Source organism: Candidatus Omnitrophota bacterium (genome assembly GCA_041648975.1).
In the GTDB taxonomy this organism is placed as follows: Bacteria; Omnitrophota; Gorgyraeia; order 2-01-FULL-45-10; family 2-01-FULL-45-10; genus JAQUSE01.
In genome coordinates this window covers 1-47,901 of the sequence record JBAZNZ010000020.1, presented here as the reverse complement: position 1 = coordinate 47,901, position 47,901 = coordinate 1, and the positions used below count along the sequence as shown (strand labels likewise).

The 47,901-nt window shown below is 47.6% G+C and carries 51 protein-coding genes and 1 tRNA gene; 42 read left to right on the top strand and 10 right to left on the bottom strand.

Annotated features, from left to right (window positions below):
• Positions 1 to 48: 48 nt before the first annotated feature.
• Genes WC592_07140 through WC592_07130 form a run of 3 tightly spaced genes read left to right on the top strand, consistent with a single transcriptional unit; the run spans position 49 to position 5,546 of the window.
• Positions 49 to 4,953, top strand: coding sequence for an interleukin-like EMT inducer domain-containing protein (locus WC592_07140; protein ID MFA4982222.1), 4,905 nt, complete (start codon positions 49 to 51; stop codon positions 4,951 to 4,953).
• A 6-nt stretch (positions 4,954 to 4,959) separates the two neighbouring features.
• Entirely contained in the window at positions 4,960 to 5,355 is a 396-nt protein-coding gene (locus tag WC592_07135) for a hypothetical protein (GenBank protein MFA4982221.1), read from the top strand.
• A 2-nt stretch (positions 5,356 to 5,357) separates the two neighbouring features.
• A complete protein-coding gene (locus tag WC592_07130) occupies positions 5,358 to 5,546 on the top strand; it encodes a hypothetical protein (GenBank protein ID MFA4982220.1) in 189 nt (62 codons plus the stop codon).
• A gap of 160 nt (positions 5,547 to 5,706) precedes the next feature.
• Here the strand turns inward: WC592_07130 and WC592_07125 are convergent, their stop codons facing one another.
• Entirely contained in the window at positions 5,707 to 6,873 is a 1,167-nt protein-coding gene (locus tag WC592_07125) for an IS4 family transposase (protein MFA4982219.1), read from the bottom strand.
• Positions 6,874 to 7,058: 185 nt separating this feature from the next.
• Here WC592_07125 and WC592_07120 point away from each other — a divergent pair, with 185 nt between their 5' ends.
• The 9 genes from WC592_07120 to WC592_07080 all read left to right on the top strand — a co-directional run bounded on the left by WC592_07120 (position 7,059) and on the right by WC592_07080 (position 15,079).
• Entirely contained in the window at positions 7,059 to 7,742 is a 684-nt protein-coding gene (locus tag WC592_07120; protein MFA4982218.1) for a transposase, read from the top strand.
• Between the two features lie 245 nt (positions 7,743 to 7,987).
• Entirely contained in the window at positions 7,988 to 8,167 is a 180-nt protein-coding gene (locus tag WC592_07115; GenBank protein ID MFA4982217.1) for a helix-turn-helix domain-containing protein, read from the top strand.
• A 3-nt stretch (positions 8,168 to 8,170) separates the two neighbouring features.
• On the top strand, positions 8,171 to 9,046 hold the full coding sequence (locus WC592_07110; GenBank protein MFA4982216.1) for a response regulator: 876 nt from the start codon (positions 8,171 to 8,173) through the stop codon (positions 9,044 to 9,046).
• Positions 9,016 to 10,641: an aldehyde dehydrogenase family protein gene (locus WC592_07105; protein ID MFA4982215.1), complete on the top strand. Its 1,626-nt coding sequence runs from the start codon at positions 9,016 to 9,018 to the stop codon at positions 10,639 to 10,641. The genes WC592_07110 and WC592_07105 overlap by 31 nt, the downstream gene beginning before the upstream one ends.
• An 830-nt stretch (positions 10,642 to 11,471) precedes the next feature.
• A complete protein-coding gene (locus WC592_07100; protein ID MFA4982214.1) occupies positions 11,472 to 12,722 on the top strand; it encodes a HAMP domain-containing sensor histidine kinase in 1,251 nt (416 codons plus the stop codon).
• On the top strand, positions 12,719 to 13,081 hold the full coding sequence (locus WC592_07095) for a response regulator (GenBank protein MFA4982213.1): 363 nt from the start codon (positions 12,719 to 12,721) through the stop codon (positions 13,079 to 13,081). Before WC592_07100 ends, WC592_07095 begins: the two co-directional genes overlap by 4 nt.
• An 8-nt stretch (positions 13,082 to 13,089) precedes the next feature.
• Complete coding sequence (locus WC592_07090; protein ID MFA4982212.1) at positions 13,090 to 13,467, top strand: response regulator; 378 nt, start codon at positions 13,090 to 13,092, stop codon at positions 13,465 to 13,467.
• Entirely contained in the window at positions 13,464 to 13,856 is a 393-nt protein-coding gene (locus WC592_07085) for a response regulator (protein MFA4982211.1), read from the top strand. Before WC592_07090 ends, WC592_07085 begins: the two co-directional genes overlap by 4 nt.
• A 56-nt stretch (positions 13,857 to 13,912) precedes the next feature.
• On the top strand, positions 13,913 to 15,079 hold the full coding sequence (locus WC592_07080) for an ATP-binding protein (GenBank protein MFA4982210.1): 1,167 nt from the start codon (positions 13,913 to 13,915) through the stop codon (positions 15,077 to 15,079).
• Positions 15,080 to 15,088: 9 nt separating this feature from the next.
• Here the strand turns inward: WC592_07080 and WC592_07075 are convergent, their stop codons facing one another.
• A complete protein-coding gene (locus WC592_07075) occupies positions 15,089 to 15,679 on the bottom strand; it encodes a cupin domain-containing protein (protein ID MFA4982209.1) in 591 nt (196 codons plus the stop codon).
• A gap of 295 nt (positions 15,680 to 15,974) precedes the next feature.
• Between WC592_07075 and WC592_07070 the strand changes: the two genes are divergently transcribed.
• The 8 genes from WC592_07070 (at position 15,975) to WC592_07035 (ending at position 22,752) form a co-directional block, all read left to right on the top strand.
• Entirely contained in the window at positions 15,975 to 16,214 is a 240-nt protein-coding gene (locus WC592_07070) for a hypothetical protein (GenBank protein MFA4982208.1), read from the top strand.
• Between the two features lie 67 nt (positions 16,215 to 16,281).
• Entirely contained in the window at positions 16,282 to 17,937 is a 1,656-nt protein-coding gene (gene dnaX, locus WC592_07065) for a DNA polymerase III subunit gamma/tau (protein MFA4982207.1), read from the top strand.
• Positions 17,938 to 17,952: 15 nt separating this feature from the next.
• Positions 17,953 to 18,555, top strand: a complete 603-nt coding sequence (gene recR / locus WC592_07060; protein MFA4982206.1) for a recombination mediator RecR — start codon at positions 17,953 to 17,955, stop codon at positions 18,553 to 18,555.
• Between the two features lie 157 nt (positions 18,556 to 18,712).
• Positions 18,713 to 19,534, top strand: a complete 822-nt coding sequence (locus tag WC592_07055) for a hypothetical protein (GenBank protein ID MFA4982205.1) — start codon at positions 18,713 to 18,715, stop codon at positions 19,532 to 19,534.
• 31 nt (positions 19,535 to 19,565) lie between these two features.
• Positions 19,566 to 20,147: a 2-oxoacid:acceptor oxidoreductase family protein gene (locus WC592_07050; protein MFA4982204.1), complete on the top strand. Its 582-nt coding sequence runs from the start codon at positions 19,566 to 19,568 to the stop codon at positions 20,145 to 20,147.
• A gap of 107 nt (positions 20,148 to 20,254) precedes the next feature.
• Positions 20,255 to 20,575, top strand: coding sequence for a 4Fe-4S binding protein (locus WC592_07045; protein ID MFA4982203.1), 321 nt, complete (start codon positions 20,255 to 20,257; stop codon positions 20,573 to 20,575).
• Positions 20,576 to 21,802: a pyruvate ferredoxin oxidoreductase gene (gene porA / locus WC592_07040; GenBank protein ID MFA4982202.1), complete on the top strand. Its 1,227-nt coding sequence runs from the start codon at positions 20,576 to 20,578 to the stop codon at positions 21,800 to 21,802.
• Positions 21,799 to 22,752, top strand: coding sequence for a thiamine pyrophosphate-dependent enzyme (locus WC592_07035; protein ID MFA4982201.1), 954 nt, complete (start codon positions 21,799 to 21,801; stop codon positions 22,750 to 22,752). The genes porA and WC592_07035 overlap by 4 nt, the downstream gene beginning before the upstream one ends.
• Here WC592_07035 and WC592_07030 read toward each other — a convergent pair.
• The gene (locus WC592_07030) at positions 22,739 to 23,413 is read right to left on the bottom strand and encodes a vitamin B12 dependent-methionine synthase activation domain-containing protein (GenBank protein ID MFA4982200.1); all 675 of its coding nucleotides are present in this window, start codon (positions 23,411 to 23,413) and stop codon (positions 22,739 to 22,741) included. The two genes, WC592_07035 and WC592_07030, sit on opposite strands and share 14 nt — an antisense overlap.
• Positions 23,414 to 23,543: 130 nt before the next feature.
• On the opposite strand from WC592_07030, the gene WC592_07025 reads away from it, so the two are divergent.
• Together WC592_07025 and WC592_07020 are read left to right on the top strand one after the other, a co-directional pair.
• Positions 23,544 to 24,014, top strand: a complete 471-nt coding sequence (locus WC592_07025; protein MFA4982199.1) for a FecR domain-containing protein — start codon at positions 23,544 to 23,546, stop codon at positions 24,012 to 24,014.
• 73 nt (positions 24,015 to 24,087) lie between these two features.
• Positions 24,088 to 25,923: a CHASE2 domain-containing protein gene (locus WC592_07020; protein ID MFA4982198.1), complete on the top strand. Its 1,836-nt coding sequence runs from the start codon at positions 24,088 to 24,090 to the stop codon at positions 25,921 to 25,923.
• Here WC592_07020 and WC592_07015 read toward each other — a convergent pair.
• From WC592_07015 to WC592_07000, 4 genes are all read right to left on the bottom strand, one after another.
• A complete protein-coding gene (locus WC592_07015; protein ID MFA4982197.1) occupies positions 25,920 to 27,020 on the bottom strand; it encodes a hypothetical protein in 1,101 nt (366 codons plus the stop codon). The genes WC592_07020 and WC592_07015 overlap by 4 nt on opposite strands.
• Complete coding sequence (locus tag WC592_07010; protein MFA4982196.1) at positions 26,989 to 33,210, bottom strand: hypothetical protein; 6,222 nt, start codon at positions 33,208 to 33,210, stop codon at positions 26,989 to 26,991. The genes WC592_07015 and WC592_07010 overlap by 32 nt, the downstream gene beginning before the upstream one ends.
• A gap of 124 nt (positions 33,211 to 33,334) precedes the next feature.
• Positions 33,335 to 33,526, bottom strand: coding sequence for a DUF4405 domain-containing protein (locus tag WC592_07005; GenBank protein MFA4982195.1), 192 nt, complete (start codon positions 33,524 to 33,526; stop codon positions 33,335 to 33,337).
• Between the two features lie 240 nt (positions 33,527 to 33,766).
• Positions 33,767 to 33,842, bottom strand: a tRNA-Asn gene (locus tag WC592_07000).
• 163 nt (positions 33,843 to 34,005) lie between these two features.
• On the opposite strand from WC592_07000, the gene WC592_06995 reads away from it, so the two are divergent.
• From WC592_06995 to WC592_06970, 6 genes are all read left to right on the top strand, one after another.
• Positions 34,006 to 34,290 (top strand): BrnT family toxin, encoded by a 285-nt coding sequence (locus tag WC592_06995; protein ID MFA4982194.1) that lies wholly within the window; start codon positions 34,006 to 34,008, stop codon positions 34,288 to 34,290.
• A 3-nt stretch (positions 34,291 to 34,293) separates the two neighbouring features.
• Positions 34,294 to 34,506 (top strand): BrnA antitoxin family protein, encoded by a 213-nt coding sequence (locus tag WC592_06990; GenBank protein MFA4982193.1) that lies wholly within the window; start codon positions 34,294 to 34,296, stop codon positions 34,504 to 34,506.
• 315 nt (positions 34,507 to 34,821) lie between these two features.
• Positions 34,822 to 35,034: a VF530 family protein gene (locus WC592_06985; GenBank protein ID MFA4982192.1), complete on the top strand. Its 213-nt coding sequence runs from the start codon at positions 34,822 to 34,824 to the stop codon at positions 35,032 to 35,034.
• Between the two features lie 65 nt (positions 35,035 to 35,099).
• Positions 35,100 to 35,675 (top strand): zeta toxin family protein, encoded by a 576-nt coding sequence (locus tag WC592_06980; protein MFA4982191.1) that lies wholly within the window; start codon positions 35,100 to 35,102, stop codon positions 35,673 to 35,675.
• 1 nt (position 35,676) lies between these two features.
• Complete coding sequence (locus WC592_06975) at positions 35,677 to 35,838, top strand: hypothetical protein (protein ID MFA4982190.1); 162 nt, start codon at positions 35,677 to 35,679, stop codon at positions 35,836 to 35,838.
• Between the two features lie 60 nt (positions 35,839 to 35,898).
• Entirely contained in the window at positions 35,899 to 36,426 is a 528-nt protein-coding gene (locus WC592_06970) for a hypothetical protein (protein MFA4982189.1), read from the top strand.
• On the opposite strand, the gene WC592_06965 is transcribed toward WC592_06970, so the two are convergent.
• Together WC592_06965 and WC592_06960 are read right to left on the bottom strand one after the other, a co-directional pair.
• Positions 36,410 to 37,384, bottom strand: coding sequence for an integrase core domain-containing protein (locus WC592_06965; GenBank protein ID MFA4982188.1), 975 nt, complete (start codon positions 37,382 to 37,384; stop codon positions 36,410 to 36,412). The genes WC592_06970 and WC592_06965 overlap by 17 nt on opposite strands.
• 50 nt (positions 37,385 to 37,434) lie before the next feature.
• Entirely contained in the window at positions 37,435 to 37,752 is a 318-nt protein-coding gene (locus WC592_06960; protein MFA4982187.1) for a hypothetical protein, read from the bottom strand.
• A gap of 370 nt (positions 37,753 to 38,122) precedes the next feature.
• Here WC592_06960 and WC592_06955 point away from each other — a divergent pair, with 370 nt between their 5' ends.
• From WC592_06955 to WC592_06890, 14 genes are all read left to right on the top strand, one after another.
• Entirely contained in the window at positions 38,123 to 38,710 is a 588-nt protein-coding gene (locus tag WC592_06955; GenBank protein ID MFA4982186.1) for a flavodoxin, read from the top strand.
• A 23-nt stretch (positions 38,711 to 38,733) separates the two neighbouring features.
• Positions 38,734 to 39,435, top strand: coding sequence for a hypothetical protein (locus tag WC592_06950; protein ID MFA4982185.1), 702 nt, complete (start codon positions 38,734 to 38,736; stop codon positions 39,433 to 39,435).
• A gap of 5 nt (positions 39,436 to 39,440) precedes the next feature.
• Positions 39,441 to 40,007 (top strand): NAD(P)H-dependent oxidoreductase, encoded by a 567-nt coding sequence (locus WC592_06945; protein MFA4982184.1) that lies wholly within the window; start codon positions 39,441 to 39,443, stop codon positions 40,005 to 40,007.
• Complete coding sequence (locus WC592_06940; protein ID MFA4982183.1) at positions 39,985 to 40,521, top strand: hypothetical protein; 537 nt, start codon at positions 39,985 to 39,987, stop codon at positions 40,519 to 40,521. Before WC592_06945 ends, WC592_06940 begins: the two co-directional genes overlap by 23 nt.
• Positions 40,511 to 40,921 (top strand): hypothetical protein, encoded by a 411-nt coding sequence (locus WC592_06935; protein MFA4982182.1) that lies wholly within the window; start codon positions 40,511 to 40,513, stop codon positions 40,919 to 40,921. The genes WC592_06940 and WC592_06935 overlap by 11 nt, the downstream gene beginning before the upstream one ends.
• A 3-nt stretch (positions 40,922 to 40,924) precedes the next feature.
• Positions 40,925 to 41,341, top strand: a complete 417-nt coding sequence (locus tag WC592_06930) for a secondary thiamine-phosphate synthase enzyme YjbQ (protein ID MFA4982181.1) — start codon at positions 40,925 to 40,927, stop codon at positions 41,339 to 41,341.
• An 18-nt stretch (positions 41,342 to 41,359) separates the two neighbouring features.
• Positions 41,360 to 42,304 (top strand): alpha/beta hydrolase, encoded by a 945-nt coding sequence (locus tag WC592_06925; protein ID MFA4982180.1) that lies wholly within the window; start codon positions 41,360 to 41,362, stop codon positions 42,302 to 42,304.
• Between the two features lie 64 nt (positions 42,305 to 42,368).
• Positions 42,369 to 42,536 carry a CxxC-x17-CxxC domain-containing protein gene (locus WC592_06920; protein ID MFA4982179.1) on the top strand — a complete coding sequence of 56 codons (168 nt, stop codon included), beginning with the start codon at positions 42,369 to 42,371 and terminating at the stop codon, positions 42,534 to 42,536.
• A gap of 96 nt (positions 42,537 to 42,632) precedes the next feature.
• The gene (locus WC592_06915) at positions 42,633 to 42,914 is read left to right on the top strand and encodes a hypothetical protein (GenBank protein MFA4982178.1); all 282 of its coding nucleotides are present in this window, start codon (positions 42,633 to 42,635) and stop codon (positions 42,912 to 42,914) included.
• Between the two features lie 16 nt (positions 42,915 to 42,930).
• Complete coding sequence (locus WC592_06910) at positions 42,931 to 43,371, top strand: hypothetical protein (protein ID MFA4982177.1); 441 nt, start codon at positions 42,931 to 42,933, stop codon at positions 43,369 to 43,371.
• Positions 43,372 to 43,389: 18 nt separating this feature from the next.
• A complete protein-coding gene (locus WC592_06905) occupies positions 43,390 to 44,058 on the top strand; it encodes a hypothetical protein (GenBank protein MFA4982176.1) in 669 nt (222 codons plus the stop codon).
• A 30-nt stretch (positions 44,059 to 44,088) separates the two neighbouring features.
• The gene (locus WC592_06900; GenBank protein ID MFA4982175.1) at positions 44,089 to 44,832 is read left to right on the top strand and encodes an ABC transporter ATP-binding protein; all 744 of its coding nucleotides are present in this window, start codon (positions 44,089 to 44,091) and stop codon (positions 44,830 to 44,832) included.
• A gap of 1 nt (position 44,833) precedes the next feature.
• Positions 44,834 to 45,637 (top strand): ABC transporter permease, encoded by an 804-nt coding sequence (locus tag WC592_06895; GenBank protein ID MFA4982174.1) that lies wholly within the window; start codon positions 44,834 to 44,836, stop codon positions 45,635 to 45,637.
• 41 nt (positions 45,638 to 45,678) lie between these two features.
• A complete protein-coding gene (locus tag WC592_06890; protein ID MFA4982173.1) occupies positions 45,679 to 46,647 on the top strand; it encodes a DHH family phosphoesterase in 969 nt (322 codons plus the stop codon).
• Here WC592_06890 and WC592_06885 read toward each other — a convergent pair.
• Positions 46,644 to 47,426 (bottom strand): hypothetical protein, encoded by a 783-nt coding sequence (locus tag WC592_06885; GenBank protein MFA4982172.1) that lies wholly within the window; start codon positions 47,424 to 47,426, stop codon positions 46,644 to 46,646. The two genes, WC592_06890 and WC592_06885, sit on opposite strands and share 4 nt — an antisense overlap.
• Positions 47,427 to 47,901: the final 475 nt, after the last annotated feature.

The window sequence follows — 47,901 nt, the reverse complement described above, 5'->3', positions numbered from 1 at the left end:
CAACGTAAATCACCTGGGCGAGGGCGAAGCGGAACGAATGGCCACTTCATAAATTCTGTTTCCGACGGTGACTTTGTGGCCGCGACTGTCGGCGATGAAGGGTGGTATCACCTGACAGAGAGCGCCAAACGCGCCCTTGAATCGATAGGAAGCGCCAGGATACGGGAATTATACGACCATGATTCGTTCGCGATAATTGGCCGCAAAGGCGCCGCTGCAGGATCGGCGAAAGAGCTGTTGAATAAGAGAGGCACAGGCCCCGCCATAATTTCAAACTACACTATTGAGCGTTCTTACTACGACAAAGACGGAAACCCTGTTGGTTCCGAAGCTCTTCACGAGGCGCCTGATGTAAACTGGTACAGCATACGCCCCACCCAGATTACCGATGAGATAGAACCGCTATATGTCGACTCGAAAGGCTATGCATCAAGTTATATAAAGAATTTCAATCCTTCATACCCCGATTCAGGATTCATTCGCCTCTGGGACGAGATGAACGATGTCTACGAAACGTCGAAGATGGATGAGCTCTACGCTATGGTAGGCGATAAGACGCATAAGGCTATCTATTACGATTCGAGATATCCGACCAATTGGACTACCGCGAGCTTCTCTTCCAGGATGGTAAATTACTTCGTATCCAAGGGGTTCCAGGTATTAAATGCCGATGAATTAAGGCAGTTCCTTAAATCTTACGGCGAGGATTCGGTTGTGATAATGGGCCAGGATGTCGCGCCCTCTACCATCGTGAGCAGGTATACCTGGGAATCTCCTGTCCGGCCGTATCTGGAAGAAGGCGGCACATTCGTATGGATGCACGATATACCGTTCCATTATATAGGATACGCGGACGCCGATAAGACAAAATATAAGATAGGCGAGATCGGACAAAGACGGCTTCTCGGTATCATAACTCCGATAGTGAACAGAGGCCAAAACGAGTTCGACAAATATACGCCTCTTAAAGAAGATTGCTCATTATATGACCCCGCGATCCCGCCTGACGCCGAAGCTCTCGATATAGGCACTCTCTACTTTGACCCCTCCGTCAATTGCCGTGAAATAAGGTGGGATAGGGTAAAGGCGTCGATAGGCTATGAACTGGATGAAGAAACCGCGGTTATATCGGATTACGACAAAGACGGAAAATTAAGAGCTCTCGTCAAGGCCGACAGGACGATAACCTTTTATAGCGGTGACGGCAAGGTCGAGTATGTAACGGACATACACGGAGACACCATAGCTGGTTACACATACGACGAGGAAGGCGCGATAACTGCGCTATGCCTGGAACAGGCGCGTCGCGACGCGGAAATAAAGATAGAAGAGATGAAGTATCGGATGTCGGAAGAAAAGAGAGAGACTATTGCCGAACTGACCATCCAATCCGCCGAAAACGTGCAGATCATAAGGTCGGCTTATGACGCGGCAAGGGCGCCGCTGTATGCCGCGCTAAACGATCTCCAGCGCATGTATGATGACAATGAAAAGAGGAAGATCTACTGGTGGCAGTGGGGCGCGAAAGAAGAGAAGAACAGGACGCGCGATTATATACTCGGCGAGATGGGGAAGGTCCGGAGGTATATATCCGAATTGAATGCACAGGAAGCCGCGGAGATATCCGGATATGAAACGCAGGTGGCCGACCTTATCGGCGATTTAGACACGGAAGAGGCCCGGGTCCTGGCGGACGTGGAACTGAAAAAACAGGAGCTGCTGGACCAGATATCGGTCCAGGAGGCCAGGCCCGTAATACAGGAAAGGTACCGCGACATATTAGGGCGCGACCCAGGCGAGACGGAGATAGAGGTATGGCTTGACGCGGTCAAGAATTCTCCGGACCGCGCGCTCGATGTGGCGGCGCTCTGCGGCTCTTTGCGTGATACTTCGGATCCGGATTCGGAATACAACAGGCGGATGGCGGATATCGCATGGATCCGCGCGGAGGTAGAGAGGGAACTTCGCGGGTATCTGGATATGGCGGCTGATAATGAGAGAGGCGAGTATCTCTCATCGCTGGGGCTGACGGCCGCGGACGTTGTTTCCATAACGGCCGATGATGTGGATAAGATAACCGCCTGGCTCTCGGGCCAGAACCCGCACTTCGGGCGGAGCGCGTCGAACGTCCTGGGCGAGTTACTCAAAGCAAAAGGCGTCGATTATGAGGACAGGGAGCTCGTGAAGCTCGCTATCCTTATAGACGTCCTCACCGGCTCGATTAACAGGTTTTCCAACGGGAAACTTCTCATCTCGGCATATGCCTTGAAGAACATCGCCCGGATAAAGGGCTTCATTCTCACGCCTGTGAAGATATCGATAGAGGAATTGGCCAGGCTCGTCCCGGCAGGTTCGGGAAAGAAAGCGATCCTGTTTATAGGAGGCAAGCATTATGTAGTGCTCGAAGGCATAGACATCGCCAATGATGAGGTGACCTACCGCGAGACGTCGCAAGGCCCCGGAGGCGAGGTAGTAAAGTTAAAGGTAAAGGATTTTCTCGAGTCATGGCAAGGCAATTACGCGCTCATCGAAGATACGCCTCCGGTAAATGAATGCACCATTCTTACGGATTACCAGTCCAAAAAGATTAGAGGCGCGTGCTTCGTCGAGCTCTTCTTCCTGATAGCCGCGATATTCAGCGCCGTGGCGCAGGTGATAGCGGCTATAGCGGCGGCTGTAGTTACCATAATCCAGACTGTGGTCATAGCCGTCCAGGGCATTATACAGGCCGGCCTGGCGCTCATGGCTAATTTTATCGGAGGGATAGCCGGCGGTATCGGCGCGATAGGCGAAGCCATATTCGCGGGCGTCAAGTTCGTCGGCATGTCGTTATTTAAGGGATTCGCGAGTTTCTTCTCGACGGGGCTGTTGGCCTCGGGCGCCGAAGCGACGTTCGCCGAGACGGTCGTGACGTTTGTGGGGAAGACGGTGGTCAGCGTAGCCGCCAATTACGCGATTAACGCCGGCCTGGAAGCGTTAGGCGTCGATCCTATGATCTCGAATCTCATAAGCGCGTTCGTTACGGGCGGGATAACCGGGGCTATTGGTAATCCCGTCGAAGGGTTCTTCCATTTCCAGAGCGCGTTTGGCGCGCTGGCTATGCAGGGCGTGAATTACCTCGGAACCATAATAGACCTTCCGCCGCCTATTGTAAGCGCCCTGTCGATGGCCGCCGGTACGCTCACCGAAGGAATGTTCGATCTAAGCACCGTCTCCGAAACAATTACCGAAGTTGGTATAAATCTTGCTTCAGAAGCCGCATTTGCCGGGGTTGGTTTATTAGGCGACTGGCTGGGCGTGGATCCGAGGATATCCTACGTTTTAGGATTACCAATAGTTAGCTCTATCCAAGTCGGATTAACCCCAGGCACAAATCCAACAGACATATGGAATAGCATCACAGATGGCTTGTTGCGTGGCGCAGTGACCATAGGCATGGAATTTGCGACGCAAGATTTAGATCCACTGATAGGCGCTATAACAGCACGAATTCTTTCCGGGGCAATAGCTGGAGGCTTATCTGAGGATCATGATGTATTTAAGGGTATATATGATGCCTTAATTGAATCTACTGGCAGTATATTTACACTTGATGGCCCTGGTGATAATCCATGGTCGCGAGCCGTATATATTTCAAAAATTCTTAGCGTATCCCAAATGATTCAGGAGCGTGGTCTTGCCGAAACGCTTGAAACATGCGCCACAAGCATCTTTTATAGAGATGCTGTTGAAAGCATGATAAGAAATGGCGGCACTGTATTTAACTACATCCAGACTGCCCTAAATAATCCCGAAGAGTTACCCGAGAATCTAAGGCCTTCGACTACTACGTTTGATGGTGAGGCAGCTCTTATTATGCCTACAGGGGAAACTGGCGATTATTTGATTATTTCCGCAGATGGTTCAGAAATCCTTGCGCAATCCAAAGGAACATATTACAATGAAGGAGAGTTCGGCATTGATTATCAAGGTGAAATGGTGCTAAAAAATGGAACAAGCACTAACTACACTGAGCTCGGACTTGTAAGCCTTGATGTAAGGAATTACGCGCTTACTGATGCTGAATTCCAAAGTTACGATGGAGACGTTGCCTATCAGATTTATGGAGAGAATGGGCAAGCGGTAGAGTTTGATTCTAACGGTGATTTCAAAAACGCCGTTATTAAAAACCTGACTTCAAACACGGATATAGTTGTTAGGAATGGCGAGTTTGTAACGAATCAGACATCTGCTACGCTACAAGAATCGCTATCTCAGAGTGAGCCGTGGTATAGTAAATTTGCTCTTTCACAATATGTGGATATAACAGATCAAAAGATAGACCAGATGGCAGATTGGTTCCTCGGCGATGCCCAGAACAATATGGGCTGGATTCTAAGCGCAACAGCTGTTAATTCCGCAAAAGATTTCTTTAAGGCAACGGTTACAGATATCTTTAGGTTTGGCGAATCATTACCTGGTGCGTTGGATAACTTTTCTGGGGCATGGGAAGCCGCTCAAAGTGGAGATGCACTATCAGCAGGTTATCAAGCATTCTTAGGGTCGGGTAAAATTCTACAAGAAGTAGGGCGAGCTCTTGTCGTTGGTAGCGTTGTTAAAGGTCTTGCAGTAAGTGCGCTACGCCTTGAAGGCGGTGTTGCTGTTAACGAAGCATTGGTATCCGCTAAGCAATTAGCAGCGCAAAGTGGAAAGAAAACAACAGTAATAGGTCGCCGATGGGATACAGCAGTTGCGGAAGGTTGGCCAAATCATAATGTTTTGAATTTGCCAGACCCGCTATGGAATGAGGCAGTAAATTATCGATGGTTAGACGATGCCATAAGCCGGGGAGATGAAATATTTTTAGCAAGTCCTCTTAGCAAAGCAGAACCAGGAACAATGTTTTTGAAAGAAATAGAGTATTTACGAGAACGGGGCTATGAAGTTGTTGGTGCATATATGAAGAGAAAGTAGGTTCGTATGAGCAACTTTAAGAAAATATTTAGCGACAGCGTTTTTAGCACGTTCAATTTTCTTATTTCAGATTATGGATTTGTATTTAAGGAAGACCCTGAGACTGTTTTCACCGCACGGAATGATAAATGTGAAGTTATGATTTCATGGGATAGGCCTCTGCACATAGCCGTTATGATTAAACCTCCTTATTATTACAAGCCGTCGTTAGATCTTAATCAAATTGTCCACTATTTTAACGATAAAACAGGACTTGCTGTAAGAAATATTAAAGAGGAAGAAATTGCAGACGAAATGAGCAGAATGGCACAGCTTCTTAAAGAATATTGCATGCCAATGCTAAAGGGTGATTTTTCCGAATGGCATAAAATACGTAATCATTATGATGGAGTTCAAAAATAACTATGGCTAAAATTTCCGTGCTAAAAACAGGCATTCTTCTTTTTATAATAGGTGGTTTGATTAATACCGTGCTTATGAAAAACAATATAGTAGGAATTCCTCGCGACCTTATACGCCTAATAACTTTAATAGGCCTTATGTTGATCCCAGTTGGTGTAGTGCAAAAAATTATTGCTAAGAAAAGACAATAATTTTTACTTAGCATTTAACTCATTTTTGTCGCCTATTCCGGGCTTACCCTGATCCGGCTGAGTAGAAAGTAGGGACAGAAGAGCAGAAATAGCAGCAGGAAAGAGAAGAATTAAATAGTAAATAGAAAGTAAATAGGGGACAGACACCAGTAGTGTCCCATCATAACTTGAACAATAACAATTGGTTATCGATTTGATCATTTTTGTCGACCGTATCAATTGCCATAAGTACTTGTGCTATAGGTGTTTTCTCGAATATGCTGACACTCAGAATCTGTAAAATAGTGTAAAGATCGAGCTTCAGGTTCAAACGCTTTTTGACAATTGCGATTAATATGTAAACGGATACGGCAACCCAAATCTGCGTCTTCACCGCGTTCTCAGATGTTCCGAAGAACGCCTTGATGCGCAGATGCTGCTTGATCCATTTAAAAAATAGCTCGACTTTCCATCGCGCCTTGTATAACTCAGCGACGGTTAACGCTTCTATGGTAAAGTTATTCGTCAAGAACATAAAACGCTTGTTGCTCTTTGAGTCAAAAAATCGGACTAGACGCAGTAATTCAGGATAGCGTTCGGTTCCATATGGACTGAGCGCGATCGTCTGGTCACAACGCAATCCTGTGTTTTTGTCAACCGGCCGCGAATATACTCTTTGATGCAGGGTATTGGCCTTATCTCGTATAATAAAGGTCGCCTTAGCCTGATGCAGCGCATAAAGCCTGGTAAAATCGTGATAGCCGCGGTCCATGATATAGAACGATCCGGCTTCAGGAATAAGCGAGTCCAGGATGTCGACATCGGCAATTTTTCCGTCGGTGATATCGATAAACGCCGGAATGGGTCCGCGCAAGTCCAGGAGCGTATGAATTTTAATGGCTCCGTGATCTCTTTGATAACGAGCCCATGGGAATAACGTAAGGCACAGATCAATCGTTGTAGAATCGAGCGCGTATATGGTATCATCCAAAGCGACGCCGAAAGAATCATCAGCGTATAAAGGTCTTGCTCTATGGATGAGAATTTGAGCAAAGTCAGCATAAATATGCCAGTCTCTCTGGTTGTTCGCGTTCGATAATGTGTTGCGCGAAACGCGTCCGCGTATACCCATGTGATATAATTTGCTCTGCATGGAGCGCAAGCACGCCTCGATATCGCGCAGGCTTTCTCGAAAGGTCAGTTGCGCGAAGGCAAGACATAAGAATTGATCCATGCAAGTAAAGCTTTTGACTTTGTAATCGCCATGATAACGTTCGACACATTTGCGGAATTCGTAGAAGGGCAGGAATTCCATAACTTGAGAAAAAACGGTTTTGCCGGTGTTCATTGAGCGCTCCTTTATATAGAGCGCCAAAATAACACATAAGCGACTTGAAATCGATAAAAACGTTTTGCTTTGTTACCATATTAAGCTCAAGTAGTTACGAACATTAGAATCGAAACGTTGGGACACTACTGGGACAGACACCTATTTAAATTGACATCCACACGGCTTCATGATAGCATTGCCTTATGCCGCGAATTGCGCGATTAGTCATTCCGGAATATCCGCATCATATCACTCAGAGAGGTAACTATCGCCAGAACATATTCAAAGATGATTCTGACCGAAGACAATACCTTTTCCTCATGGCCGGGTACGGCCAAAAATACCGCCTGGATATTCTCGCGTACTGCCTTATGAATAACCATATTCACTTTATTGCCATACCGAGAGACGAAAATTCCCTTGGGGATACGTTTCGCATTGTCCACACACGATATGCGCAGTACTTCAATAAAAAGCTGAAAGCCGCAGGACATCTCTGGCAGGGCAGGTACTATTCATGCGTTCTTGATGATCGCCGTCTTTTAGCCGCAGCCAGATATGTAGAGCGCAATCCGGTTAGGGTGAAGGCGGCCAAGACGCCGATTGATTATATGTGGTCAAGCGCGAGAAGCCATTGTGCCGTCTCGACCGACGATATAATCGATGCGAGCAAACTCTTTAAATATGTCGACATCAAACAAGGGCAGTGGAAGGAATTCATAGATAAAGGCGATGAGCCGGATGAAGTGTCAGTTATTCGTAAGCATACTATGACCGGCAGGCCTCTGGGAAGCAACGCGTTTATTCAAAAGCTCGAGAAGAAATTCGGAAATCGATTACATGCGCTACCGATAGGGAGACCGAAGAATGCTGGTAGTGAGAAATAGGTGTCTGTCCCTAATTTTCTGTCCCTAATTTTCCCTAATTTTCCCTAAAATTTAGATAATCACGAAAAACGTATTACCAAGCTTGAAGAAAAAGTATTGGTGTCCCGTCCTTCCTAATTAATTCCAAAAAAATCCACAGTTTGCTGTGACTTTTTTGTCTCCCTGGATTTGCCTTTTTCTGTTTCGTAGTGTATATTTAATACTCACAGGTAATCAATGATAGTAAACCAATAATAAGGCGGAATATGGATACTTTGATGGATTTTAATGACGCAAAACGATATCTTAAGACGTCGAGAGCTACCTTATATCGTTTAATACAATCTAACAGGCTGCCGGCTACAAAGATGGGAAGGCAGTGGCGGTTCAAGAAAGAGCGCCTTGATAAATGGCTCGAAGAGCATGAAAATGTAAAGGAGAAATAAGTAATGGATGATAATGAAAAAGGCGTGATCCTGGTCGTAGACGACGAAAAAGAAGTAACCATGAGCCTGAAAGGCTTCTTCACCGCTTTGGGTTATGACATGCTCACGGCTTTAAACGGTAATGAGGCATTAAATGTCATAGATTCTATTAAGAATCTCGACCTCATACTTCTCGATGTAAGGATGCCCGGTGTGGATGGTATACAGATATTAAAACACCTAAGAAAAACACATTCTAAAACAAAAGTAATTATAATAACCGCTTATGACAAAGAGGTAAAAGAAGAAGTCGAGAAGATCGGTATAGATGGCTTTTTCTCGAAACCTATAGACTTATCCAAGCTCATAGACAGGATCCGATACGTTATAGAGGATTCACACAAGGACACAAGGGTTTATCCCACAAAAGAGAAGGCGGAACCGGAAAACAAACAGACGCCGAAAGCAAAGCTGTTGTTTGTAGAGCCGAATCCGATAGTTTACGGATTCACCTGCGGATATTTCGCGGCTGAAGGAATGTTGGACGGCGATTATGAGATGAAGGTTGTTTATGGCAATAGAGGGGGCATCGAGAAGGAGGGGCTGAATGTTCTGTATGATTATCAGCCCGATATAGTGATAATGTACGATTCATTATTCAATATGGAAGATACTAAGACATTCGCCGGGCTCATGATGAATTCAAGCCACAAACCGGAGACAGTGATACTGCATGGCGTTTTTCCCAAGACAGAACTCGAATTGCGTGAACTCGAAAAAGAAGGGATAAAATTCTGCAATCAGAATTCTATGGACGACGAGGGATTGCGGATCTCGAACCAGAAGCTTGTGGATTTTGTCGAAAAAGAATGCATAAGACATGGATTGGTAAAGAAGTAGACAATTCTGTAAATGGAGGTAGAATGCGGATTTTTACGCTTTTAGTTAACGGACAAGACTTGGACACGGGGGCATATGAATATTTTCCATATACTGATCAAGTTATTAAAGATTTTAAAACACCATACAAGGTTATATCTTCTTTAAAAAAGAATATTAGTGTCCCATCCGCCAATGAGTATATTTATGCGAAATATTGTATAGATGAAGATGAGACAAACAAAAAGGCAATTGAGTCAGCATACAATGCGAGCCAAAAATTTAGATATTTTCCTGTGAGTATAAGAAGAAAAATTTTAGGAGATATTCATAAAAATCTTTTAGAGAAAAAAGAAGAATTATTGAACCTATTTGTTGTCGAAGGGCATCCTCGAAAACTATGCGAATGGGAGTTTTCAGGTATGGAGAAAGCATATCGTCCCGAGTCTTTAGATTTTTTTAAAGATGAACTATGGACAGAAGTCGGTCGAGGTAAAAATGAAACGATGTATTTAGCTCGAAAGCCGGATGGCGTAGTTTGTGTTAGCCCACCCAAAAATGCCCCTTGTAGCAATTCCTTAACCGCAGGGTTTGCATTGCTTGCGGGCAATACACTAATAGTCAAGCCGCCTTTGCGAACACCGCTGGCCACCATATTTCTTTGGAAAGAAATTGTATGGAAAGCGGCAAAAGCGAATGGTGCTCCTGACGGCACCGTTAATATAGTAATAGGAAATTCTAAAAAAATTACAGATGAATGGATAGAAAGCCCTTTTGTGAATGACATAATGTATTTTGGGACCAGCGAAAAGGGATTGGAAATAGGAAAAAGAATTTATCTTGCAGGCAAGAAACCCATATTAGAGTTATCCGGAAATGATATGTTATTTGTGTGGAAAGATGCCGATTTAGACAATGCAATTAACTCACTTTTAGATGCTTTTTTAGGTTCTACACAAATATGTATGGTTCCTAAGGCTGCCATTATTCATGAGTCAATATATGACAGGTTTCTAAAGAAGTTTTCAGTTGAACTTAGAAAGATGAAAGTTGGTTTGCCGTCTGATCCTAAAACATGCCTTACGCCAGTCATGATGATGAAAGAATTTAACGAATTTCTTGAAGATGCAATAGAAAAAGGCGCTAAGCTTATTCAAGGTGGAGAAAAGGTAAATTATGAAGGTAACAAGGATAATAAAGGTGCTTTTATAATTCCAGCTATTGTATCAATTGAGAATGGTGAGAAAGCTTTGGAAATGAAAGTTGTTAAAGAAGAAAACTTTTTCCCTTTATTACCTTTAGTGAAGGTTAAGGGTTCAAATGATGAAGATATATTCAAAAAGATGATGACTATAGCAAATTCTAATGAATACGGATTACGTACGTCTTTATGGGTTAAGTCAAGTTTATATACTCGTAAATTCATACGGTATATTCATAATAGCGGACTAATAAGAATTAACTCTCGACATGTAGATTTCTCTTTATTTTTATCAACGCATGGAGGTACAGGTAGAACTGGGGGCCCTTACGGTGAAATGAATTATATATGGCAAAAAACAACCCATCTTCAGGGAATTAGTTTAACAAGAGATAAAATTCCGGGAACAAAATGAACTTATATGCAATTCCACCGCTAATTACAAGTGTTGTATTAGCTATTATCGGGATTTTTGTATTTGCCAATAATAAAAGATCGCGAGTTAATATAATTTTTACACTTTTTTGTTTCAGCATGGTTTGGTGGTTATTTGGATATACTGCTATGTATTTAAATAACAATCCAACCGCGGCACTTAAATGGGCAAGAATAGGGTTTATAGGTATAATTTTTATACCTATTTTCGCGTACCATTTTATAATTACTTTTTTGAATATAAAAGTAAGCCGTATTTTGGTAGTTGCTCTATACTTACTTTGCATACCTTCAATAATCTTAAGCCAGACTAACTATATCTATGGCGGTATAACAAAGCATTTTTGGGGATATTATCCTGTTGCGGGCAGATATTATATTTTATTTTTACTAATGTTTGCCTTTTTATTTTGTTATGGAGTTTGGCTACTCTTTAAAAATTTAAGCAAGAAAGATGTCCCAGGTTTAATGTATCAACAAACACGCTACGTACTTTTAGCGTTTACTATTGGAACGTTTGGATTAGTCGATTATTTAGTTAAATATCCTTTCATCAATGTTTACCCATTTGGATATATATGTGCTTTCTTTTTTATTGGTCTGATTGCCTATGCGATTATCCGGCATCATTTGATGGATATAGAAGTAGTAATAAAAAAGACTCTTGTTTTTGCGGCTCTTTTTACGATTGTTTTCGGTATTTTTGTGGCAGTAACACTTTTGCTGCAACAACTTCTTGGAGGCAGCAATAGATTGTTTGGATTTGCGGTTAGCTCTCTGATTATCATATTTACTGTTCGCCCGCTGGAAATGCTTTTAATAAAAGTCACCGACAAATATCTCTTCCAGAAAAAATACGATTATAAACATCTCATAAATGAATTCATGGACGAGCTGAAGACTATGATATTGAATACTACCGACATAGCTCAGTCAACGGTAGATTTTTTAAATACTTCAATCCGCCCGGCGGCTTCAGCTGTGTTTATGTATAATAGGTTCACAAGCCAATATGACCTCATTGCCTCGCATGATTTTAAAGATACAGCGTTAAAAATCGCCGGCAGTTCCGAGCTCGTTAAATTACTGGAGAAAACCGGAAAAATAATAGATATAAAAAATGACAACAAGTTAACGTTATTCCATGAAAATAAACATTTCTCTGCGTCGAATATAATATTGATAATACCTCTTTTAATACATAAAGAGCTCATAGGTCTCCTGTGCCTCGGGAAGAAAAAATCGGATGAAGAATATACAGAGAATGATATCGAAGCGTTGGCGGGCTTATCCGGCGCGTTGTCGATCTCGCTTAATAACGCCCAGCTTTTTGATGAAAGAGCGGACGCGGAGAAGAGGGCATTGGTAGGCACGATAGCCACAGGCATAAATCACGAGGTAGGTAATCCGCTTAATATTATTACCATAAAGCTCGATACATTTCGCATACTGGCAAAAGAGGGAATGTTGGCGCACAAGACCAAAGACGAGATCATAAACGAGATAAACGATATAACAAAGGTTTGTCTGGAGAGTGCGCAGAGAATAGCCGAAATTACCAAACAGGTGTCCGAATTTGCCAAGCCGGATAAGAAGCTTGTATTTGATAAGGTAAATATAAGCGAAGCGATCGATGAGACCATAACGTTTCTTAAGAACGGTATGATCATTGAAAGCGATAAGATAGAAAAAAGGATCATGTGCGAACACGCATATGCTATGGCGGACAGGGGCCAGTTAAAGCAGATCCTGTTCAATTTAATAAAAAACGCATCCCACGCAATCGATAAAAACACAGGCAAAATAATAATAAGCGTCGACAAGAATGACGGCGGTGAGATATCCATCAAGATCACCGATAACGGCCATGGTATGCCAAAAGAAATCCTAGATAGGGTCTTTACGCCGTTCTTTACGACGAAAGAACCCGGGAAAGGGACGGGGCTGGGCCTTGCCCTGGTGAAGATCATGACTGAGAGGAACAACGGAAAGATAAAGGTCGAGAGCCATGAAGGGAAAGGTACGACTTTCACATTAATCTTTAAGGGCGGCCTCTTATGAGCAAGAAGATCCTCATATTAGACGACGAAGAGGAATACCTCCTCTCGTTGCAGAAATTTTTGCAGGAGTTTAAATACACGGTCTGCGTCGCGGCGTCATCGTCGCAGGCGCTCGACGCGATAAGTAAAGATAAGCCTGACCTCGTGTTGTTCGACTATAAATTGCCGGATATGGACGGCGATTATTTTCTTAAGAAGGCCCGGGAGATCAGCCCCTCTACGTGTTATATATTGATTACTGCCTGGAATGACCCCGCTATACCTGAACGATTCAAAAAAATGGGCGCCGCCGAAGTAATATTAAAACCGATAAAACTGGAAGAGTTGTTAAAAAGCATACGGACTATACTGAAAGAATAGGGGCTATTATGATAAAACTGTTGATAGTCGACGATGAAAAGGGGATAACGGACGCGTTGAGGGATTTCTTCGGCCACAGGGGATTCAGCGTAAGGATCGCCAATAACGGGGATGACGCTCTCGCCGCGGTAAGAACGGACAGGCCCGATATCATATTCCTCGATATCAGGATGCGGGGTATGGGCGGCCTGGAAGTGCTCGAAAAGGTCAAGGCCTCGGACAAAAGTATTAAGGTAATAATGTTAACCATCCACGAGGAGAAGGAGATTGTCGCAAAAGCCCGTGCGCTCGGCGCAGATGAATATATAACAAAACCGTTCAGGGTAGACTATCTGGAAGAAGTTGTTATAAAGAAAGTCCAGGAACTCATGAAGGAGAAGGCATGAACAAGCCTGTGGTTCTGGTAGTGGATGATGAGGTTGACGCGCGCAACATGATCATAGATTTCCTGGAGGAGAGGTTCGACTGTAAATACCGGGAAGCGAAGGACGGCGAGGAGGCGGTCAAATTCGTAAGGTCGAATCCATGTGATGTGATGATACTCGATATAAAGATGCCCAAGAAGGGCGGCATTGCCGTAATAAAAGAGGCAAAAGAGATCAACCCAAAAGTGGATATTCTCGTAGTCTCCGCATATGTCAGTGATGAGGTATCTGAAGAGGCTATGAAGTTAGGAGCAACAGACTATGCGGTAAAGCCGCTGGAGATGAACATCGTCGCGTCGAAATTCTCAAATATACTGCAGAAGCGGGGGCAGAAAGTCAGTAAGATTTAGTCGGACAAATTGTAAATTATATTGACAATTTGTCCAATATAATGTATACTTTACGCATGATAACAAGAACTATCTCTAAAAAACTTCACGACCTGGCCTTAAAATTCCCTGTAGTTTCTGTTACGGGGCCGCGACAATCCGGTAAGACAACACTCGTAAAGAATGTGTTCCCGAAGCTGGCATATGTTTCCCTGGAGGACCTCGATACCAGAGAATTCGCCGAAATCGATCCGCGAGGCTTCCTGTCTACATATGACAAGGGTGTCATTATAGACGAGGTTCAGCGGGTACCGAAACTTTTTTCTTATATCCAGACGCAGGTGGATAAGAAAAAATCAGCAGGTCAATTCATCCTTACGGGCTCACAAAATATTTTACTGCACGAGCACGTATCCCAGACACTGGCCGGCCGCGCCGCCATATTAAAATTACTGCCTTTTAGCATCGAGGAATTGGAAAAGACCTCTTATCGTATTAAAGACATCGACGATTATTTATTTAAGGGGTTCTATCCGCGCATTTATGACAAAAAGATACCGCCTTCCGATTGGTACGCCAACTACATACAGACATATGTGGAAAGAGATGTCCGCCTTATAAAAAATATAGGCGATCTTAACGTATTCCAGAAGTTCTTAAAACTCTGCGCAGGACGGATAGGGCAGATACTTAACCTATCGTCTTTAGGAAATGAATGCGGCATTACCCATAATACGGCAAAGGCCTGGATATCTATTTTAGAATCATGCTACATAATTTTTTTATTGGCGCCTTATTACAAAAATTTCAATAAACGCCTTGTAAAAATGCCGAAGCTATATTTTTATGATCCCGGCCTGGCGTGCTCTCTTTTGGGACTGCGCGCCCGAGGGCAGGTCGCGACACATTACCTGCGCGGGAGCCTTTTTGAATCGGCATTGATATCGGAATTAATAAAAGAAAGGTATAACAGGGGAGAGGAGTCGGGCTGTTATTTTTGGCGGGACAAGACCGGCAACGAAGTGGATTGTGTTTTGGACGTATCCGGCACTCTTTTATCGATAGAGATCAAGTCCGGCAAGACGGTTACCGGTGATTTTTTTGACGGTCTTAAATATTGGGCCAAGGTCGCGGGGGAGAACGGTAAAAAGGCCTACCTGGTTTACGGAGGATCTGAAAATCAGAAAAGGGATTTCGCAAATGTTATAAGCTGGAAAAACATCTCATTGATAATTTACAAATAAAAGAAAAGGTCAGTAAGATTTAGGGTTCTGGATTATTATACAACGGGCCTTGAGTGTTTTGGATGGGTTTTCAAAATGATGGGGGATATTGCTCGCGAAAGAGAGCGTATCTCCTTTTTTAATCATGTGCCTCTCATTTCCGACGTGGCAAATGACCTCGCCCTGCAGGATCATTACCAGTTTTTCGAACCTGTTGACGTCTACCGGATCTTCTTCTTCCTTTGTAATGCCGCAGGGCATTAGCGCCAGCTCCATCGCCAGGAACTTGATATTCCTCGAGCTCAATATCTCCGCGATGGCCTTCTCGTTGTAGATATATTTATTATTTGCCCTGTCAGCGGCCCTGATAATATTTACGATCTTTGACTCTTCTTCCTCGGTGCCCTCCTTCAGTTCTTTCAAGGATACACCTAAGCCGGTACATATCTGGTACAGGCTCTTTATGCGTATATCTTCACTATGGCCTTTTTCTAAGCGACACAGGGTATAGTAGGAGAGGACATTGTCCCCGAAGATAGCGGTCAACTTTTTATGAAAGTCTTTAAGACTGATCTTTAAGACGTTATGCCGAACGTACCGGATCTTCTCGTAAAGTTTCATTGGTCAAAACTCCTATCGCTATGTAGGGCAGGTTTAAACCTGCCCTACAGCCATATAAAGTCTACACTATGGAACCAAATTTGTCAATATAAAAGTTGCGAAATCTAACTATTTTTTTGTATCTTAACGCAATATATCTTGATGTTTTATGGACTAACATTTTAATATAACTTGTTGTAAATTAATAAGTTACATAAAAATAGTTATTTACTTGATTGCGTTTTACTTATATAATATATTGACAAAACGCAATCTGATGGTAAGCTTATAATGTAGTGAAAAGGAGGTGAGTCCGATGAAGATATTAGTCGTGATTAAAAGAAGTCCAATTCAAATGTTTCTAGTTGATCTCCAAACCGCAGGTCTCGTGGAAGAGGTTGCCAGGCTTATAGGGAAAAGGCGCCATTCTCAGGCAATCGCTACAGCGCTTTCCAAGGGCAGGTTCAGGAAAGAGGTAACGGACGCCGAGCTCCCAAATACTAAAGCAAGTTTTATTCTTAGCGAAGAAAACATCAGCTGGGATCTGACGAAGTAAGCCTATTAGTTTTGAAATTCGTTTTGTATTGATTTTACTCTTCTAACGTGATACTTTATTACCTGCTATGGAATATATTGTATTCGCAAGAAAATACAGGCCCCAGACTTTTGACGATATAATAGGCCAGGGGCACGTAACGACCACCCTTAAGAACGCCATATCGCAGGGCCGCACATCTCACGCCTATCTATTCGCGGGGCCGCGCGGAGTAGGCAAGACGACTACAGCCAGGATATTGGCCAAAGCCCTCAACTGCGAAAAAGGCCCGACCCACAAACCATGCGGCTCGTGCGCTTCATGTAAAGACATAACGAGCTCTTCCAGTATAGATGTGCTGGAGATCGACGGCGCTTCGAACAGGGGGATAGACGAGATAAGGACCCTGCGCGAGAATGTTAAATTCCTGCCGTCGAGAGGCCGGTTCAAGGTATACATAATAGACGAAGTGCACATGCTGACAGACGCCGCTTTTAACGCCCTCTTGAAGACGCTGGAAGAACCGCCGCCGCACGTTAAGTTCATCTTCGCTACGACCCAAAGCTACAAGGTTCCGGCCACGATACTGTCCCGCTGCCAGAGATTCGATTTCAGGAGGATATCGGCCAAGGATATATTTGAGAGCCTTAAGAGTATCGTGAAGAGCGAGAAACTGAAGATAAAGGACGATGCGCTTCTTCTTATAGCGAGATATTCCGAAGGCGGTTTGAGGGATGCCCAGGTCACGCTTGACCAGATGGTGTCGTTCGCGAAAGACACTATAGGGGCGGAGGACGTATCCAAGATGCTCGGCGTCGTCGAGGATGAGGTCCTCTTCGGCCTGTCAAAAGCTATTAAAGAGAAGGACGCCGCCGGCGCGCTTAAGATAATCAACGCTTTTGTGGACGAAGGCAAAGACGTTTTTCAGGCAGTCCTGGGCCTGATAGAACACTTTAGGAACCTCGCTGTGGCAAAGATAAGCGAAGACGCCTCGTCGCTCATAGATACGAGTCCCGAGAAGGTGAAGCGATACCATTCAGAATCGGGTAATTTTACCATTGAAGAAATTTTATATGCTATCTATACGTTATCGAACACGATCGATTTCATAAGAAAGTCGAGCCTTGCGAGAGTTCCCCTCGAGGCGGCCATGATAAAACTGGCAAAGACCGGTCCCATGATTCCCCTGACGGAGATCCTCGATAAGGTCAATAAGTTAACGACACAGCGAGCCCCGAAGGCCCCGCGTGTCCAGGAGATGCCTCGAACCCCGGAAACGAAACGCGAGCCGGAATCTCCGCGCGCACAGGTAAAAGAGGCGGCGCCCGAAAAACAGGCTTCTTCGCCGGACTTCGAAGAGGTGCTGAGCGGTTGGGCGGGAGTGATCGATTATATAAGGGCCAAAAAGATATCGGTCGCCTCGTATCTTCAGGAAGGGTATCCTGTAAGCCTCGAGGCGAAGACACTGTCGATAGGCTTCCCCAAAGATTGCCAATTCCATAAAGAAGTCCTGGAATCGTTAGATAACAGGCGGCTCATAGAAGAGGGTATCAAGGATAAGTTTAATATGGAGCTAAGGGTCGTCCTGACGCTGGTAGAACTGGCTGATCATAAGCGCCGCAATGGCAACGGATATTCAGGCAGCGGCTCCGCCGGCGATGAAGAGACGGGCGGGGAAGTGGACCCGATAATAAAGTCGGCCCTGGAGGTATTCGGCGGCGATATTGCCGGTGAATCCTCTTAGAAAGGCGAAGGGACAATGGCGGGTTTCCCCGGTTCGATGAAAGCGCTCATAGAAGAGTTCTCCAAGATGCCCGGCATCGGGCCAAAGAGCGCCCAGAGGCTGGCGTTTTATATACTAAGGTCTTCCAAGGGCGAGGCCGAATCGCTTTCAAAAGCCATTATAAAGGTAAAAGACTCTATAAGGTTCTGTAAGGTCTGTAATAATCTTAGCGATGAAGAGGTCTGCGAGATTTGTAAAGGTGCGTCCAGGAATAAACATCTATTATGTATAGTGGAAGAGCCTAACGATATAGTCACCATAGAGAAAGCTCGCAACTTCAACGGCATATATCACGTCCTTCTCGGGTCATTGTCTCCATTGGACGGTATAGGGCCATCGGATCTTAAGATAAAAGAGCTGCTTGAGAGAGTAAAAAGAGAGAAATTCAAGGAGATAATAATAGCTACGGACTTCAATACGGAAGGCGAGGCCACGGCCCTATATCTTGTAAAGGCCCTTAAAGGTTCAGGCGCCAGGCTTACCAGAGTGGCTTATGGGATACCTGTCGGAGGAGACCTTGAATACGCTGACCAGGCGACCATATCCAAGGCGTTCGAAGGCAGGACGGAACTTGCTTAAAAGGTCTTTTTTTGGTTAATAGCCTTGACAGTTACGACATTATCTGGTATATTTGTTAAGTTATTCGCTTTAAATGAAGTGGCAGATGCCAGTGTGAGAGTCTTTTTAAATGTAGTCCCTCGTCGACTGAGTGAGACTACAGCAAATCGGAGGTCATATGGTAGGTATATTGGAAGCGATCAAGAAGGGTTTTGGTTTGGCTACCAAGAATATCATGTTAGTGGCTATTTTGTTTGCATTCAATCTTATCGGAAGCTTGACGAGTATGCCGTTCGCGGCTCCGGCTACTGCCGAAGCAGGAGCGGCAGCGCCTCAATTACCGGTGGCCGCTGTCATATTCAGCATCGTGTTCATACTGATAAGCATATTTTTCCAGGGAGCGACTATAGGGCTTGTAAGGGACGCCATTAAGGCCGGCAAGATGCAGCTGTCGAATTTTGTTTCGTACGGCATGAAGTACTACCTGCGTCTTCTGGTGTTGGGCATTCTTATAATACTGATCGTCGCGGTAGTGGCTTTGGTCATAGGACTTATAATAGCAATGGTCGTTCCGCTCAATAATACCGTAGTTACGGCAATAGCGGTCACGATAGCTGTAGCCATAGGCATCATAACGGCCCTCCTGTATTTCATTCCGCTGACATTGTCGCCGTACGCGCTTGTTTGCGACGAGGTCGGAGCCATCGAGGCCATGAAGAGAAGCCTGGCAGTCGCCAAGAAGCCTTTTGCCAGAGTGCTTTGGCTGCTTCTGCTTTTTGTGCTCCTCATACTTATATCATTGGGCATAGGTTTCGCGGTAGGCCTTGTGGTAGGTTTAATAACGGCAGTATTGCCCGCCGGACTGGGCAGGATCCTCATGTCTGTTGTCACCAGCGCCATAAACGGATATCTCGGCGTTGTCATGATGGCGGCATTCATGATATTCTATCTATCGATCGCCGGAAAAGAGAAGCCGGTAGTAGCCGGGAAGACGATATAGCAGCTACAACATCTGTTAAGGTTAAGGCATAATGAAAGATTTGGTTGAAATTCGCTGGCATGGAAGGGGCGGCCAGGGTGCAAAGACGGCCGCCCTTTTACTTGCTGACGCAGCACTTGCGTCAGGAAAATATATACAGGCCTTCCCGGAGTATGGTCCCGAAAGGATGGGAGCGCCTGTGACCTCGTTCGACCGCATCTCCTCAAAGCCTATTCTCATGCATTCAGGCGTCACTAATCCCGATATAGTAGCGGTTTTGGACCCCACATTGATCGACACCGAAGACGTTACAGAGGGTATCCCGGACGGCGGCGTTATTATAATTAATACAGGTAAGTCGCCCGCCGAGGTCAGAAAAGAATTGAATGTAGCCGGAAATATCAAAGTCTTCACAGTCAATGCCTCGGTGATATCCAAGGAGACGATCGGCAGGGAAATACCCAATACTCCGATGCTTGGAGCGCTTATTAAGGCGACGGGCATACTGGATTTCAAGGATATGATGGAGGATACGAAGAAGAAGCTTGAGAAGAAATTCAAATCCAAGCCGGAAGTCATAGAAGGTAATCTGAAGGCTATCGAGCGGGCATATAACGAAGTGAAAAGCTCATAGAAGGTTACATAAGGTTAGCGAATGTTACATAAGGTTGCAAAGACTAAAATTACCTTACGTAACCTTAATTAACTTTCTCTAACTTTACGTAACATGAGAGAAATATAATGGCTAAAAACAAAGAGAAAAAACCGGGCTGGAAGGAACTTCCGCACGGAGACCTTATAATAGGCGGCGGCACTGCCAGGGATTTCAAGACAGGAGACTGGAGAAGCAAGCGGCCCGTCCTGATCCCGGAAAAATGCATAAGCTGCCTCACCTGCTGGATATATTGCCCGGATTCCGCCGTTATCGTAAAGGACGGCAAAGTGGTAGGTTTTGATTACGAGCACTGCAAGGGCTGCGGCATATGCGAGCACGAGTGCCCGGTAAAAGGCAAAGCTATTAAGATGATATCGGAACGTGAAGCGCTGGAGAAGAAACAGTAAATGGCTAAGCAGAAGATAGTCGCGAGGACCGGTAATGAGGCGATGGCGGAGGCGATGCGCCAGGTAAATCCTGACGTGGTCGCCGCGTATCCCATAACTCCGGCCACCGAGGTGGTCCAGATATTCGCCGGGTACGTCGCCGACGGCGTTGTGGACACTGAGTTCGTTCCGGTCGAGAGCGAGCATTCCGCGATGTCCGCCTGCATAGGCGCGAGCGCGGCGGGCGGCAGGGCGATGACAGGCACTTCCTCGCAGGGCCTGGCGCTCATGGCCGAAATGCTCTATATAGCGGGAGGCTTAAGGCTTCCGATAGTATTAGCCGATGTTAACAGGGCGCTGTCGAGCCCTATCAATATACACTGCGACCATTCCGATACGATGATGGTGAGGGACGCCGGATGGATCCAGATATTCTCGGAGAATTCGCAGGAAGGTTACGATAACATGATACAGGCGATCAGGATAGCCGAGAAATCGAAACTGCCGGTAGTGGTCACGACCGACGGTTTTATAATAAGCCATGGGATGGAGCGCATCGAGATACTGGACGATCAGGATGTAAAGGATTTTATAGGAGTGTATAAACCGGAGCACTACCTGCTCGACCTCGACCACCCGATCACCGTCGGGGCTCTGGATCTTACCGATTATTATTTTGAACATAAGAGGCAGGCGATAGAGGGTATGAAGCAGGCATCGTCGATAATACTGGATGTCGCAAAAGATTTTAAGGACAAGGCCGGCCGGTCATACGGATTATTCGAGAATTATAAGATGGACGACGCCGAGCGCGCTATTGTGGCGATGGGTTCCACAGCCGGTACCGCCAAGGTGGTCGTAGATAATTTGAGGGCCAAGGGCCAGAAAGTCGGGCTTCTGAAACCCAGGGTATTCAGGCCTTTCCCAAAGGAAGAGATGGCCGAAGCGCTTAAAGGGTTAAAGGCGATAGCGGTCATGGACAGGTCGGATTCGATGAACGCGCATGAAGGGCCCCTATGCCTGGAAGTGAAGGCGGGCCTTTTTGATGCTTCGACTTCGCTCAGCATCGATCCTGAGCAAAGCCGAAGGATCGATAAAGGCTTGAATAAGCCGGTATTGAATTATATCTACGGGCTTGGAGGACGCGAAGTGAAGCTGGAAGACATAGAAAGTATTTACAACGACCTTGCGAGCGCCGTAAAAGGTAAAGCGATGCCTAAAGTAGTTTATCAGGGCGTGAGGGAATAATGGCGAACTTGAAAGAAATGGCCAAAGGGAAAGAGTTGTTCACCGGCGGACATCGCGCATGCGCGGGGTGCGGGGCCGTGATGATAGCAAGGCAGGTCCTCATGGCGGCGGGCCCGAATACTGTGGTAGCGAACGCGACGGGATGTCTCGAGGTCGTTTCGACGATATTCCCGTTCACGTCATGGAACGTGCCGTTCGTGCACAGCGCGTTCGAGAATGCCGGGGCCACGATAAGCGGCGTCGAGGCGCTGTATAAGTCATGGATGCGGCAGGGTAAGTATAATAAAAAACTGAACTTCATAGCCTTCGGCGGCGACGGCGGCACATATGACATAGGGCTGCAGTCTCTTTCCGGAGCGCTCGAGCGCGGGCACAATATATTGTATGTCTGTTATAATAACGAAGCCTATATGAATACCGGCGTCCAGCGCTCAGGGGCTACTCCTAAGGGAGCCGATACGACCACTGCGCCCGTCGGGAAAGTGAAGAAAGGCAAGGAGCAGTACAGGAAGGACCTGACGGCGATAGTGATCGCTCATAAAGTGCCTTACGTAGCCCAATCTGTGGCGGGCAACTGGCGTGATCTTACATCCAAAGTAGAAAAAGCCTTGTCAATGGAAGGGCCAAAGTTCATAAACGTCTTTCAGCCGTGCAGGCTGGGATGGAGTTACGAGCCTGAATTGACGTGCGAGATGGGGCGTATGGCCGCGGATACCTGTTCGTGGCCGCTCTATGAAGTCGTCAACGGCCAATACCGCATAACCTACAAGCCCAAAGAGAAAAAACCCGTTTCCGAATGGATAAAGCTTCAGGGGCGCTTCAGGCATCTATTAAAGCCCGAGAACAAGCCTCTCTTGGATGATATACAGGCTGCGGTAGATCAGCAGTGGCAGGATTTGCTTAAGAAAGAGAACCAAAATCTGCGGGAAAACCCCGTTAAGACAGCCTGAAAACCCTTCTGTAGTCGCAATCCTTTTTATCGCACATATCGCACTGCGACTTATTCTTTAAAAATAAACCCTTGGGACCTATACCAATTACAGAAGTTATCGATTTTTTCGGGATCATCATACAGCCTTTGGTAAGGACAACGCCCGCTTTTGAAAAATCGAGCGCCTTTTCAAGCTTGAATTGCTCCTCTACGGGCCAGTCGCAATAGCCCGGGCTGAGACGCATCGATACGCTAAGTCCGTTTTTCTCGTTATCTTCGCGCAATCTCTCCTCGACGTTCCTGGCAAGCGATTCGACTGCGAGGGAACCTACCCTGTCGAGCAGGTAGCCTTTCAGATGGTCACCTTCAGCCATGTAAGAAGTGGCCTTATTTTCAATGCCGTTTCCTATTGTTACAAGTATGATATGGACACTGTCCGCGCCGCTCAGATATTTGGACAGGTATCCGCTATCCAGCTTTAGAGCGGGACCTAATATTATATATGGGGCCTTGATATCCAGTATCTTTTTCGTGACGGCCGTTAATTTAGGCGCAGTCAGAGGCCGGGCCTCTTCCAGGCACGTGTCTACACATTCAGTTATGGCTGGTTTTGAGACTCGTTCAAGCCTTATGAGGCTTGATTTGACCCAATCCCAGTTTATGGATACAGCAGGTTTCATAAGGAATATGATATTATATTAAGCTATTTTTGACCAGACTTTTCTTTATCATAATGTAATTATGTCCATGCCTTGACAAAGAGGCCTTTGTCAGGTATACTTTAAATGGACACAAAAAGGAGGGATATTTATGAGGAAATTTACTTATGCACTAATTATAGGTGTTATCGCGGCCTTATCATTGACCTGTGTATCTTTCGCCGCTGAAGGGGTAAAAAGCGTCAGCGTGGTAGAGATGAAAGGTACGGTCGAGATCATGAAGGAAGGCGCGACAGAGTGGACCCCCGCCACTATATGGATGAAACTGGGAACAGGAGATACGGTGAGGACAGAAAAAGATTCGTACGCTGACCTGAATTTTAACGGGATAGGCCAGGCAGCCCTGGTAAGGGTCGGCGAGAGCAGCTCCATGAAGGTCGCTTCTTACGTAGCTTCAGGTAACGCGGCCGACAGGAAGATAGCTCTCGACTTAAGCATGGGCGACGTGCTGGTCAAAGCCAATAAGATGAAGACCGAATCGCAATTCCAGGTCAAGACCCCGACGTCGATAGTCGGCGTGAGAGGCACAGGTTTTAAGGTAAGCGTTTCATCTGAAGAGTAATCCGGTTTTTATGAGTGATTGAAAAAAGAGGGTAGCTTAAAAAGCTACCCTCTTTTCATAAGCCAAAGGATATATGGATATTAGCGCTATAAAAAATTTCGGTGAATTCCTGTATCAGAAAGTCGTCCAGCACCGGCGCGTCGTAGGATCGATCTTGTCCCTTGTCGTGGTCCTTATAGTGGTCATGCTTTATCAAGCGAATACCTTTTCCAGGCTTGAGCTCCTTACCCTCGATTACAGGTTCAATCTTCGGCATATAAATACCAAACCCTCCGACATCGTATTTATAGATATGGCCGAAGACAGCATCGCGGCTATCGGAAGGTGGCCATGGCCGAGAAAATGGCACGCTACGCTGATTAAAATATTAGCCAATTACCACCCTAAGGCCCTGGCTTTCGACGTCATATTTTCCGAGCCGCAGGACGACGCTGATGACAAAGCCCTGGAAGAGGCCCTGAAGCAGGCCGGCATAGTATATTTTCCGATGTTGTATGATCTTGAGACCACGGATCTGAAGAACGCGTATAAAGGGCTGGGCGTTTCTTCCATACTTGAGCCTACTCCCATATTTAAAGCGCATGTAAAAGGCATCGGGCACATAAACGCGCTTCCGGATTTGGACGGCATCTTAAGAAGGGTGCCCGCTGTTATGGGGCACGATGGTAAATACACCTATCAGCTGGGTATGAAGGTGGCTTTCGACGCCATGGGCCTTACTGACAACGATGTATTCTTCGACCCGGATAGGCACCTGGTCATATTATCTATGGCCGGCGGTAAGATAATAAAGGTCCCTCTAGATGAATCCAACCAGTTGGTAATAAACTGGCAGGGTAAATGGGGAAAAGAGTTCCCTCATTATTCCTATATAGACGTCATAAGGTCTTATGCGGCCATACAGGCGGGAGAAAAGCCCATCATAGACCTCAATATATTCAAGGATAAGATCTGCATCATAGGCCTTACGGCCGCGGGGCTCATAGATATTAAACCCATACCGATAGAGAACGCCTATCCCGCGGTTGGCGTGAACGCCACAGTGCTGTATAGCATAATGGATAACGATTTCATATACACTGTGCCGAAGAGGATCAATATTCTGATACTTCTGATAGTGACGGCCGCATTGACGTTCTTCCTTTCCAACCTGCGTCCCCTTGCCGGTATGGTATTTGCTCTCATAAGCGCCGTATGTTACGGCTTAATATCGTGGTTCCTCTTCAGTTTCTTTAAGATATCCGTGGTCACATTCTACCCGATACTCGGCATCTTCGCCTCTTACGGCTTGACGGCCGCGTATACGCAGATACTCCAGAACATGGAAAGATCGCGTCTCTTCAAACAGGCGACTCGGGACGGCCTGACGCACCTTTACAATATAAGGCATTTCAACCTTCTGTTAGAGGCGGAGTTCAAGAACGTCGCGACATACAGGTTCAGGAAACTGTCGCTTCTCATGACAGACAATGATAATTTTAAGAAGGTGAATGATACCTACGGCCACCAGGCCGGCGACACGATACTTGTGGAAGTCGCCAAGATCCTTCAGTCTAAATCCAGGCAGGTCGACGTCGTTGCCAGGTACGGCGGAGAGGAATTCATAGTGATGCTGACGGGAGCGGGGGAGAAGGACGCCGCCGAAGTCGGCGAGAAGATAAGGACGGCGGTCGAGGCCAAGAAATTCAAGTTCAAAGACGTCAATTATAACGCGACGATAAGCATAGGGGTCGTGGAATATTCGAACGAGAAGAATAAAGATGAGCTTATAGGGAAAGCCGACAGCGCGCTATATCATGCCAAGCATACGGGAAAGAATAAAGTAGTGATCTTTTCGACTATCCCGGCATCTGCGGGAAAAGAGGGTGAAACCCCTCCCGCGCCGGCAGCCGGCGACGACCGCGTTTAGTTTTTTGCGTGGTTCAGTATGACGTCCGGGTCGCTCAAAATATGTTTCAGCAGGTCGGCTTCTTTATATCCCGCCTGGGCGTAACGTATCCCTATGGCGTTATTATTAAGGTCCATGGCCATCTCGGCTTCCGTCTCATCGGTTGCCCCTATTTCATGAGCGTCTGTCACTATCTTGGCGAATTCCGCTTTATATTGTTTAGTCAAACGGTAGGCCCATAGTATGTGCCTGTAAGCGTCTTTCGGGACTCTATCATCCCTCGAGGCGGCATTTTTTGTGGTAGCGCAGGCATAATCGCGTATCCTTAACAGATATGGCGCCCTTAAGGGGTTTTGAGAAACCAGGGTTACCTCGGTATCTGTCAGCGTCTCTTCCAGGTAATCTTTCAATAGTTCCGACAATTTTCTTACGTCGCCCTCATGCATGGTGAGTATGGTCTCGTTGCCGTTCCTTTTGGTGGCGATCCGCGCGTCTACGATCATATCATGAACGGTGAAATGTATGGTTCCTTTAAAAAATATCCGGGAGCGGCATTTGCCGTGTTTTAACAGGTTCAACATGTCTTCGCGCAGGCTATTCATCTGCTTTATGAATTCGGACTTATTTGTCAGATTCATCTTAAGCGGCATCTCCAGCCTGGCATTATACATCCTATCGCCGCTTTTTTCAAAAGAGTCGAGTTTACGTACGTTTTCGTTCTGCCATTCCAGAGATATCCCATCGAGCGTCAATAGATAGCTGCCGGTCATGATATTCTTCAGGGTAAGCGTTGTCTTGTGGATATACAGGTAGAAGTTGCGGTCGATCTCAAAAGAGCCGTCATGTTTTACCATGACGTGCGTAGACGCGTTGTACCACCTGACGGCGTTAGGAAGGAGGATCTGGACTTTCTGAAAACGCGGATCCTGCAATGTCAGGCCATAGCGGCCGGCGACTTTTACAGCCTTATTAAGAGCTTTCCTGGATATCTTCTCAGCCAGTTTGTTGGATATTACGTATGCGCAAATTACTGCCACCAGCACGACCGCGGCTATTTTTAAGATATTCTTATTTATCTTCATCGGTTTAAACGGATCTGAGCGACTGTCTTCCTTCATCGATCAACGAGCCGGCGTCGCCCTTTGAGCTGCCTTTACCGAATCTGCGGATGCTGTTTATCTTCAACTTGCCTCTCGGCTTTTCAAGGTCGCCGGGCAAAGTGAGCTCGTTGCGTATGAGCGAAGCGCCCACAACGCCTTCCATGGCCTGGCGGAGCATCCATCCCGCGGCGCCGGTGTAGCCGTGCCATATCATGCGCCCCGGATCGAACTTGGTCAACATGTCGGCGGCCTGCTTATTGGGCTGTCCGCCGTAGATCTCGATCTTCTGCTGTATCGTATGGGGGATGGGCGATATCTTGAGCCAGAGCCGATACGCAGTCTCCCTGTATTCGTTTGCTTTGGCGCTGTTGCCGTTTCTTTCGAACTGTTCAGCCAGTATGCGCGCGGCTTTAACGAGCCATTGGACGCCGTGGCAATACATGCCGTTCTCCCGTACGCCTTCGGGATACTTGCTGCTGCGTCCCAGGTATGGCTTTGTGTCCTCTCGCAGGGCGGGCCAGCCGAGCAATATGGTATCCTCTTTTTCGAGTACGCTCAAGGCCGTATTGAAGATGGTTAAGCCCCGGTCAAAATTTATCCCGGACATGACAGACCACGCTGCCGTAAGCGCGTCGATCTCCCATATCCCGCTGTCTTTCAGCCCGATCTCCGTGCCGTCGTCATGGATAGCGCGCAGGTACCTGTCGCCCCTCCACGTCTTTTCGAGCGCCGCGGCGAGATCGTTCATCCTCTTCTGGTAATATTCTTTGCGTTTCTTTCCTTCTTTCCTCTGTATGATGTCGATCATGTCCTTCAATATATAATACAGGAAAAAGCCGAGCCATACGCTTTCGCCCTTGCCTTCGCTTCCTATCTCGTCCAATCCGTCGTTCCAGTCGCCGGTCCCCATGAGCGGCAGGCCGTGTTTGCCCATACGTTTTTTCAGGACAAGGTTAATGGACCTCATGCAGTGCTTGTAGACCGTATCCGAACGCGTGGACCTGTGATAAAAATGTCCCCATCCCTGCTTGTTCTTAGGCAGAGGCGCGAACGGGAATTCGGAGACTACATAAGACGTCATCTCGTCGAGTATGGAATAGTCGCCCGTAGCGTTTATGTATTCGACGAGCCCCCAGGCCAGCCATACCGGGTTGTCCGAGGCATGTGACCGGCATGAGAAGGAGGTCCTTCCGTCGGTCAATGTGAAGAACCAGTGGAATACGTCTCCTTCGATGAACTGGTGCGCGGCATGCAGTATTATCTGCTTGCGCGCAAGGGCCGGATCGACCCATATCAGGTTGACGGTATCCTGCAGCTGGTCCCTGAAACCGTAAGCGCCGCTCGTCTGGTAGAAACCTCTCCTGGCCCAAATACGTTCTGCGATGGCCTGGTATTTCAGCCAGTTCTGGAACCTGTCGAACTCAGGCTGGTTGGTCTCGACGGTGACCGTCCCCATGAGGTTGAGCCACCATTTCTTCGTATCCTCGAGGCTCTTCCTGACCGCTTCGACATTCTTATATTTCCGGACGAGGCTGACGGCCTGTTTCTTGTCTTCGGCCTGTCCGAGCAGTATCGCGACCGTACGCTCTCCGCGCGAGGGTATCTCTATGGTACTCAGGAAAGACGCGATCTGCCTGTCGTCGGTCAATTGCGCGGCGTCAGGGCAGCCCTTTTCCACAAAGAACGGGTTGACTGTCCCGCGGCCGGTTCCGAAGAACCTGCCGCGCTTAGTCTCCGTAATGTCCGAGGGAATCGACATAGTTGCGAACGCCCACCCTGCGCGGAAGAGATTACGCGGATTTTCGAAGAATAAGGTGTTGAGTTCTTTGTCATAGCGTTCCGTCAGCGTCCCCGACTTTTCCGGCTGGAATGCCAGCGCTATCTGGAAGTAGGGGGCTATCCGTATTTTCTTAGGCTTGTCGGAGCTGTTCTTCACGGTCAGCAGGTATATGCCCATCGGGTCTTCAGTCGGCACGAATACCGTAAGCTCGGTAGATATGTTCCCGCGCGTCATGCGGAATAAAGCGGTCCCGTCGACGCCGAACTCGGCTTCGTTATTTGCGCGGCTGTCGTTTAAGGGGTGATAAGTGGGGGAGTACCACTCGTTCTTATCCGCGTCGAACAGGTATATTGCCTCTCCAGGTATCTCTTTCGTCACGGTGTCCGGCCAATCCGGGGTTACGCGGTTCTGCTGCGAATTGCCGTTACATGACGTGTGGAGCCCGCGGTTCGTTACCATGACTGAATGTATCGTATTCGACAGGGCATGGTCGTAAGGCCGCGGCGTGAAAGGCGTCCGGACTATGAGCTTGTTGCCGTTGTCGCTGTACTGATAATACGGCTGCGGCGTTCCCGGAGGTATCTCTCCGTGCCCGATAAGCGGCGACCTGGTTTTTGCCTGCGACGGCGAATGAGACCTGGCCGCCTGCGGTTTCAGCAGGTCGCCTATCATCTTAAGCGCCGTCTCCCTGTTCTTTGAATAACCGATCATGAAGCGTATTGTCTTTGAGCCATATGCTTCGAGATCGAGGTTCAGAATAAGGCTTCCGATAGGGTCGAACGTCGGATACGACGCGGAATCCGCGGCTTCCTGGAATTTTAACGTCTCCAGTATCCTCGGCGACCAGATGCTCCTCGCGCGGCCGATAAAATCGGCGCGGGAGGTCAAGAATCCCGACGGAGGAGTATCGCTCGCCAGTATCCCCATGGCCTTTGTGCCCTTGTGCCATGAGAGAACGGCGTTGCCCGCGCTCGCGTATTCCATTTCGGGATACAATCTCGCGTACTGGGTGTGGAACCTGTCGTGCATCCCGCCGTTCAATACCCACTCGAGGTAGGGGACGACCTTCAGTTGGCGCGCTTTGTCGCTTAAGTTATCGATGGTAACGGTCCATATCTCGGCCGTTGTATCCAGGTCAGGCAACTTTATGTCTATGGTCGTCTTTATGTTGTTGGATTCGTTAATGATAGTGACGGAATTGTCCTTCTTTTCGATGTGTGAAGCCTCGAACTTGTTTTTCGGGAAATTCCCTATGACCGGCCAGTATTTGTTCGGGCTGCCGGGAGTTTCCGCGGCCTCCGCGAGATAGAGGACCCTGCCGCACGGATCCATGATATCGTAGGAACGGCGGCTTATGTCGTATTCCTTATGCACGACCTCGCTGAATATTTCGCCGCTCTCTTTAAGGACTACTTTGTATTCCCTGTTGCCGAGCTCGTAGCTCTTTTCATGCCGCCGCAGGTTGCGCCTGTGCAGCGCGCGCATGAAGTATGACGCTGTCGCGCAGGCGAGCACTGCCAGCGTGATCAGTCCGATAGTCTGATACAGCGGCATTGACTGCATGCCGGCGAAAAATGCCTTGCCCCTGCCGGAGCTTCTCATCGCTTCAGCCGTGTTCCAGGCGTAATCCCATGCCTGCCCCCGGGGAAGATAGAAAGGTATGAGCAGCGGAGCCCATGTCGCGAACCTTTTGACGGCTTCCGGTATATATCTCTGCGCGGCGGCCGGCCCGATGAACCGGGCTATCTTCTCGTCTAGCTTGTCCAGGCCTATGAAGCTTAAATTGACCAGCGTAGCGACCCTGAGTCCCATATGGTCCATCCATATGAGGACGCGAAAGAAGTCGAACGCCAGTATATATATGAATACCTGGAGGCTCCAGGCGTTGAACGCCGACGGCGACATAGTGATATTATTATAGATGGCGAAAATGGTGCGGATGGCTCCGTCCTGGTTATACCAGGTCGGGTCGGGCATCATGCGCAGGAACGTGAATATGATGGGCGACATCCACAAGCCCCACCGCAACACGTACAGCATATGTTTCATCAATTCGACGAATCCCGCCGCGGAGAAGAAGAACCTTATCGGCGTCTTATCTTTCTGGAAATAGGCTTCCATGAATACTTTATTTACGGCGAAGAGCCACGCGGCGACGGCCCAGTTTATGACACCGGCTAAAGATTCGATGAAGAGCAGCTTCGAGCCGCCGGCATAGGTCCCGAGGTCGATGCGGCCCCATTTATTTATTAACGGATAGGTTATGTACTGCACTTCCGGCAGCCCCATGCTCGTGTATAATTTGAACTTCTCGATGACCACCGGGACCTGCCGCGCGTCCAGGTAGAACGCGGCGGCGCTGCCGACGAATGCGCCCAGCAGGGAATCGATGAGATAGAGTTTCCACGACTGTATCTTGCCCTGCTTCCTGACGGCGTAATAAACGTCTCTTACTATACTTACGCCTCCCGAAGCCAGGAAGCCTATCACCAGGCCGAATAATATGCGCTCCGGCATGTTTTTCTGGAATAGGTCGTTGGAGATCATGTAGTAGCCGCCGAAACCGACGATGCCGCCCCTGAGGGCGAGGGTCATGTCGCGGTAGCTGTAACGCATCCTTTCGAAGAAAGACTGGCTGCCGTCAAATGTCTCGACTATGGTCTTGAGGAGCGGGAATACGAGAGCCCCGGCCGCTATCCCTAGAAGCATGGGCAGCGCGGCGATGCATTTTTGCGCCGGGGGATAATCGAGCAGCATCTTCAATAAGAAAAGCATGGCCATGAAGATGGCCGTATATACCACGCCTTTTCTCATGCCGGTCGTGATATTGGTGAAGATGGTCGTTCTTGAGGGTGATTTACGCTGGAGGCTGTCGAGGATTATGCCCGTTATGAGATAAACCTCTCCCCATAGCCCGGCAAAAGAGAGCATCGAGGTAAATATGGCGATGCCGCCTCTTATCGCGATATGCAGCCCTGCCACGGCCGCGGCAGAACCGAGATCCGCTATTACCGGGGCCACCACTACGCCCATGGAGATCGAGAAGATGAAAAAGTGCGCTCTCTTCGAGGTCAGCGCCCTGGATGATATCGCGAGGCTGATGCCGTTCGTCAGCAGCTCATTGAATATGAAGACGACGAATGTCCTGCCTATGACCTCGAGCGCGACGGGCCAGTTGGCGAGCGCGCCTGCCGTTATCAATGCGCCGAGCGTCTGCACTATGGTCGTATTCTCGAGCAGCAATATCCAGTTGAAAAGGTAGGGGGTGCCTACGATAAGCGCGCATATGATGGGTTTGAGGTGTTTTTCCGTTTTCGCGAGCGACCGCGCATTGGCAAAATTATATATGAGGAAGGTGAGCATCGAGATCGTATTGTTCAGCATCAGGAGCTGTATCCAGCCTGAAGGGGACTGCAGAAGCTCCTGCCTGCTTGTGGATGCCGCCAGGAAACCGGTGATAATGGCGTTCAGGAAGACTTCAAAAGGGGTGAGGTGCTTTCCCGTGAGCCCGGCTTTTAAAAGGCCTGCCGTTACTACACCCAAAAGCCCCACGACCAAGAAACCTATACCCATGCCGTGATCCAAGCCGTTGATCGATCCCATGTGGCGTATCTGCAGCGCAATGCCGATGATCAGGACGGTGACGAAGCCGTACAGGATATCCCTGGCTATTCCGCCCAGCGGCCTGTGCAGCTTCTCATCGCGCTTGCGCTTGAATAGCAGGCCGGCTAAATAGGCTATCAGGCCCAGGATGAGCGCCATTACGATGACGAGCCTGAACTTGACGAACGCGAGGTATTTCTGGAGGAAGGTAAGCCTGTAGAAGTCGAGGTCGAAATAGAGCACTCCTTCGACTTCCTTACCGGCCGAGGCATTAGACTCGACAGGATTGAACCACATCGGGTTGCCGGCCGCAGGGACTACCTTTATAGGGCTTACGACAAATACGACCTCTCTCAGGTCGCCGATCGTGCCCCAGCTTATAGCTTCGCGGATCGTATTCCAGCCGTATTTCAACTGGATGGGGACGCTCTGCATGCCCCTGTTGCCTTTTATCTCCAGCTTTACCGAGACCTGTTCGAGCTGCTCTTTCGTCGGGACCTTAACGCTTACCCTTACGGCGTCGGCTGTGTTCAGGTCCAGTTCAGGCGGGAAACTCTTGGTCCAGACGCCTATGATGGAGCCGCTGAATATCGTATAATCGAACTTTATCACCTCTTTTTTGAGGGAGTCGTCGGTAACGTCCATCACGTCTCCGACAGCCGGGCCCATATTGAAAGAGCCTTTTTCGCGCGCTTCAAGGATGCTGAAAGTCTGGCTGTCTTTGGCTGTGTCCGCTGAAAAAATGGAAGTGGCCGAAATAAGCATAATAACAGCCGCAGCGAAGAATACGGTGCGGCGCATAATACTGGAACTTGGTCTGGGCATTTCTCTTCTCCTGTTATTATATGGTGTCTTTAGAATAGAAACAAGATAGGATGAAAATGATACTACATTACAGCGGTTAAATCAAGAAAAATTTGGGGGGAGGTGTAGGGGGAGAGGCGGCTTTTCAACCTCGTTTCTTAAGGATGTTTGCCTTTATCCAACCCCAGTTAAGGGTCACGTGGATGACGACCAGGGCGGCCATTAGGAGGCCGTTATATTCGTGCAGTTCCAACAGGGCATGCTTATTAGGTACATCTATGCCGAAAAAGAAGATCAGGCCAGTGACAGCCTGTGTAATGAACGAAAGAAGTAACAATACGTTCGTTATCTTAAGCGCTGTCAGTTTATTTATGGTCTGCCTCCGTAGTTTTAAGTATTATAACCTGGTTGGAAAATCTCCGCAAGCTTAAAAACAAAGGCCGCCGGGAGGCCTCGACCATCCGGCCGCCGGAGGCGGTTTTTATAGAAAGGTCCTTCGTCGGCATATAGGTATATCACAGCCTCCTCAGGATCAAAATAAAAAATGCCCTCAGTTAGACTGAAGGCATTTTTATTTTGGCTCCCGCGCCTGGACTCGAACCAGGGACACCGTGGTTAACAGCCACGTGCTCTACCGACTGAGCTACACGGGAGTGTAAAATAAGCGATACTGTGGATGAATTTTACCACAGCAGAACGCTATTTTCAAATAGTATTTTTTATCTCAGCGGCCGGATGGCCGAGTCCTCGTTGTAGTAAAAATATTTAAAAAACACTTGCATTCATCCATATTTATGGTATATTTATATTGTACATATGAATGATATTCATTTTAGTTGGGATAATTCAAAAGCATTACTTAACAAAAGAAAGCATGGCGTTTCTTTTGAAGAGGCGCAAACCGTTTTCTATGATGAAAATGCCATAGAATATTTTGACCCGGATCACTCAGAAGACGAAGACAGGTTCATAATTTTGGGTTTTAGCTTTAAGTTACGTAAGGTGGTTGTGTGTTATTGTACAAGAAAAGTAAATACTATAAGGATAATTTCAGCTAGAAAAGCGACTCGCCATGAGGCTGATAATTATCGAAAGGGGTAAAATATGAGAGCAGAATATGATTTTTCCGAATTGCATGGTAAACGCAATCCGTATGCGTCAAAGCTAAAGAAGCCCGTAACGATGCGGATTAGCTCCGATGTTATAGCATATTTTAAGCATCTGGCAGATGAGATGGACGTGCCTTATCAGATTTTAATCAACATGTATCTGAGAGATTGTGTACAATCTCATCGAAAAGTTGGATGGGTTAGATAAGGTTGGGCGAAAGACATGTTCACTTAAACATAACCCTATGTGAGTAAAATACTTGCGTAGGGTTTTGTTTTTTAGTTTGTGTGATATGCTTATTATGTCCAAAATATTTTTGATTTGTGGCGGGAAAAGTATCATTCATTCCTTACGGGCATTATTCCCATATAATATTTTGATTTTAAGAGGTTTGGACTTAATCTTTTGGATATGTGTAGCTACTTTGTCCTTGCATATGATTAATAAGAACTCCTCGCCCATTCCAAAATAAAGGAAGAGTTTAGGCACCTCGGTGCCTGGCACCGATTACCATAATAGGTTATGATCGATAATAAACACAAAGACCCTCTTCACGGCGTTACCCTCGAGATGATCCTTACGCACCTGGTTGAAAAGTACGGGTGGGAAGACCTGTCCCGGAGGATCAGGTTAAATTGCTTCGCGAAAGACCCCAGCATCAAGTCCAGCCTGAAGTTCCTGAGACGGACCCCGTGGGCCAGGAAGAAAGTGGAATGCCTGTATCTGGGCAAGTAAAATAAAGTCATTAACAATGGGCATTTTGCTTGTAGGGGACTTTTATTTGGGCTATAATTTAGTTTATGGCAAAGCAAAATGTGTATGTAATTGCCGGTCCGAATGGCTCAGGGAAGACGACTTTTGCGCGAGAGTTTCTTCCCAAATACGCTCATTGCTCAAATTTTGTCAACGCCGACCTTATAGCGCAAGGCCTGTCTCCGTTTTCTCCGTATGTTGTCGCTATCAAAGCCGGAAAACTCTTGCTTGAGCAGATTCACAAGCTTGCTGACAAAAATGTTGAGTTTGCGTTCGAAACTACGCTTGCCGGGAAAAGGCATGCTATATTTTTAAAAGAGTTGAAAGAGAAAGGTTATGCAATACATCTTTTTTTTCTATGGATTCCAAGCAAAGAACTTGCGTTGGCGCGTATAAAAGAGCGTGTGGCGCGGGGCGGCCATAACGTTGCGGATGAAGACGTGCGCCGCCGTTTCGATAGAAGTATTAATAACTTTTTAATCCTATATAAACCTCTGCTCGATACTTGGAATTTATTCGATAATTCGACCGCAAATCCCCGCTTGATTGCTAAAGAAGAATATGGTAAGCTTAGCGTTGAAGATAAAGATTTATTTGATTTAATTGCCAAGAAGGCGGAGTAAAATGAAGAGCAGAAAGACGCATATTTTATCACTATCTCAAAAAGCCGAAAAGGCGTTAAAAGAAGCGGTGCGTAACGTCATTAAAGACCACAAGCGCACAGGGGATCCTCTTCTTGTGTGGCGGCATGGTAAGGTAGTCAAAATATCCCCGAATCATTTATAAAATCCTAGCACAATCTTCTTGATCTGAGCCCTATATAATGGTATCATCACTATTACGAAAGTGCAGCTTTTGGTTGCTGCGCTTATATATCCCAAGCTCACTTCCGCTTGGGATTTTTTATTTAATGGGGATGGGTGGCACCTCGGTGTCTGGCACCGATTATTGCAAATCAAACAAGATATGTTCTTGGAAAAGTTAAGCTATAAAGAAAGGGTTTGGATGGACACGATAGCTATATGGGGTGCTATTACGGGCTCGCTAAGCCTGTTATTGTACTACTTGAATTATCGCAAAGACAGGGCAAATATAGAACTTAAAATTTCAGCCGAGAAATGGCAACAGTATAGTGCTACCATTCATATCTTGATTGTAAATCAAGGACGTAGACCTATTTCTATTAAAGAAGGGTTGTTAGAAAACGTCGATGAAGGAGCAAGAGACATAAAATTTAATCCACCATTAGAATTAACCGAATATAAGTCATATACCTGGAGTGGTATGATTCCAAATTTCTATAAGAAGAATTTAGATGTTAAAGATTTATATGCGGAGTTTTTTTGCGAGTTTGACCTCAAGCCAGTTGCATAACTACTTCTGAAGCTGCCGGAAGTAATGTAGAACGGCTCGACTTCCAGGCATTATAACGCAGCACGCGAGCCCTCGCAAGATTTTGTTTACGTTGGTTTAAGATCACCTCCTTTTGGCCTGACAGTGCCTGAAGCGGGGTAACGTAGCTTAAGGAACTGTGAGGGTCGTTGTTGTATATATCAGGGACTCTGGTAAGCCATCGCACAATATCATCGACCAGCTTGAATGACCGCGGAGCGTCCCTGTGATATTTAAGCGTCTTGATAAACGCTTCTATCCACCCCTCGTCATCCGGCGTGTGCGGCCGCCCGAAGTGGACGGGCGCACCAAGAAGCTCTTTGATAGTTTGTTTCGTAGACGATGCTTTCATAGCCGAACCTCTGTCTGAATGAGCAAGGAGTTTTGTAGTCAGATGTTCCGGCAACAAAGCGTAAGCTTCTTTTACAGCTTGCGTAAGATCGCTTGCGGATATCCCGTTTATGGAATGCCCGATATGAAGTAAGTATCTCTGGGGTAGTATAATAACCGGGATAGCCCAGACGATGATACCGGAATCTGTCCTAAACTGCGTGCCATCGTAGCAGAGGAGCGAGAAGCCTTCGTCTAATAGCGCATGGGCGCTGACATAGGGCGCGTTTCGTTGCCAATGTTTTCTTGGTTCAACCATGTTTTTAGATTTTAATACATGATAGACCGTCGACAGCGAAGCGAAGAATTTGCCTGTGGTGTGGCCGTGGACAAAAACATGGCTTACGGGTTTGCCGATAAGATCCGGCAGCCAGGCGGCGGCTTCAATAGCGTCGTGTTCATGCGGGAGCGCCTTGTTCCATGCGGTCCGAGGTCGTATCGGCTTAGGATTTACCCATCTACGCAGTTTCCTGGGAGCGATCCCGAATATCTCGCAGGATAGCTTCTGGGTAAGGCCTTGAACGACAGCTTCATCTATGATATTGACCACAGCTCTTTTGACCTCAAATTTAAAATGGCCGCTTAAGGGCCCTTTGAGCCCTAACTCGTCCTTTTTTTTAATAAGGACAGCTCGTGCCCCACGGCAGCGAGCGCGTCTTTGGTTTCGATTAGCTCTTTGGATACTCTTTGATACTGTTCTGCGGGGATGACCTGCTGCTTCCGTCCCTGTTTTCCGGGATGGGCAAGGGCTTCCATAGCCGCGGTTTTGACCTTCTTGCGTATAGCAACCAGGTCCCAAGGCCTTAAGCCGTAGCGGCCCAGGATCGTTTTTATTGGTGCCCCTGGAGCGTTGCATTCCAGGTATATGTCGAAGAGCTGTTCCGGTGTGAGATTTAAACGTTCTTTCTTTGAGTTCATAATAGGTTCCAATGGTGACCTCCTTTTGTGTATTATACAATTTTTTAGGCGGTACCGCCTAAAGTTAATTAACACCACTACTTGAGGTCATTATCGCTAAAAAAACGGGTATGCGTATGTAGTAGATACTGTTAATAAAAAACATTTCTCGGATAATATCATTATGCGAAAAATTAAAGTATATAAATATAATCAAAGATTAGCGAAAAGGAAAGCATCAAATCAGTAGTTTGTAGGTAGTCCGGTGCCATGCACCGAGGTGCCACCCAGCAAGATCAAATAAACCTCATCACCCGCAATAAAATCCGCTCCATAACACATTTCCTGTGATATAATTACCTTTGAGCAGCTTTAAATATAAGGAGCTGGTATGAATAAGGTAATACTCTCTGTATCAGCAATCGTTGCGTTTATTCTATTTATGGCCGCGCCGGCCGGGATGAGTTTCGCTGCCGATGAGGCCGCGCCGTCTTCAGGCGACAAAAAGATCCTTGTGGCATATTTTTCGCTCACCGGCAACACCCGCGAGGTTGCCGGACAGATCCATAAGCTTGTTGGAGGCGATATTTTTGAGATACGGTCTATTAAGCCCTATCCTACAGAATACAATGTAGTCGTAAAAGTTGCAAAGAAGGAGATCAGCGACGGTTACAAGCCGGAATTATTAACAAAAGTCGATAATATCGGGTCGTATGACGTTATCTATATAGGCTATCCTGTCTGGTGGGGGACATTCCCGCCTCCGGTCAAGACATTCCTGTCGAAATACGACCTCTCGGGGAAGACCGTTGTGCCGTTCTGCACGCACGGCGGGGGAGGGCCGGGGCACAGCTTTGCGGACGTCTCCGAGCTCTGCCCCAGGTCGACCGTGCTGGACAGCTTCGAGACTCTGGGGAATCGCGCGAAGGACGCGCAAGGCGAAGTGTCCGAGTGGCTGCGTGAGATCGGACGGATCTGACCCGGTTAAATTACAGGAGGGTTGTGAAACCCGCGAAAATTTCCTTATTGGTCATAGCGTTCTCTCTCGGCTTTCTGCAGACGTTGCAGGCAGTGCCTTCCAACGGGACGCGGTTCCCGCCCGCGAGAAATGTGGAGTTCGGTTACGAATACGATGTAATGTTCAAACGGACCCTTAACAATTCCCACGGCGATCTGCGAAATCAGGACCATTTTTTTACAGTTTCGTTCGGCGCGTTCGACTGGCTGTCGCTGGATGGGAAGATCGGCATGGGCGATGTTTCACTGCATGATAGCGCTAACCTCCCAAAGCTGGACTTTAACGCAGGCTTTACCGGCGGCTATGGCTTCCGCATCAGGGCTTTCGAGCACAAAAAATTGGGTGTGCGCCTCATAGTGGGAGGCCAGCACATAAGCGTGCACCCGCCGGAACGCAGTATAGATAACGATAAATATAAATCATGCCTTGATGATTGGCAGATAACCGGTATCGTCGCGAAAGACTTTAAACACTTCACCGTCTATGCCGGCATGAAAGGTTCCGACTGCCAGTTGGTCTATAAAATAAATAATGACAACCAAAAGAGGCTGTATTCCAAGAATCATGTAGGAATGATAAGCGGGCTGGAAATATATCTTTTTGACAATAAGCTGAGGCTCGGCGCGGAAGGAAGATTTTTTGACGAAACCGCTTTTTCAACATCGGTCTCTTATCTATTTTGGTGAGGCATATGAACGCTCTCGGAATTGTGGCAGGCCCGCGTAAGGGACAGGTCACGGATAACCTGGTGGGGTCGGCGCTCAAGGCTTTGAGCGACAGGGGCGCCGCCGCCGAAAAGATCTATCTCGTGGACCTGTCCATTAAGCCGTGCATGGCGTGTTTTGCCTGTCAACGGACAGGGCAGTGCGTCGTAAAAGATGATTTTCAAAGTGTAGTCGATAAAGTGCGGCGCGCCGATGTCCTCGTCTTCGGATCGCCGACGTATTTCAGCAATGTCACTTCCTCCGCCAAGGTGTTTATCGACAGAGGTTATTCGATGTTCAAGGAGAACCCTTTCGGGCTTACCTACCTTTACACAAATCCAAAAAAGGTCATACTGATAACAAGCTGCGGCGCCCCGTTCCCTTTTTCTCATCTATTAGGCATCTCTACCGGTTGTATGCGCGCCATGAAGGTATTTTTCAAATATACGCGCGCCGGGATAAAGACGCTCACGGCGGCGAGCGTAAAGGATTTTGACCCTAAGACCCACGCCAAATTATTAAGGAGGGCCTATGATCTCGGCAGGACCATTTAAAATAGCCATAATAACCGTTTGTTCTCTGCTTTTATCCGCCTCACCCGCTATGTGTATATCCGAAGGGGAAAAGGCGCCCTATTTTAAGGCGACTTCCGGCGATAACGAGGTCCTTACCTCTGACATGCTGAACGGTAAAATAGCCGTGGTCTTTTATGAGACAAAGGATACAAAAGAGAAGAACCGGGCGCTCAAAGACGACCTGAACGTCTTTTATGGAACGCAATCCGAGACGGCGCAAAAAGAGATAATGAAAGTGGCGATCATCCGCTGTTCAGCTTTTATGCCGAATATATGGAGAAGAAGCCTGCGCGAGAATTCCAAAAAAGAAGGCATAACCATATACGGGGATTGGGACGGCTCCATGGAAAAGGGTTACGGCATGGCCCACGATGAAAGCAATTTTCTCATAATAGATAAGGCCGGCGTCGTCAGATATGTAAAAGCGGGGTTTATACCGGCAGAGGATTTCCCGGTCATTAAGAAGATATTGAACAGGGGAGGTGACATATGAGATCGCCAAGGATATGTTTAGCGATAATCTTAATAGCATGGACGATGCCGGCAGTAGTTCTATCGCAAAATGCGTATGCCGTCGAGCTGGTCAAGAATATATTACCCGAAAAAAACAGGACAACAGCGAATTGCGTAATTTGGAGAAAGAGATTATCGCCCAGAGGGACCAGATAATCCAGGAAAGCAGGGCGATAGACTCGGACCGCCGGAAGCTGAAAGAGGCGGGAAGGATCTCCGATAAAACGGAATCTGAAAGAGTAAAGCAGGAAATAAACCAGGATATCGAAAAGAGAAAAGCCGCGATAGCAGACCTTAAAAAAGATATAAATAAAAAAAGAGATCGGCAGCATGATATCAAATACGGCTCGGAACCGCATACGCCAAGAAGAGTGAAATAGAAAATGAAATCATATACCAACTATATCTGGTTCAATACGAAGAAGAGGCAGGAACTCATAAATATAACGCCTCAGGTCGAGGATGCGGTTAAGAAAAGCGGCGTGGAAGAAGGGTTGTGCCTGGTCAACGCGATGCACATAACTGCCAGTGTCTTTATCAACGACAATGAAGGCGGGTTGCATCAGGACTTCGCAAACTGGTTAGAGAAACTGGCCCCTTATGGTAAAGATGATTATAGGCACAATCTTACGGGCGAGGATAACGGGGACGCGCATCTGAAACGGACGATAATGGGCCGTGAGGTAGTCGTCGCGGTTACGGATGGGAAGCTCGACTTCGGCCCGTGGGAGCAGATATTCTACGGCGAGTTCGACGGGCAGCGGAAGAAACGGGTTATTATTAAGATAATCGGCGAATAAAGGTTGGGAAAATAACGTATGCCGTCAAATATTCCTGATATAATAAAACCCGACGAACTGGAAGCGCTTAATTCGCAAGCGGCTTTTATTGCCGCGAAAGACGGGCGCAAGATAGCGTATTATCAATATGGCGCGAAAGACGGCGAGCCGATATTTTTCTGCCATGGGACGGGTTCGCATATCCATGTAATGCTGCTCCACAGCGCCGCCAGACGGCTCGGCTACAGGATCATAGTTCCTGATCGTCCGGGGATAGGGTTGTCGGATTTCCAGCCGCACAGGAAAATTCTTGATGGCGCAAGCGATATAGCCGCCCTGGCGGATCGTCTTGGGATAGAGAAATTCGGCGTTATGGGTATTTCCGGCGGAGGCCCCACTCTCCTTGCCTGCGCTTACTCATTGGCCCCGCGCCTGAAATTTGTGGTCGATCTGGCCTGCGCCGTACCGCTTTATACGGATCGGGCCGCTCTCAAAGAACTCGGATGGGTCGATCGCCTGTTCGCGAAATTAGGCGCATGGCTTCCGCTTTGTTTGTTTCAGGTCCCGTTTGCCCTGCTTGGTTTTCAGCAGAAGGTCATAAAGAGCCCGGCCGCGTTCGCAAAGATGATGCGATCAAGCATGTGTAAGGCGGATATGGAATTATTTCAGAACAAGGATCTGCAGTATCTGTTTATGCGGGATTTTCAGGAGTTATTCAGGCAGGGCTCCAAGGGCCCATCTCTTGACGCGCAGTTGATCTATCATCCGTGGGGTTTTGATTTGCGTAAGATCAAATGCCATGTAGAGATACGCCAGGGTTCGGATGATCGCTGGATTCCGCCGTCTTTCAGCCGGTATTTGGCCGGAGTCCTTTCGGACGCGAAGTTGCGCATTATCCAGGGGCAGGGACATTTTTATCATATGGTCTACGCGGAAGAGACGTTGAGAGAAATAGCGGGAAAAACAGGAGATAGTATAATTTGATAATACCTCTTGCAATACAGGGGCAGAAGTCGTATAGTTGTATTTAACCAAATAAGGAGGCAGTATGGCATATCAGGATCGCAGTGGTGGTTTCGGCGGGGCGCCGAGAGAGATGCACAAAGCGACTTGCGCGGATTGCAAGAAAGAATGCGAGGTCCCTTTTAAGCCTAGAGAAGACCGTCCGGTATATTGCAAAGACTGTTTTTCGAAGCGGAAAGACAGCGGCCGGTAAATATAGCTGCGGGACGCTAACATATAATCCTCTGCAACAAAACATGTTGCAGAGGATTATTATTTGGGGTAGAATTGAGCGAAAGATGAGGGGAGTATGTTATTGCGAAAGGCAGCCGTGTTATTAGCGCTATTATTTTTTGCTTCGGGCTCTGACGCCTCGGATGGAAAAGACTGGTACCCGTTCCTGGAAAATAAGGGATGGTACTCGTCCCAGGGAGGATCCGGCGCTTCAAGCTCCGCGACTACCCCTTCGAAGAGCTCGGACGGCTCGGCGGCGCAGCCGACGACGCAATCCACCTTCACATCGCCAATGACGGCAACGAACACGACCAATCAACCGGACGGCCAGCAAAAAAAGTCCGACTGGTTTAAGTGATCATGCAGGGGCTTCGATGACATATATATCCGGATATGCCTGCCGCGCGATCTTTACCTGCGCGGTATTTTTTATGCTCTTCTTATCGGCGGACCCGGCCAAAGGCGAAGACTACGCGAAGAATATAGAGGTCGCCGAGGCGGATATTAAGATAAATTATCAGGAAGTCCCGGCTGTCGCTTACCTGTATCTGACGTTAAAGAATAACGGCAGCCGTAACGTGTCCAATTTGAATTTCAAGATCGGTTATTTCGGCGAGGGAGACTATTTGATGCATAAAGCTGTTGTTAAGAACGCGCTGAATATCATGCTGCCCAAAGGCGAGACGCGTAAATACAAAGTACGCCTTAGGGGCGACTTCAATAACGAGAGGTATGAGCAATATCCTTATTCGCGCTCCGCGGAGATAAGCGATTTTGACATAAAAATAATTAACGTCAAAATTGCAAAGGGTTGAAAAAAGAAAGAAGGCAATATGGTCAAAAAGATATTGGTTTTGGTTCTGTTGGGACTGATCGTGCTACCGCAATTTGTCAAGGCCGAGGAGACAAAGCCCATTCAGCTTGCGGCGTTCAATCCGGTGCAGATGGTGCCGGAAAGTGAATCTATCCAGGGGCTGCGCCTAAGCCTGTTCTACACGGTCAATAAGAATGTTTCCGGGTTGAGCCTTGTATGGCTGGGCGTGAACAGGGCTACGGGCGACGTTAACGGAGTGGAGATAGGGTTCGGGAACTGGGTCGAAGGCGCCGCCTATGGCGGGCAGATCGGTCTCGTCAATCACGCCGGAAAACGTTTCGTCGGTCTTCAATACGGTTTCGCGAATGTGACCGAAGGCGACCTCAGCGGGATACAATGGGGCCTGGTGAATTGGACGGAAGGTTTCATGCGCGGCGTACAGGCCGGACTGCTGAATGTTTCGAAAGCTCAGAGTGTCGGCGGAGAAGTGGGCATTGTGAATTATAACGACGGTTCGTTCCGGGGATTCCAGGGCGGATTCGTCAATTATGCCAAAGAGATGCACGGGTTCCAGCTTGGGATAGTCAACTACACCAAATCTCTCGACGGATTGCAGATAGGCCTGGCCAACTACAACGGCAATAAGGAACCTATGGAGTTTATGGTCCTTGCCAACTGGTCGTTCTAACAGCAGGCAAGACAGACGGTTAATTTTGCTATGACGAAGATATTGTCGATTAGATCGCTTAAGAAAATATACGGCGGCACTGTCGCCGTTGACGGCGTCTCTTTCGAGGTCGGGGGCAAAGAGATAGTCGGCCTTCTCGGCCCCAACGGGGCGGGTAAGACGACTACCATAAATATAATATTAGGCGTCCTCGAACCGGATGCAGGATCCGTCCATATAAACGGGCTCGATCTCGCTCGGCGCCGTTCAGAGGCCGTCAACCATACCAATTTTGCCGCCGTATATACACCCTTGCCCGGGAACCTGACCGTCTCCCAGAACCTTTCTATCTTCGGCCTGCTGTATGGGGTGAAAGACCTTCCCCGCCGCGTCGAAGAACTGTTGAAGCAATTCGACCTGGAGAATTTCCGCGACAAGAAATGCGGCGTGCTCTCTTCGGGAGAACAGACGCGCGTCAGCCTGGCCAAGGCCATGCTTAACAGCCCGGACCTGCTTTTACTCGATGAACCGACGGCGTCGCTCGATCCGGCCACCGCGCGCGATGTCCGCGCAAAGATACGCGATTTTGTATCGCGGGGATCCGGCGGGGTGCTCTGGACGTCGCATAACATGTATGAAGTCGAAGATGTTTGCGACCGCGTCCTTTTCCTGTCGCACGGCAGGATACTTCTCGAGGGCGACCCGAAGACGCTTCCCGCCGAGCACGGCAAGAAGACGCTTGAGGAACTTTTCATCACAGTGGCCCGCGAACCGCTGACACTGGAGGCCGGCTAAAATGTCTTTCCGCCGCGTTTACGCTATCATGCTGCGCCAGCTCTACCTCATACGGGGGAGCTTCTCGCGCGTATTCCCGCTCTTTGCCTGGATAGCGGTCGACATGGTCCTGTGGGGATTCCTTACGCAGTACCTCAATAAAGTCTCTTCGAGCGGTTTCAACTTCGTCCCGGTGCTCCTCGGCGCGGTCATCCTGTGGGATTTCTTTATCCGTATCATGCAGGGTGTAACGATGGCGTTCTTCGAGGACGTCTGGAGCCGGAACTTCCTCAACATATTTGCCACGCCGATCCTCACATCCGAATACGCGGCCGGACTGGTGCTGACAAGCATAGCGACGAGTATAATAGGGATCTCCGTCATGCTCTTCATCGCGGTATTCTTCTTCAAGCTGTCGCTCATCATCTACGGCCTTATGGCAATACCTTTCCTTATAATACTGTTCCTCTTCGGCATCGCGCTGGGCATCTTCGGGAGCGCCCTGGTGCTCCATTTCGGGCCGGCATCGGAATGGTTCATCTGGCCGATCCCGGCGCTCGTATCGCCGTTCGTCGGCGTCCTGTATCCAGTCGCTACGCTTCCTCAATGGATGCAGTACGTTTCGTATTTTTTGCCGCCGTCTTATGTCTTCGAGGGCTTAAGGGCCATGATCGCGGGAGGCTCCGTTTCCTGGATCTCGCTCCTGTGCGGCGCCTTCCTCGTCGTGATATATCTCTTCCTGTCGTATCTTTTTTTCGTGAAGATCTACCGCCATGCTTTAAAGACCGGGCTCCTGGCCAGGTACAGCGCGGAGAGCCTGAGTTAGTTTTTTTTGACAGCAGACGTTTTATAAGGTAAATTATTGATATGAAAGATCTGAAGCCGGTGCTAGAACGGATAAAAGAAGCGAAAACGATCGTCATAGCCAGCCATGTAAATCCCGACGGCGATTCGATAGGCTCGCTTCTGTCGCTCGGCATGGGATTGGAGCGCCTCGGCAAGAAAGTCTATATGATATGCCAGGACAATGTGCCCGGCAGATACAGGCTGCTGCCCGGGGCGAAGCGCATCCTTAAAAAAATAGACAAGAGATGCGACCTGGCCATCTCCGTAGATTGCAGCAATAAGGAGATCCTCGGCAGGGCTTACGGGGTTTTTGAAAAAGCGCTCAGCGTGCTTGAGATAGACCACCACGACGCGAGAAGGCCGTTCGGCGACCTGCAGTTAATAGATAGCTCGGCCGCGGCGGTCGGCGAGATCATCTATACGCTCCTTAAGAAGCTGGGCGTCGCGGTAGACGAAGAGATCGCCCAGAATATACTGACCTCGATAATAGTCGAGACGAATTCGTTCAGGCTCCCGAATGTAAAACCCTATACCTTTAGACTATGCGGCGCTCTGGCTGAGATCGTAACGGATTTCCAGAAATTAGTGGATATCGTTTACTGGTCGAAGACCAGGGAAGGGATAATCCTGTCCGGCATATGCATGTCCAGGTGCAAGTTCGTGAACGGCGGCAGTGTCGCCTGGTCCATAATAAGGAGAAAGGATTACGATAAGGTTAAGGGGAAGGATGACGATGTCGACGAGGTCGCGGATCTTATACGCTCGATCGAGAAAGTCAGGATCGCGGTCCTCTTCAGGGAACAGGATAAAAAACGGTTAAGGGTTAGCTTAAGGTCGAAAGGCGCTAACGTGGCCGCTATCGCGGAAATGTATAACGGCGGCGGGCATTTCGATATAGCGGGCTGCACAATACCTAACGATCGCAAAACGATAAGAAAACTCCTCACTCAACTTACGGATCTCGATACTTCCCATTCTTCCGGGCTCTAGCCGATCTTATAAAAAGATAGTATCCCTTTTCTTATTCCGAAAGGATGTTTTAATATCTTCTCGGTGAGTATCGTCCTGGCGTTCCTGGATAACGGCAGGCAGCTGGGGCAGTGATGGTGGACCTCCAGTATCCTCGGTACCTTCATGGCTTCCGCCAGCGCAAATCCCAGCGACTGGTTCCCTATATATAGCCTGGCGCCTTTGATCACCCTGGCGTATTCGAGGAGGTCTTTGGTGGGATGCCAGGGTATCTTCAATCCTATTACGTTCTTGAATTTTTCATACTCATGTTCAAGGCCGACAAAGACGCACCTCTCTTCAAGCCCTTCCAGGATATTCCAGTCAAGCGGTACGTCCCTGTCCCTGAAAGTATTGTTAATGACGATCTCGCTCGTCTTTATGGGCTTTATATTGTCCAGCCATGGGCGGGAGAGGTCGAAATCGACGGAAAAGGCCTTAAGGTGCCATCTCGCTATGTGGTCGTAACAGGCGAATATTTCCCGGAATTTGTCGAGGTTATAGTCTATGCGCTCGTTATTGTAACGGCTTACGCCGGCAAGATACGGCTGGGTCTTCAGAAGCTCTATCATCTGCTCCAGCGACTTGTCCGTGAAGACCCTTGTCTCTATTCCCGGGGTGTTGTTGGAAAGGTATAATTTGCCTCCGCCCAACGCTATTATAGTAGGCAGGCTGAAGATTATATCGCCGAGGTTCCCGCTATGCTTGAACGTCTTTACGCCGGAACCGGACCTTTTTTTAAATATGGCAGGTATATTCATATGATTATGGGATTTTACCTTAAATACAGCAGTTCTGCAACAGATATTCGGCAAATTTTTCTCTCTCGAGTCAGGCGGTTACTTTTGGGCATTGTCTTTGTGGGGTCAAATTTTTCGGGTCCCCGCCTGCCAGCGAGAGACTGCTTCAGGCGGGCAGGCTGCCGCGGCTGAGACTTTTTCTTCTAAAGGGCTCGTATGGGTTTACAATCCGACTATTTCTTTATACTATACGGGGTAGATAACGGTCTAACTTGACTCTCAGTTATTAGATATCGGTATATTCTATGCGCGTATCTACGTATCCCGAATTATAGTCCTTAACATTCGGGCACCCCATCCAATCCGCCTTTCATAAGCCCCATAGGATTGGGTTTACAATCTGTAGTTGTAGGGGAGGTTTAAACCTCCCCTACGACATAAGCGCGTATCTATATGCCCGAACCATTCTTGCTGTATTCGGGACACCCCATCCCTG

What these genes read in the sequence shown, in the direction of transcription:
- WC592_07135 (MFA4982221.1), top strand. Translation starts at nt 4,960, where the DNA reads ATGAGCAACTTTAAGAAAATATTTAGCGACAGCGTTTTTAGCACGTTC.
- WC592_07130 (MFA4982220.1), top strand. Translation starts at nt 5,358, where the DNA reads ATGGCTAAAATTTCCGTGCTAAAAACAGGCATTCTTCTTTTTATAATA.
- WC592_07125 (MFA4982219.1), bottom strand. Translation starts at nt 6,873, where the DNA reads ATGAACACCGGCAAAACCGTTTTTTCTCAAGTTATGGAATTCCTGCCC.
- WC592_07120 (MFA4982218.1), top strand. Translation starts at nt 7,059, where the DNA reads ATGCCGCGAATTGCGCGATTAGTCATTCCGGAATATCCGCATCATATC.
- WC592_07115 (MFA4982217.1), top strand. Translation starts at nt 7,988, where the DNA reads ATGGATACTTTGATGGATTTTAATGACGCAAAACGATATCTTAAGACG.
- WC592_07110 (MFA4982216.1), top strand. Translation starts at nt 8,171, where the DNA reads ATGGATGATAATGAAAAAGGCGTGATCCTGGTCGTAGACGACGAAAAA.
- WC592_07105 (MFA4982215.1), top strand. Translation starts at nt 9,016, where the DNA reads ATGCATAAGACATGGATTGGTAAAGAAGTAGACAATTCTGTAAATGGA.
- WC592_07100 (MFA4982214.1), top strand. Translation starts at nt 11,472, where the DNA reads ATGCTTTTAATAAAAGTCACCGACAAATATCTCTTCCAGAAAAAATAC.
- WC592_07095 (MFA4982213.1), top strand. Translation starts at nt 12,719, where the DNA reads ATGAGCAAGAAGATCCTCATATTAGACGACGAAGAGGAATACCTCCTC.
- WC592_07090 (MFA4982212.1), top strand. Translation starts at nt 13,090, where the DNA reads ATGATAAAACTGTTGATAGTCGACGATGAAAAGGGGATAACGGACGCG.
- WC592_07085 (MFA4982211.1), top strand. Translation starts at nt 13,464, where the DNA reads ATGAACAAGCCTGTGGTTCTGGTAGTGGATGATGAGGTTGACGCGCGC.
- WC592_07080 (MFA4982210.1), top strand. Translation starts at nt 13,913, where the DNA reads ATGATAACAAGAACTATCTCTAAAAAACTTCACGACCTGGCCTTAAAA.
- WC592_07075 (MFA4982209.1), bottom strand. Translation starts at nt 15,679, where the DNA reads ATGAAACTTTACGAGAAGATCCGGTACGTTCGGCATAACGTCTTAAAG.
- WC592_07070 (MFA4982208.1), top strand. Translation starts at nt 15,975, where the DNA reads ATGAAGATATTAGTCGTGATTAAAAGAAGTCCAATTCAAATGTTTCTA.
- dnaX (MFA4982207.1), top strand. Translation starts at nt 16,282, where the DNA reads ATGGAATATATTGTATTCGCAAGAAAATACAGGCCCCAGACTTTTGAC.
- recR (MFA4982206.1), top strand. Translation starts at nt 17,953, where the DNA reads ATGGCGGGTTTCCCCGGTTCGATGAAAGCGCTCATAGAAGAGTTCTCC.
- WC592_07055 (MFA4982205.1), top strand. Translation starts at nt 18,713, where the DNA reads ATGGTAGGTATATTGGAAGCGATCAAGAAGGGTTTTGGTTTGGCTACC.
- WC592_07050 (MFA4982204.1), top strand. Translation starts at nt 19,566, where the DNA reads ATGAAAGATTTGGTTGAAATTCGCTGGCATGGAAGGGGCGGCCAGGGT.
- WC592_07045 (MFA4982203.1), top strand. Translation starts at nt 20,255, where the DNA reads ATGGCTAAAAACAAAGAGAAAAAACCGGGCTGGAAGGAACTTCCGCAC.
- porA (MFA4982202.1), top strand. Translation starts at nt 20,576, where the DNA reads ATGGCTAAGCAGAAGATAGTCGCGAGGACCGGTAATGAGGCGATGGCG.
- WC592_07030 (MFA4982200.1), bottom strand. Translation starts at nt 23,413, where the DNA reads ATGAAACCTGCTGTATCCATAAACTGGGATTGGGTCAAATCAAGCCTC.
- WC592_07025 (MFA4982199.1), top strand. Translation starts at nt 23,544, where the DNA reads ATGAGGAAATTTACTTATGCACTAATTATAGGTGTTATCGCGGCCTTA.
- WC592_07020 (MFA4982198.1), top strand. Translation starts at nt 24,088, where the DNA reads ATGGATATTAGCGCTATAAAAAATTTCGGTGAATTCCTGTATCAGAAA.
- WC592_07015 (MFA4982197.1), bottom strand. Translation starts at nt 27,020, where the DNA reads ATGAAGGAAGACAGTCGCTCAGATCCGTTTAAACCGATGAAGATAAAT.
- WC592_07010 (MFA4982196.1), bottom strand. Translation starts at nt 33,210, where the DNA reads ATGCCCAGACCAAGTTCCAGTATTATGCGCCGCACCGTATTCTTCGCT.
- WC592_06995 (MFA4982194.1), top strand. Translation starts at nt 34,006, where the DNA reads ATGAATGATATTCATTTTAGTTGGGATAATTCAAAAGCATTACTTAAC.
- WC592_06990 (MFA4982193.1), top strand. Translation starts at nt 34,294, where the DNA reads ATGAGAGCAGAATATGATTTTTCCGAATTGCATGGTAAACGCAATCCG.
- WC592_06985 (MFA4982192.1), top strand. Translation starts at nt 34,822, where the DNA reads ATGATCGATAATAAACACAAAGACCCTCTTCACGGCGTTACCCTCGAG.
- WC592_06980 (MFA4982191.1), top strand. Translation starts at nt 35,100, where the DNA reads ATGGCAAAGCAAAATGTGTATGTAATTGCCGGTCCGAATGGCTCAGGG.
- WC592_06975 (MFA4982190.1), top strand. Translation starts at nt 35,677, where the DNA reads ATGAAGAGCAGAAAGACGCATATTTTATCACTATCTCAAAAAGCCGAA.
- WC592_06960 (MFA4982187.1), bottom strand. Translation starts at nt 37,752, where the DNA reads ATGAACTCAAAGAAAGAACGTTTAAATCTCACACCGGAACAGCTCTTC.
- WC592_06955 (MFA4982186.1), top strand. Translation starts at nt 38,123, where the DNA reads ATGAATAAGGTAATACTCTCTGTATCAGCAATCGTTGCGTTTATTCTA.
- WC592_06945 (MFA4982184.1), top strand. Translation starts at nt 39,441, where the DNA reads ATGAACGCTCTCGGAATTGTGGCAGGCCCGCGTAAGGGACAGGTCACG.
- WC592_06940 (MFA4982183.1), top strand. Translation starts at nt 39,985, where the DNA reads ATGATCTCGGCAGGACCATTTAAAATAGCCATAATAACCGTTTGTTCT.
- WC592_06930 (MFA4982181.1), top strand. Translation starts at nt 40,925, where the DNA reads ATGAAATCATATACCAACTATATCTGGTTCAATACGAAGAAGAGGCAG.
- WC592_06925 (MFA4982180.1), top strand. Translation starts at nt 41,360, where the DNA reads ATGCCGTCAAATATTCCTGATATAATAAAACCCGACGAACTGGAAGCG.
- WC592_06920 (MFA4982179.1), top strand. Translation starts at nt 42,369, where the DNA reads ATGGCATATCAGGATCGCAGTGGTGGTTTCGGCGGGGCGCCGAGAGAG.
- WC592_06915 (MFA4982178.1), top strand. Translation starts at nt 42,633, where the DNA reads ATGTTATTGCGAAAGGCAGCCGTGTTATTAGCGCTATTATTTTTTGCT.
- WC592_06910 (MFA4982177.1), top strand. Translation starts at nt 42,931, where the DNA reads ATGACATATATATCCGGATATGCCTGCCGCGCGATCTTTACCTGCGCG.
- WC592_06905 (MFA4982176.1), top strand. Translation starts at nt 43,390, where the DNA reads ATGGTCAAAAAGATATTGGTTTTGGTTCTGTTGGGACTGATCGTGCTA.
- WC592_06900 (MFA4982175.1), top strand. Translation starts at nt 44,089, where the DNA reads ATGACGAAGATATTGTCGATTAGATCGCTTAAGAAAATATACGGCGGC.
- WC592_06895 (MFA4982174.1), top strand. Translation starts at nt 44,834, where the DNA reads ATGTCTTTCCGCCGCGTTTACGCTATCATGCTGCGCCAGCTCTACCTC.
- WC592_06890 (MFA4982173.1), top strand. Translation starts at nt 45,679, where the DNA reads ATGAAAGATCTGAAGCCGGTGCTAGAACGGATAAAAGAAGCGAAAACG.
- WC592_06885 (MFA4982172.1), bottom strand. Translation starts at nt 47,426, where the DNA reads ATGAATATACCTGCCATATTTAAAAAAAGGTCCGGTTCCGGCGTAAAG.